56 protein-coding genes and 1 tRNA gene (2 of these 57 cut by a window edge) are annotated in these 56790 nt (G+C 63.0%); 40 read left to right on the forward strand and 17 right to left on the reverse strand.

The features are described from left to right. A protein-coding gene (locus H618_RS0115605; protein WP_081673791.1) for an ABC transporter substrate-binding protein crosses the window boundary here: on the reverse strand, window positions 1-929 show its 5' portion. Its footprint begins 364 nt before the window's first position; only the first 929 of its 1293 coding nucleotides appear in the window; the start codon lies at window positions 927-929; its stop codon lies beyond the left edge, outside the window. Next, a complete protein-coding gene (locus H618_RS0115610; protein ID WP_033727718.1) occupies window positions 916-2949 on the reverse strand; it encodes a TonB-dependent receptor plug domain-containing protein in 2034 nt (677 codons plus the stop codon). The genes H618_RS0115605 and H618_RS0115610 overlap by 14 nt, the downstream gene beginning before the upstream one ends. A 531-nt stretch (window positions 2950-3480) precedes the next feature. Here H618_RS0115610 and H618_RS0115615 point away from each other — a divergent pair. From H618_RS0115615 to H618_RS0115665, 11 genes are all read left to right on the forward strand, one after another. Then, a complete protein-coding gene (locus H618_RS0115615) occupies window positions 3481-3987 on the forward strand; it encodes a disulfide bond formation protein B (RefSeq protein ID WP_028695958.1) in 507 nt (168 codons plus the stop codon). 558 nt (window positions 3988-4545) lie between these two features. Further along, window positions 4546-5490, forward strand: coding sequence for a ubiquinol oxidase subunit II (cyoA, locus tag H618_RS0115620; protein ID WP_028695959.1), 945 nt, complete (start codon window positions 4546-4548; stop codon window positions 5488-5490). A 3-nt stretch (window positions 5491-5493) separates the two neighbouring features. Continuing rightward, window positions 5494-7512 carry a cytochrome o ubiquinol oxidase subunit I gene (cyoB, locus tag H618_RS0115625; RefSeq protein ID WP_028695960.1) on the forward strand — a complete coding sequence of 673 codons (2019 nt, stop codon included), beginning with the start codon at window positions 5494-5496 and terminating at the stop codon, window positions 7510-7512. Window positions 7513-7515: 3 nt separating this feature from the next. Further along, entirely contained in the window at window positions 7516-8139 is a 624-nt protein-coding gene (cyoC, locus tag H618_RS0115630; protein WP_028695961.1) for a cytochrome o ubiquinol oxidase subunit III, read from the forward strand. Further along, window positions 8139-8471, forward strand: a complete 333-nt coding sequence (gene cyoD / locus H618_RS0115635) for a cytochrome o ubiquinol oxidase subunit IV (protein ID WP_028695962.1) — start codon at window positions 8139-8141, stop codon at window positions 8469-8471. The genes cyoC and cyoD overlap by 1 nt, the downstream gene beginning before the upstream one ends. An 11-nt stretch (window positions 8472-8482) precedes the next feature. Continuing rightward, window positions 8483-9370, forward strand: coding sequence for a heme o synthase (cyoE, locus tag H618_RS0115640; RefSeq protein ID WP_028695963.1), 888 nt, complete (start codon window positions 8483-8485; stop codon window positions 9368-9370). 230 nt (window positions 9371-9600) lie between these two features. Next, entirely contained in the window at window positions 9601-10809 is a 1209-nt protein-coding gene (alaC, locus tag H618_RS0115645) for an alanine transaminase (RefSeq protein ID WP_028695964.1), read from the forward strand. A gap of 151 nt (window positions 10810-10960) precedes the next feature. Next, on the forward strand, window positions 10961-11344 hold the full coding sequence (locus tag H618_RS0115650) for a YkgJ family cysteine cluster protein (RefSeq protein WP_028695965.1): 384 nt from the start codon (window positions 10961-10963) through the stop codon (window positions 11342-11344). 112 nt (window positions 11345-11456) lie between these two features. After that, window positions 11457-12020 carry a GNAT family N-acetyltransferase gene (locus H618_RS0115655; protein WP_050577323.1) on the forward strand — a complete coding sequence of 188 codons (564 nt, stop codon included), beginning with the start codon at window positions 11457-11459 and terminating at the stop codon, window positions 12018-12020. A 68-nt stretch (window positions 12021-12088) separates the two neighbouring features. Further along, window positions 12089-12628: a hypothetical protein gene (locus H618_RS0115660; RefSeq protein ID WP_028695967.1), complete on the forward strand. Its 540-nt coding sequence runs from the start codon at window positions 12089-12091 to the stop codon at window positions 12626-12628. Window positions 12629-12822: 194 nt separating this feature from the next. Then, window positions 12823-13215 carry a lysozyme inhibitor LprI family protein gene (locus H618_RS0115665; RefSeq protein WP_028695968.1) on the forward strand — a complete coding sequence of 131 codons (393 nt, stop codon included), beginning with the start codon at window positions 12823-12825 and terminating at the stop codon, window positions 13213-13215. Here H618_RS0115665 and H618_RS0115670 read toward each other — a convergent pair. The 3 genes from H618_RS0115670 to H618_RS0115680 all read right to left on the reverse strand — a co-directional run bounded on the left by H618_RS0115670 (window position 13212) and on the right by H618_RS0115680 (window position 15353). Then, window positions 13212-14129 (reverse strand): bestrophin family protein, encoded by a 918-nt coding sequence (locus tag H618_RS0115670; protein ID WP_028695969.1) that lies wholly within the window; start codon window positions 14127-14129, stop codon window positions 13212-13214. The genes H618_RS0115665 and H618_RS0115670 overlap by 4 nt on opposite strands. Before the next feature lie 91 nt (window positions 14130-14220). Next, on the reverse strand, window positions 14221-14871 hold the full coding sequence (locus tag H618_RS0115675; RefSeq protein ID WP_028695970.1) for a trypsin-like peptidase domain-containing protein: 651 nt from the start codon (window positions 14869-14871) through the stop codon (window positions 14221-14223). Between the two features lie 397 nt (window positions 14872-15268). Further along, window positions 15269-15353, reverse strand: a tRNA-Leu gene (locus H618_RS0115680). 108 nt (window positions 15354-15461) lie between these two features. Here H618_RS0115680 and queA point away from each other — a divergent pair. The 6 genes from queA (at window position 15462) to H618_RS0115710 (ending at window position 21550) form a co-directional block, all read left to right on the forward strand. After that, on the forward strand, window positions 15462-16511 hold the full coding sequence (queA, locus tag H618_RS0115685) for a tRNA preQ1(34) S-adenosylmethionine ribosyltransferase-isomerase QueA (RefSeq protein ID WP_028695971.1): 1050 nt from the start codon (window positions 15462-15464) through the stop codon (window positions 16509-16511). Between the two features lie 14 nt (window positions 16512-16525). Next, a complete protein-coding gene (gene tgt / locus H618_RS0115690; protein WP_161628454.1) occupies window positions 16526-17641 on the forward strand; it encodes a tRNA guanosine(34) transglycosylase Tgt in 1116 nt (371 codons plus the stop codon). 60 nt (window positions 17642-17701) lie between these two features. Further along, entirely contained in the window at window positions 17702-18034 is a 333-nt protein-coding gene (gene yajC, locus H618_RS0115695; RefSeq protein ID WP_028695973.1) for a preprotein translocase subunit YajC, read from the forward strand. Window positions 18035-18098: 64 nt separating this feature from the next. Further along, window positions 18099-19961, forward strand: a complete 1863-nt coding sequence (gene secD / locus H618_RS0115700) for a protein translocase subunit SecD (RefSeq protein WP_028695974.1) — start codon at window positions 18099-18101, stop codon at window positions 19959-19961. 10 nt (window positions 19962-19971) lie between these two features. After that, entirely contained in the window at window positions 19972-20880 is a 909-nt protein-coding gene (gene secF / locus H618_RS0115705) for a protein translocase subunit SecF (RefSeq protein ID WP_028695975.1), read from the forward strand. 121 nt (window positions 20881-21001) lie between these two features. Next, window positions 21002-21550: a glycine zipper 2TM domain-containing protein gene (locus H618_RS0115710; RefSeq protein WP_028695976.1), complete on the forward strand. Its 549-nt coding sequence runs from the start codon at window positions 21002-21004 to the stop codon at window positions 21548-21550. A 68-nt stretch (window positions 21551-21618) separates the two neighbouring features. On the opposite strand, the gene suhB is transcribed toward H618_RS0115710, so the two are convergent. Further along, window positions 21619-22437, reverse strand: a complete 819-nt coding sequence (suhB, locus tag H618_RS0115715; RefSeq protein ID WP_028695977.1) for a type III secretion system regulator SuhB — start codon at window positions 22435-22437, stop codon at window positions 21619-21621. 150 nt (window positions 22438-22587) lie between these two features. On the opposite strand from suhB, the gene trmJ reads away from it, so the two are divergent. The 21 genes from trmJ to H618_RS0115820 all read left to right on the forward strand — a co-directional run bounded on the left by trmJ (window position 22588) and on the right by H618_RS0115820 (window position 41161). After that, a complete protein-coding gene (trmJ, locus tag H618_RS0115720; RefSeq protein ID WP_028695978.1) occupies window positions 22588-23343 on the forward strand; it encodes a tRNA (cytosine(32)/uridine(32)-2'-O)-methyltransferase TrmJ in 756 nt (251 codons plus the stop codon). A 6-nt stretch (window positions 23344-23349) separates the two neighbouring features. Next, a complete protein-coding gene (gene cysE, locus H618_RS0115725; protein WP_028695979.1) occupies window positions 23350-24138 on the forward strand; it encodes a serine O-acetyltransferase in 789 nt (262 codons plus the stop codon). A 166-nt stretch (window positions 24139-24304) separates the two neighbouring features. Then, on the forward strand, window positions 24305-24796 hold the full coding sequence (gene iscR, locus H618_RS0115730) for a Fe-S cluster assembly transcriptional regulator IscR (protein WP_028695980.1): 492 nt from the start codon (window positions 24305-24307) through the stop codon (window positions 24794-24796). A gap of 34 nt (window positions 24797-24830) precedes the next feature. Further along, window positions 24831-26045 carry an IscS subfamily cysteine desulfurase gene (locus H618_RS0115735; protein ID WP_028695981.1) on the forward strand — a complete coding sequence of 405 codons (1215 nt, stop codon included), beginning with the start codon at window positions 24831-24833 and terminating at the stop codon, window positions 26043-26045. 46 nt (window positions 26046-26091) lie between these two features. Then, entirely contained in the window at window positions 26092-26478 is a 387-nt protein-coding gene (gene iscU / locus H618_RS0115740) for a Fe-S cluster assembly scaffold IscU (protein WP_003248539.1), read from the forward strand. A 41-nt stretch (window positions 26479-26519) separates the two neighbouring features. After that, window positions 26520-26843: an iron-sulfur cluster assembly protein IscA gene (gene iscA / locus H618_RS0115745; protein WP_028695982.1), complete on the forward strand. Its 324-nt coding sequence runs from the start codon at window positions 26520-26522 to the stop codon at window positions 26841-26843. Window positions 26844-26851: 8 nt separating this feature from the next. Next, the gene (gene hscB / locus H618_RS0115750) at window positions 26852-27373 is read left to right on the forward strand and encodes a co-chaperone HscB (protein ID WP_028695983.1); all 522 of its coding nucleotides are present in this window, start codon (window positions 26852-26854) and stop codon (window positions 27371-27373) included. A gap of 42 nt (window positions 27374-27415) precedes the next feature. After that, window positions 27416-29278, forward strand: coding sequence for a Fe-S protein assembly chaperone HscA (gene hscA, locus H618_RS0115755; RefSeq protein ID WP_028695984.1), 1863 nt, complete (start codon window positions 27416-27418; stop codon window positions 29276-29278). A gap of 3 nt (window positions 29279-29281) precedes the next feature. Then, on the forward strand, window positions 29282-29623 hold the full coding sequence (gene fdx / locus H618_RS0115760) for an ISC system 2Fe-2S type ferredoxin (RefSeq protein WP_028695985.1): 342 nt from the start codon (window positions 29282-29284) through the stop codon (window positions 29621-29623). A 10-nt stretch (window positions 29624-29633) separates the two neighbouring features. Next, window positions 29634-29834 carry a Fe-S cluster assembly protein IscX gene (gene iscX / locus H618_RS0115765; protein ID WP_028695986.1) on the forward strand — a complete coding sequence of 67 codons (201 nt, stop codon included), beginning with the start codon at window positions 29634-29636 and terminating at the stop codon, window positions 29832-29834. Between the two features lie 89 nt (window positions 29835-29923). Beyond that, window positions 29924-30349 carry a nucleoside-diphosphate kinase gene (ndk, locus tag H618_RS0115770; protein ID WP_028695987.1) on the forward strand — a complete coding sequence of 142 codons (426 nt, stop codon included), beginning with the start codon at window positions 29924-29926 and terminating at the stop codon, window positions 30347-30349. A 28-nt stretch (window positions 30350-30377) separates the two neighbouring features. Continuing rightward, a complete protein-coding gene (gene rlmN / locus H618_RS0115775; RefSeq protein WP_028695988.1) occupies window positions 30378-31523 on the forward strand; it encodes a dual-specificity RNA methyltransferase RlmN in 1146 nt (381 codons plus the stop codon). 14 nt (window positions 31524-31537) lie between these two features. Further along, window positions 31538-32299: a type IV pilus biogenesis/stability protein PilW gene (gene pilW, locus H618_RS0115780; RefSeq protein WP_028695989.1), complete on the forward strand. Its 762-nt coding sequence runs from the start codon at window positions 31538-31540 to the stop codon at window positions 32297-32299. Beyond that, window positions 32296-33288, forward strand: coding sequence for a RodZ domain-containing protein (locus H618_RS0115785; RefSeq protein WP_028695990.1), 993 nt, complete (start codon window positions 32296-32298; stop codon window positions 33286-33288). Before pilW ends, H618_RS0115785 begins: the two co-directional genes overlap by 4 nt. 3 nt (window positions 33289-33291) lie before the next feature. Further along, entirely contained in the window at window positions 33292-34401 is a 1110-nt protein-coding gene (gene ispG / locus H618_RS0115790; protein ID WP_028695991.1) for a flavodoxin-dependent (E)-4-hydroxy-3-methylbut-2-enyl-diphosphate synthase, read from the forward strand. 24 nt (window positions 34402-34425) lie between these two features. After that, window positions 34426-35715: a histidine--tRNA ligase gene (gene hisS / locus H618_RS0115795; protein WP_028695992.1), complete on the forward strand. Its 1290-nt coding sequence runs from the start codon at window positions 34426-34428 to the stop codon at window positions 35713-35715. A 39-nt stretch (window positions 35716-35754) separates the two neighbouring features. Then, complete coding sequence (locus H618_RS0115800) at window positions 35755-36396, forward strand: tetratricopeptide repeat protein (RefSeq protein ID WP_028695993.1); 642 nt, start codon at window positions 35755-35757, stop codon at window positions 36394-36396. A gap of 1 nt (window position 36397) precedes the next feature. Further along, the gene (bamB, locus tag H618_RS0115805; protein ID WP_028695994.1) at window positions 36398-37540 is read left to right on the forward strand and encodes an outer membrane protein assembly factor BamB; all 1143 of its coding nucleotides are present in this window, start codon (window positions 36398-36400) and stop codon (window positions 37538-37540) included. A 126-nt stretch (window positions 37541-37666) separates the two neighbouring features. Further along, window positions 37667-39130, forward strand: a complete 1464-nt coding sequence (der, locus tag H618_RS0115810) for a ribosome biogenesis GTPase Der (RefSeq protein WP_028695995.1) — start codon at window positions 37667-37669, stop codon at window positions 39128-39130. A gap of 100 nt (window positions 39131-39230) precedes the next feature. Next, a complete protein-coding gene (locus tag H618_RS0115815; protein ID WP_028695996.1) occupies window positions 39231-40379 on the forward strand; it encodes a pyridoxal phosphate-dependent aminotransferase in 1149 nt (382 codons plus the stop codon). Then, complete coding sequence (locus H618_RS0115820; RefSeq protein ID WP_028695997.1) at window positions 40367-41161, forward strand: amidohydrolase; 795 nt, start codon at window positions 40367-40369, stop codon at window positions 41159-41161. The genes H618_RS0115815 and H618_RS0115820 overlap by 13 nt, the downstream gene beginning before the upstream one ends. A 27-nt stretch (window positions 41162-41188) precedes the next feature. Here the strand turns inward: H618_RS0115820 and H618_RS0115825 are convergent, their stop codons facing one another. From H618_RS0115825 to H618_RS0115850, 6 genes are all read right to left on the reverse strand, one after another. Further along, on the reverse strand, window positions 41189-43738 hold the full coding sequence (locus tag H618_RS0115825; protein WP_028695998.1) for a PepSY domain-containing protein: 2550 nt from the start codon (window positions 43736-43738) through the stop codon (window positions 41189-41191). 134 nt (window positions 43739-43872) lie between these two features. Next, the gene (locus H618_RS0115830) at window positions 43873-45036 is read right to left on the reverse strand and encodes a type III PLP-dependent enzyme (RefSeq protein ID WP_028695999.1); all 1164 of its coding nucleotides are present in this window, start codon (window positions 45034-45036) and stop codon (window positions 43873-43875) included. 605 nt (window positions 45037-45641) lie between these two features. Beyond that, on the reverse strand, window positions 45642-46796 hold the full coding sequence (locus H618_RS0115835; protein WP_028696000.1) for an osmoprotectant ABC transporter ATP-binding protein OsmV: 1155 nt from the start codon (window positions 46794-46796) through the stop codon (window positions 45642-45644). Continuing rightward, window positions 46793-47446, reverse strand: a complete 654-nt coding sequence (locus tag H618_RS0115840; protein WP_028696001.1) for an ABC transporter permease — start codon at window positions 47444-47446, stop codon at window positions 46793-46795. Before H618_RS0115840 ends, H618_RS0115835 begins: the two co-directional genes overlap by 4 nt. Then, window positions 47443-48354, reverse strand: a complete 912-nt coding sequence (locus H618_RS0115845; protein ID WP_028696002.1) for a glycine betaine ABC transporter substrate-binding protein — start codon at window positions 48352-48354, stop codon at window positions 47443-47445. The genes H618_RS0115840 and H618_RS0115845 overlap by 4 nt, the downstream gene beginning before the upstream one ends. 12 nt (window positions 48355-48366) lie before the next feature. Then, a complete protein-coding gene (locus H618_RS0115850; RefSeq protein ID WP_425414202.1) occupies window positions 48367-49053 on the reverse strand; it encodes an ABC transporter permease in 687 nt (228 codons plus the stop codon). Window positions 49054-49554: 501 nt separating this feature from the next. Between H618_RS0115850 and H618_RS0115855 the strand changes: the two genes are divergently transcribed. Continuing rightward, complete coding sequence (locus tag H618_RS0115855) at window positions 49555-51138, forward strand: peptide chain release factor 3 (RefSeq protein WP_028696004.1); 1584 nt, start codon at window positions 49555-49557, stop codon at window positions 51136-51138. 285 nt (window positions 51139-51423) lie between these two features. After that, window positions 51424-52356, forward strand: a complete 933-nt coding sequence (locus tag H618_RS0115860; RefSeq protein ID WP_028696005.1) for a hypothetical protein — start codon at window positions 51424-51426, stop codon at window positions 52354-52356. Between the two features lie 152 nt (window positions 52357-52508). On the opposite strand, the gene H618_RS0115865 is transcribed toward H618_RS0115860, so the two are convergent. From H618_RS0115865 to H618_RS0115885, 5 genes are all read right to left on the reverse strand, one after another. Then, a complete protein-coding gene (locus H618_RS0115865; protein ID WP_028696006.1) occupies window positions 52509-53477 on the reverse strand; it encodes a peptide ABC transporter ATP-binding protein in 969 nt (322 codons plus the stop codon). Further along, a complete protein-coding gene (locus H618_RS0115870; protein WP_028696007.1) occupies window positions 53477-54445 on the reverse strand; it encodes an ABC transporter ATP-binding protein in 969 nt (322 codons plus the stop codon). Before H618_RS0115870 ends, H618_RS0115865 begins: the two co-directional genes overlap by 1 nt. A gap of 10 nt (window positions 54446-54455) precedes the next feature. Continuing rightward, complete coding sequence (locus H618_RS0115875; RefSeq protein ID WP_049870404.1) at window positions 54456-55382, reverse strand: ABC transporter permease subunit; 927 nt, start codon at window positions 55380-55382, stop codon at window positions 54456-54458. Between the two features lie 8 nt (window positions 55383-55390). Beyond that, window positions 55391-56401, reverse strand: coding sequence for an ABC transporter permease subunit (locus H618_RS0115880; protein ID WP_028696009.1), 1011 nt, complete (start codon window positions 56399-56401; stop codon window positions 55391-55393). A gap of 94 nt (window positions 56402-56495) precedes the next feature. Further along, window positions 56496-56790: the 3' end of an ABC transporter substrate-binding protein gene (locus H618_RS0115885; RefSeq protein WP_028696010.1), read on the reverse strand. 1301 nt of this gene lie beyond the right edge of the window; 295 of the gene's 1596 nt are visible here — the last part of the coding sequence; its start codon lies off the right edge, out of view; its stop codon occupies window positions 56496-56498.

Consider the following 56790-nt stretch of genomic DNA (forward strand, 5'->3'; position numbering starts at 1 on the left):
CGTTGCGCGCTGCGGAACGAGTTGGGGTAATGCGCCGGCAGGCTGCGGTAGACGTCTGGGCGTACCGGCAGCTTGCGGATTTCCGGGTCGGCCAGCAGCCGTTGTCCGGCCTCGGACAGCACGAAGCGCACGAAAGCGCGTGCGCCATCGGGGTGTTTCGAGGCCGCACTGATGGCGATATGCGCTGGGTTCAGGCCGCCATGCACGGGGTAGGTGAAGCGTACCGGTTGGCCGTTGCTGATCGCCGAGGCGACGAAGAAGTCGATCGAAAGGCCCAGCGCCGAGCGACCGCTGGCCACCTCGTCGCTGACCAGGCTGCCGCCGCGGCTGACCAGCCTGGCGCGCCCGGCCAGCTCGCTCCACAGCGCCCAGCCGCGTTCCCAGCCGTAGGCCTGCAGAACGATATCCAGCAGCACCGGCGCGTAGCCGACCCGTGCCGGGTCGGGCAAGGCGATGTGTTCGCGCAGGCGCGGGTCGAGCAGGTCAGGCCAGTCTTTCGGGGTTGGCGCGCCCAGTTGCAGCAGCCGTTGCGGGTTGCTGGCAAAACCGTAGCCGGCAAGCTCGGTGGCCTGGTAGCGCGCCTGCGCATCACGCAAGGGGGTGGCGCCAATGCGTGCCGGCAGGCCACGCAGGTCGACGCCCAAAGGTTGCCAGGCGTTTTCTGCTGCCAGGCGCTCGAAGTTACCCGGCGACGGCGCCCAATACACATCGACGCCGCCTTGTTCGGGCTGGCGCAGCCAGGGCAGGGCATCGTAGCCCTGGCGCCAGAGGATCTGCACGCGCCACTGCGGATGAGCTTCGCTGAAGGCCTCCTCGAAGCGGCTCATGACTTCTTCCGGGTAGCTGGTCATGACCACCACAGGTTCGCCGGACGCGGCCAGCGCGCTCATCGACCACAGGGCCAGCAACCACGGCTTAAAGCGGCGCATTGAACTGCACGAACAGGGTTCTGCCCGGCTCCGGATAGCCTTCGCTGTAGCTGTACAGGCGGTCGAACAGGTTGCGCACGCCGGCTTCCACCTTCACGTCATTGCTGAAGCGGTAGCCGCTCTTGGCGTTGTACACCGCATAGCCGCTGGAGGTTTGCAGACCATCCGAGGTGTTGTAGCGGCGTGAGGCGGCCTCGACGCTGAAGGTGTGCTGCCAGGCGTCGAGGTTCCACACCGCCGAGGCGAACAGGTTGTGCCGGGGAGTATCGATGGGGTGCAGTTCGGGGTTGCTGCGGTTTTCCCGGTCGAGGTAGGTGTAGCTGGCGCCCAGTTCCCAGTCGCCGACTTCGCCGTTCAGGCCCAGTTCGTACCCGCGGTTACGCGCCTTGGCGATGTTCTGATACTGGCCGCAGGGGGCTGCGCAATTGTCCTGGGCCGGCACCGTGACCTGCTGGATCGAGTCGTCGATGTTGCTGACGAACAACGCCGCATCCAGGCGCCACTGCGGCGTCAGCGCGCCGCTGTAGCCCAGCTCGTAGTGGGTGGCGCGTTCGGATTTCAGGTCGGGGCTTGGAATCACCGTACCGAAACGCGTCGAGTAGCGGTCCTTGATGGTGGCGAATCGGGTCTTGCGCGCCACGGTCAGGCGCACCTGGCCGTCGTGGTCGAACAGCGGCTGGGTGTTCATGAACAGGCCGAGCTGGCCATTGACCGCGTCGTCGCTGCCGGTGGGTTCGTCGTACAGCGTCTTGACGCGCGGCGAGCTGGCATTGGTGCCGTAGTTCTCGGCATCCAGGCTCTTGCGGTAGTTGTACGACACACCGCCGACCAGGCTGAACACCTCGTTCAGGCGCAGGGTGTCTTCGAAAGCCAGCGATTGCGTCTGGTCGCGGAAGTGGGTCTGCGGGTCGCCGCCATCCCGTGAGCGGTGAATGTCTTCCTTGAAGTGGTAGGCGATGCCTAGACGGTTGGCCTCGGTCACGGCCAGATCACCCTCGACCGAGAAGCCGCTGGACTCATCGTCGTACTTGCTGGGGAAACCGTTTTGCAGTGCGCCAACTTGGCCCAGGTCGTACTGGTAGCTTTCCAGCGAGTTCTTGAAGGTGTCATGGAAGACCCGGGTTTTCAGGCCATGCTCGCCAAAGCGGGTGTTGGTGCTCAGGTACAGGCTGGTCTTGTCCCACTGCGGCCATTGCCACCAGCGCTTGCGCTGGCCGGTGGTGGGCAGCTCGCCCGCGTAGGGCGGCTGGCCTTTGCGGCCTTGCTGTTGCACGTAGCCGAGCACGTACTCATCGCCTTCGACCGGGGTGAAGCCGAGCTTGAAGCTGAACTTGCCATCGCGGCGCTGGCTGTTTTCGCGGCGGCCATCGCCCTGCTGCAGGTTATTGGGGCGGAAATCGTCCGAGAGCATGGTGTAGTCATAGTCCACGTACGACACGCCACCCTGCATCCACCAGTTGCCTTGGTTGCTGCCCAGGTTGGCGTAGCTGCGCCAGGCGTTGGGGTTGCCGTGGTCGGTCATCTCCAGGCCGCCGCCCACCTCACCTTCGAAGGCTTCGCTGGGACGACGGGTAATCAGGTTGATCGCGCCGCCCAGGGCGTTGGGGCCGTACAGCAGCGACGAGAAACCTTTCGACACCTCGATGCGCGACAGGTCGTAGGTGGTGAAGCGACCCAGGTCGATGTTGCCGTCGTAGGGTACGTAGGTGGGAATGCCGTCGATGAACACCGGCACTTGCAGGCGATCGAAGCCGCGCACCGACACTACCTGCTCGGCCCGACCACCGATGTAGCCGAGGTTGACCCCCGGAGCCAGGGCCAGCGCCTGGCCGACCGTTTCGCGGTCGAACTGGCGAATGTCCTTGAGCTCGACGGTGGTGCTGCCGGTGGCGAGCTTTTCGTCTTCCGGCGCCGAAATACGGATTTCGCCGAGGGTGAAAGCGGGGCTATCGGCGAGGGCGAAGGGCGCGGCGCTGGCGACGATGGCCAAGGTCAATGCCCGAGAAGGTGCGACGTTCATGACAACTCCTGTCGTGCATGCCACCGTGTTCGGCGGCCTTATTATAAATTTTTGGATATAGCGACTCGTTCGCGCGCTGATGGCACGGCCGCAGCCTGGGTGACCAGGCTGTGCAAGAGTTCTTTAGTTGTTTGATGTCAGTGTGGCGTCGCGAATAGTAGCGGCGTAGATGTCGAAATGACATCGATATATATAAATATATATAGCGTTAGAGGGGCTAAATCGGGCGATAGAGGCGGCTTATTGCGGGCTGATGGCGAGGCAAATGGCACGCGCTTGTACGCTGTGTCTGCCAGTGCAGGCCTATTAATAAAGCGGCTGGCTCGACCGTTATGCAGGGGTAGACGCTGTCGCGAGATTGACCCGGGCCGGGTTTAATCCTGCATTAATCGCTGTATTCTTCACTCCGGCTGACCCGGGGCCCAGTGCGGGCGGCCCCATTGGCATGCGCCACGGGGGCGTTGAACCGATTTTTCCGGGCCTGGTCTTAACGCCTCGTGCAGCGCACTCACTCGATCAAAGGAACCGGCAATGAACCCACACCTCTCCACCCTCAACCGGGAACGACGCTTTCTGGTGCTGCTTGGAGTGATCTGCCTGTCGCTGATCGGCGGTGCGCTTTATATGCAGGTGGTGCTCGGTGAGGCGCCGTGCCCGCTGTGCATCCTGCAGCGCTATGCGCTGTTGCTGATCGCGGTGTTCGCCTTCATCGGCGCGGCGATGCCAGGACGGCGCAGCCTGACGCTGTGCGAGGGGCTGGTGGTGGCCAGTGCCATTGGCGGCATCATTGCGGCGGGCAACCATGTCTATATACTCGCCAACTCCATGGTCAGCTGCGGCATCGATACCCTGCAGCCGATCGTCGACGACCTGCCACTGGCCAAGCTCTGGCCGCTGGCTTTCCAGGTCGATGGTTTCTGCAGCACGCCGTACCCGCCGATCCTCGGTTTGTCGCTCGCGCAGTGGGCGCTGGTGGCCTTCGTACTGACCGCGATTCTGGTGCCGCTGGGCATCCTGCGAAATCGCCGCCGCGGGTAGACAAAATGCCGCACCCTGAGGGCAGTCGAATCCCCTGACGTTCGACCCGGTCTTTCCGCCACAGGCCCTGCGCCAGACCTGCAAAGCCTTATGCCATGCGGCTTGCAACGGGATGGGTAGGGGTGCGACAAACTGTCGCAAAGCTGACATTGTGCGGCTCATTGTTACCGCATGCGTAAAAGACTGTTGCTCAATAAGTCATAGTCACCAGCAGCCCAGCTAACTACAATCGCCCCCAATTTCCGTTCGGCAACTGCTTGCGAGTCGCAGGATAGAAGGAAGCTTCAGCCTCCTTTTTGCTGACTTCGTCGAGTATCGCCCTACGGCGATCCCGGGCGGATACCCCTCCGCGTTTTCTCGCACCAAATGGACTTGGTCTGAAGCACAGGCCGTTTGCCTAAGATACCTAAGCACCGTTGAGCACGCTCCAAGCCAGATCCTGCAGTCGGATCACAGGCAGGAGCGAATTCGAGCGAAAAATGCTAACGCTTGGCAGGACGAAGTGTTGGCTACCAAAACACAAATTGCATTGAAGCAAGCTGATCTAGAGGTCGTGAGATGAGTAAAAAGCGTTACCCCAGACTGTTCGGCATATTGCCCGTTTTAGGCATGCTTTTACTCAGTGGGTGCAACTGGACCCTGCTCGACCCGAAGGGCCAGGTCGGCATTGAGCAAAAGAACCTGATCCTGATCGCAACCGGCCTGATGCTGCTGGTGGTGGTGCCGGTCATCATCATGACCCTGGCCTTTGCCTGGAAGTACCGTGCTTCCAACAAAGCCGCCACCTACACCCCTGACTGGTCGCACTCGACCAAGATCGAAGCCGCGGTGTGGATCATCCCGATCCTGATCATCATCGCCCTGGGCTACGTCACCTACCTCTCCACGCACCGTCTCGATCCCTATCGTCCGCTAGACTCCGACGTCAAGCCGGTACAGATCGACGTGATCGCCCTGGACTGGAAATGGCTGTTCATCTATCCCGAGCAAGGCATTGCCACGGTGAACAAGATCAACTTCCCGGCCAACACTCCGGTCAATTTCCGCGTGACCTCCGATGCCGTGATGAACTCGTTCTTCATTCCGGGTCTGGGCGGCCAGATTTACGCCATGGCCGGCATGACCACCAAGATTCACCTGATCGCCAACGAAGAAGGTGTATTCGACGGTATCAGCGCCAACTACAGCGGCGCCGGTTTCACCGGTATGAAGTTCAAGGCTACTGCTACCTCCCAGGAAGAGTTCGATGCCTGGGTCGCCGAAGTGAAGCGGTCGCCGTTGAAACTGGACAAGGCAACGTACGACGCCTTGGCCAAACCTAGCGAAAACAACCCAGTTGCGCTGTACAGCGTGGCTTCGCCTGACCAGTTCCAGATCATCGTCGACAAGTACGCTGGTATGAAACGCGGTGGTCCGAACCACGAACAGGAAGGCAGCAAGGATCTGGCCACAACCCAGGGTGTTGAGTCGAGTAAGCAATCAGCTGCCGGGGCAGAGGAGTAAGAGATGTTCGGTAAATTAAGTCTGGAGGCGATACCCTATCACGAGCCGATAGTCATGGTGACGCTTGCCATGATCGCGCTCGGTGGTCTCGTCGTTGTCGGCCTGCTCACCTATTTCCGCAAGTGGACCTACTTGTGGACCGAATGGTTGACCACGGTTGACCACAAGAAAATCGGCGTGATGTACATCATCGTCGCGATGGTCATGCTGATTCGCGGCTTTGCTGACGCGATCATGATGCGTACACAGCTGGCGGTCGCTACCGGCGGCTCCGAAGGCTATCTGCCGCCTGAACACTATGACCAGATCTTCACCGCTCACGGTGTGATCATGATCATCTTCATGGCGATGCCGTTCTTCACCGGTTTGATGAACCTTGCGGTTCCGCTGCAGATCGGTGCCCGTGACGTGGCCTTCCCGTTCCTCAACTCCCTGAGCTTCTACCTGCTGCTGGCAGGCGTGCTGCTGGTCAACATCTCGCTGGGCGTCGGTGAATTCGCCAAGACCGGCTGGGTTGCCTATCCGCCGCTTGCGGGTATTCAGTACAGTCCTGGGGTGGGTGTCGACTACTACATCTGGGCGCTACAGCTATCAGGTCTGGGTACCACACTGACCGGCGTGAACTTCCTCGTCACCGTGATGAAGATGCGCGCCCCTGGCATGAAACTGATGGACATGCCGATCTTCACCTGGACCTGCACCTGGGCCAACGTGCTGATCGTCGCTTCGTTCCCGATTCTGACTGCCGCACTCGCTCTGCTGACCGTTGACCGTTATCTGGACTTCCACATCTTCACCAACGAGCTTGGTGGGAACCCGATGATGTACGTCAACCTGTTCTGGGCGTGGGGTCACCCTGAGGTGTACATCCTCATCCTGCCGGCCTTCGGTGTGTTCTCGGAAGTCACCTCGACCTTCGCGGGCAAGCGCCTGTTCGGCCACCATGCGATGATCTACGCCTCGGGCGCGATCGCCGTACTGGGCTTTGCGGTCTGGCTGCACCACTTCTTCACCATGGGTGCCGGCGCCAGCGTCAACACCTTCTTCGGCCTGGCGACGATGCTGATCTCCATCCCGACCGGTGTGAAGCTGTTCAACTGGCTGTTCACCATCTACCAGGGCCGTCTGCGCTTCACCGCGCCGATCATGTGGACCCTGGGCTTCATGGTCACCTTCTCGATCGGTGGTATGACCGGCGTTCTGCTGGCCGTGCCAGGTGCTGACTTCGTTCTGCACAACAGCCTGTTCGTGATCGCTCACTTCCACAACGTGATCATCGGCGGTGCCGTCTTCGGCTACATCGCTGGCTTCTCCTTCTGGTTCCCGAAAGCCTTCGGCTTCACCCTGAACGAGAAGTGGGGCAAGGCTGCGTTCTGGTTCTGGATCTCCGGCTTCTACGTGGCCTTCATGCCGCTGTACGCGCTGGGCTTCATGGGCATGACCCGTCGTCTGAACCACTCCGACAACCCACTGTGGGAACCCTACCTGTACGTCGCCGTCGTCGGCGCCTTGCTGATCCTGTTCGGTATCGCCTGCCAGCTGATCCAGATCTTCGTCTCGGTCCGCGATCGCAAGCAGAACATGGACGTCACTGGCGACCCATGGGGCGGCCGTACTCTGGAATGGTCCACTTCGTCGCCACCTCCGTTCTACAACTTCGCTCACATGCCTGAGAAAGTTGGTCTGGACGCTTGGCACGAAGCCAAGGAAGCCGGTGTTGCCTACAAGGTTCCGGCCAAGTACGAAGCGATCCACATGCCGAGCAATACCTCGACCGGTTTGTTCATGGGCCTGCTGCTGACCGTCTTCGGCTTCGCCTTCATCTGGCACATCTGGTGGCTGGTAGGTCTGAGCCTGGTTGCGACCATCGCCGTCTTCGTTCGCCACGCTGCGCGTGACGATCAGGGCTACATGGTTCCGGCTGAAGAAGTGGCGCGTATCGAAGGTGAACGCCATCGGGCTCTGCAGCTCGCCGGTGTGCCTACCAATGGCGCACGTGTCGAAACGTTTGAACGGGTGTAATCAATGTCCAGTCAAGTAATTCACGGTGACGCTCATGGCCACGACCATGGGCACGACGATCACCACCACGACTCGGGCCAGATGACCGTACTCGGTTTCTGGCTGTACCTGATGACCGACTGCATCCTGTTTGCGTCGCTCTTCGCCACCTACGCGGTGCTGTCCGGCAGTTTTGCCGGCGGCCCGTCGGGTCATGACATCTTCCAGCTCGACTTCGTGCTGGTAGAAACCGCGTTCCTGCTGCTGTCCTCGATCACCTTCGGCTTCGCCATGCTGAAGATGTTCGCCGGTAACAAGGCAGGCGTACTGGGCTGGTTGGCAGTGACCTTCCTGTTCGGTGCGGGCTTCATCGCGATGGAAATCTATGAATTCCATCACCTGATCGGCGAGGGTTACGGCCCGCAGCGCAGTGGCTTCCTGTCGGCGTTCTTCGCGCTGGTCGGCACCCACGGCCTGCACGTGACCGCCGGCCTGATCTGGATGGCGATCATGATGTTCCAGATCAACAAGCACGGCATCACGCCGACCGCCAAGACCCGCATGAGCTGCCTGAGCCTGTTCTGGCACTTCCTCGACGTGGTCTGGATCTGCGTCTTCACCGTCGTTTATCTGCTGGGGGTTCTGTAATGGCCAATGCACACGACACGCATCACGACGACAGCCACGGCAGCGTGAAGTCGTACATGATCGGCTTCGTACTGTCGATCATCCTGACCGCGATCCCGTTCGCGCTGGCCATGTCGCCGATGCTGCCGAAGAACCTCACGGTTCTGGTGATCGTCGCCATGGCAGTGATCCAGGTAGTGGTACACCTGGTGTACTTCCTGCACATGGACCGCTCCAAGCAGCAACGCAACAACGTTTCGACGTTCCTCTTCACCGTCATGGTGATTGCACTGTTGGTCGGCCTGTCGCTGTGGATCATGTTCAGCATCCACATCGAAATGATGGCCAAGTGAGGTAAGTCTGCATGTCCGTGAAGCACTTCATCCAGATCACCAAGCCGGGCATCATCTTCGGCAACGTGATTTCCGTGGCAGGTGGTTTCTTCCTGGCTGCCAAGGGCCACGTGGACTTCGCGCTGCTGCTGGCGGTGATCGTCGGCACGTCCCTGGTGGTCGCTTCCGGCTGTGCATTCAACAACTGCATCGACCGCGACATCGACCAGAAGATGGAGCGCACGAAGAACCGCGCCATGGTTCAGGGCGCCATGTCCCTGCCCGTGGCGCTGCTCTACGCCACCCTGCTCGGGGTGGCCGGCTTCAGCCTGCTGTACGTCCAGGCCAACCCGCTGGCGGCGTACTGCGCACTGATCGGTTTCGTGGTTTATGTGGGCTTCTACAGCCTCTGGCTCAAGCGTAAGTCGGTGCACGGCACCCTGGTCGGCAGCCTGTCCGGTGCCATGCCTCCGGTGATCGGCTACTGCGCCGTCAGCAACAGCTTCGACCTGGCAGCCTTCACGCTGCTGGTGATGTTCAGCCTGTGGCAGATGCCGCACAGCTTTGCCATCGCCATCTTCCGCTTCAAGGACTACAGCGCGGCCAACATTCCGGTTCTGCCGGTGGCGCGCGGTGTTCTGGCGGCGAAGAAGCAGATCGTGCTGTACGTGCTGGCGTTCGTGCTGGCCACCTTGATGCTGACCCTGGGCGGTTACGCCGGCCTGGGTTACCTGGTGGTCGCAGCGGCCATGGGCCTGTACTGGCTGTACATGGCCTGGGGTGGCTACAAGGCCGAGGACGACAGCAAGTGGGCGCGCAAGGTGTTTGGTTTCTCCATCCTCACCGTCACGGCCCTGAGCCTGATGATGTCGGTGGACAGCCAGACCGCCGCCGACGTGCTGATGACCTACGCACGCTGATAGCCCGGCAGTTGCTGCACTGAAAACCCCGACGCTCGCGTCGGGGTTTTTTATTGGGCGGCGTAAAGCCTGAGCGCCGCATTCCATGCAAAGCATCTGAAAATCATCCATTAAACAGGAAATAGTCGTTTACAAGCGGCTGTTTCCGGCAGTATGTTTCGCCATGGCCGCAGCAGTGGCCAGCGTCGCTCGGACGGTTCCGGGCGCTTACGTACTTCGAGGAAACACCCATGGCCGACTCCGTCACGCCACGCCGCTTTTCGCGCATCGATCGCCTCCCGCCCTATGTGTTCAACATCACCGCCGAACTGAAGATGGCCGCCCGCCGCCGTGGCGAGGACATTATCGACCTGAGCATGGGCAACCCTGACGGCGCCACGCCGCCGCACATCGTCGAGAAACTGGTGCAGGTCGCGCAGCGCGACGATACCCACGGTTACTCGACCTCCCGCGGTATCCCGCGTCTGCGCCGGGCCATCTCCAACTGGTACAAGCAACGCTACGAGGTCGACATCGACCCGGAAAGCGAAGCCATCGTCACCATCGGTTCCAAGGAAGGCCTGGCGCACCTGATGCTCGCCACCCTCGACCAAGGTGACACCGTGCTGGTGCCCAACCCCAGCTACCCCATTCATATCTACGGCGCAGTGATCGCCGGTGCGCAGGTGCGGTCGGTGCCGCTGGTGCCGGGGGTGGATTTTTTCAAGGAGCTGGAGCGGGCGATCCGCGAGTCGATTCCCAAGCCGAAGATGATGATCCTGGGCTTCCCCTCCAACCCCACCGCGCAGTGCGTCGAACTGGACTTCTTCGAGCGCGTGGTGGCGCTGGCCAAGCAGTACAACGTGCTGGTGATTCACGACCTGGCCTACGCCGATATCGTCTACGACGGCTGGAAGGCACCGTCGATCATGCAGGTGCCGGGGGCCAAGGACATCGCGGTGGAGTTCTTCACCTTGTCCAAGAGCTACAACATGGCCGGCTGGCGCATCGGCTTCATGGTCGGCAACCCGGAGCTGGTCGGCGCCCTGGCGCGGATCAAGAGCTACCACGACTACGGCACCTTCACACCGCTGCAAGTGGCCGCCATCGCCGCTCTGGAAGGTGATCAGCAATGCGTTCGCGATATCGCCGAGCAGTACCGGCAGCGGCGCAACCTGCTGGTCAAAGGCCTGCATGAGTTGGGCTGGATGGTCGAGAACCCCAAGGCCTCGATGTACGTCTGGGCGAAGATTCCCGAGGCTTACGCCCACCTGGGGTCGCTGGAGTTCGCCAAGAAGCTGCTGGCCGAAGCCAAGGTCTGTGTCTCGCCGGGTGTCGGCTTCGGTGACTATGGCGACGACCACGTGCGCTTTGCCTTGATCGAAAACCAGGACCGTATCCGCCAGGCCATTCGCGGCATCCGGCAGATGTTCCGCGCCGACGGCCTGAGCCACAAATAGCCCGGTCGAGGAGGTCGCCAGGCGGCCTCCTCGTAGTGTCGGATCGACGGCGATTTATTTTTCATCGCCCCTCTTCTCAGCCGCACGGGCATGGATTAAAAAGAGCGCGCGGGCAAGACCCGCTCTCCTCAACTCTCCCTCCGTGGGCATCATGTCCGAATACAACCCTTGCCTTGACTGCGGCGCCTGCTGCGGGTTTTTTCGTGTGTCTTTCTTCTGGGGCGAATGCCAGTCTGCCGGTGGCGTCGTGCCCGATGATCTGGTGGTGCAGATCAACCCGACCCGCGTCGCCATGATCGGCACCGATGCCAAGCCCATCCGTTGTATCAGCCTGGACGGCGAGATCGGCAATAAGGTCGGTTGCAGCATCTACGCCAACCGTTCCAGTCCCTGCCGGGAGTTCGAGGCGTCGTGGGTCGATGGCGTGCACAATCCCAGCTGCGATGCTGCGCGCGCTGCGTATGGTCTGCCGCCGCTGGAGGCCAACGAGCCACACTGGCCCGACGATGACGACAACGGCGCCCAGGTGGCGTAACAGAGCACGGCGTCGCTGTTTGCGCAGATGTCCATTCGACCAAGGCCTGATCCGCTTGGGACGGCCTCTCGGATGACACTGGAACGTCATGTGACGGTAACGGAGAGTGCGCGTGCCCCAGCCTTACAGCTTCCCCAGCGACCTGTGCCTCGACAGCCCGCGCCTGCAGCTGCGGCCCATGCGCCATGCCGATGCACCGACCTGGCTGACGATCATGGCCGACCCACAGGTCATGCGCTACTGGCACCACGCGCCATGGCAGGAGGTGGCCGAGGCCGAGACTGCGCTGGCGGCTGACCGCGAGGCGTACGTTGAAGGGCGTCAGCTCAAACTGGGCATGTACCGCCGTGACAACGCCGAGCTGATCGGCATGGTCCAGCTGTTCAACCTCGAGCCGGGCTCTCGCCGTGGCGAAATCGGCTACTGCCTGAGCAGCGCCGTGCAAGGCCGCGGCTATATGGACGAAGCGCTGACCTGCTTCATCGATTACCTGGCTCACACCCTGCACCTGCGGCGCCTGGAGGCGGAAATCGACCCACGCAACGACGGTTCGGCGCGCACCTTGGAGCGTCAGGGTTTCGTCCTCGAGGGCACCTTGCGCGCACGCTGGTGCATCGCCGGCGAATTGTCCGACTCCGGTTTGTACGGCCTGCTGCTGGAACCGCCTGTGGCCTGAGCGCGGTTGAGCGGCACCCGCCGCTGGGTTATGGTCGGGCCCCGTTCCAGTTGCCTGCGGTCGTGTTCTTGCCTGCCTACTACCTCTCCCTGAGCCTGCTGCTGTACCTCGCCAGCCTGTTCTTCGCCGGCGCGAACATGAGCGGCGGCTACCAACTGTCGGCGCTGCAGATGCTTATCTACGGGCCGTGGGGCATGCCGTTCGGGCTGTTCCAGTGGTTCGCCAATCCCTTGTTCGCGCTGGCCGTGCTGGCGCATCGACGCTTTCGCCGACTGGCGCTGCTGGCGGGTGTGGGCGCGCTGTATGTGGCGCTGGGCAGCTTTGCCATCGAGCGACTGCCGGATAACGTCAGCTATGAGTTTCATGACGTAACCGCCCTGGGGCTGGGCTTCTATCTGTGGGGGCTGGCGCTGCTGGCGTTCTGCGCAGGCCAGGCCTGGCACTGCTGGAGGGCGCAACGTGCGCAGGATGTGCCTGGCTGGCGCTGGTGGGATGGGGTGGTGATCGTCGCGCTGTTGGCGGTGGTGTATGCCGGCTTGCAGATGCCGGCGCTGCGGTTCGAGCCGGGGGCGGTGTTGATGCCGGCCGAGCAGGGGCAGGTGTTATAGCGGTAGGGCGTGTGCACTGCGTTGTTGCATTTGCCGGAACTGCCCGGGCGCTTGCAGAGTCAAGCGAACAGTCATGTCTGTCTCTGCCGAGCGTGTCTGACAGACTGTCTTGGATATTCGGATAACGCTCGACTGGCAGAACTGTCAGGCGTAATCCCTGCACATTTTGCGCACAACCAATGGACGACTCACTCATGCTCAAGATCTCCCTCGTGACCAGCGCCCTCGCAGCGGCTTTGATGCTTTCCAATGCACAGGCCGCCGAAGGCTCCAAGGCCTACACCCAGTGCATGGACAAAGCCTCAAGCACCTCGCTCATGAGCACTTGCATCCAGAGCGAAAGCGCTCGCCAGGACGCGCGCCTGAATCAGGCTTACAAGCAACTGATGGGCAAGCTCGCAGCGCCGAAGCAGAAGACCCTGCGCGAAGTGCAGCGCAACTGGATCACCTATCGCGACAGCAACTGCACGTTCTGGGGGCGTTTGAATGATGGCACCATCTCGCAACTGGACGGCGCCATGTGCATCAAGGACATGACCGAGAGCCGCGCCCATGAGCTGGAGCGCATGCTCAACCCTGAGGGCTAGACCCGCGTCGTCTCGATGCGAGGTTCATCACCCTGAGCCTCGCACTGCGCCTCGCGCTGCATCGATTCCAGGTTGCGCTCGATGGTCTCGCAAATCGCGTCCATCTTGATCTGGTGTTCGCTGACCTTGAACGGGCTCTGCAGGTCGGTGCCGATTCGCTCGATCGCCAGCAGCATGAAGCCGACCACGGTGGAGGCCAGCGGGGTGAACCAGCCCAGCGATTCGACGATGCCCACCGGCACGATCAGGCAGAACAGGCTGATGAACAGTCGCGGGAAATACACGTAGGGAAAGGGCAGGGGCGTGTTGGCGATGCGCTCCATGCCGCCCTGGGCGTTGGAGATGTCGACCAGGGTCGATTCCAGGCGCGCCAGGCGAATGCTGTCGAGCCGCCCGGCCTTGTACTCGCGGGCCAGCAACGCGGCTGAGCCGGCGAGGATGTCGTTGGCGAAGTTGTTCGAGCCGTTGCGCCGCTCGAATTCCTGCTGTGGCATGAACGCCATCAGCTCCGGCGGGCACGGCTCGCCCTTCAGATGCGCGGCCAGGCAGTTGACGTAGGCCACCTGACGGCGCAACAGCGTCGCCTTGACCGGGTTGAGGCCTTCGTCGCTATCGTCGATCAGGGTCAGCACCTGGCGGGCGAAGCTGCGCGAGCTGTTGACCATCGCCCCCCACAGCGTGCGCGCTTCCCACCAGCGGTTGTAGGCGCTGCTGTTGCGAAAGCTGACCAGCACCACCAACGCCGAGCCGAGCAAGGTCAGTGGTATCAGCGGCAGGTTGAACTTGCTGTTGAGGAACAGCATGAAGTCGATGGTCACCACGACGTCCCAGATCAGCAGCCAGAACAGTGACCAGCCGATGTAGCCGAAGGTCTTCACCACCAGGCGATATTTACGGGCAATGGCTTCTTTCAAGATGCGTTCTCATGTTCATTGACATGAGTCATCGGACGTCGCGACCCGAGCAAGGTTCGCGCGTCCCATTGTCGCGTGCGGCCAGGCCGGGCTATTGAGCGGCGGCCTTCGCCACCAGGCCGATGGCCGCCGGGCGCTTCGGCTCGGCGCCGCCATGCGCCAGCTTGTACTGGTAACGGCGCCATTCACGCTCGATCTCGTTGTAGGGCATGAACACGCTGACCCGCTGCGCCCCGGCAAGGTCTGGCCGGCGCTCGCCGTCGATTTCATCCTTGGCGATGAACGCAACGTTGATGCCCAGCACCTTGCCGTCATCGGCGAACAGCGGCCCACCCGACATGCCCTTGACCAGCGGGCCGTCATGCACCGAATAGAACACCCCGCCGCCGGTGCCCTTCAGGCGCACCAGCGCACCGCTGGCATGGCCACGACCCTCGACCGGCATCGACAAGCCATTGAAACCTACGGCCGTGACCGCCTCGCCCGGCACGAACTGGCGCCACTGCGGCACGCTGCTGGCCTTGTGCCGGAAGAACACCACATCACCCAGCCCCTCATGCACCACGCCGGGAAGGAACGGCGTGTGCTTGGCGGTGACGGCGTAGTCCTCATTCCACTGAATGGCCGTTGCCATCAGCAGCATCGGCAGCGGCGCGCCCGAATGGACGACGAAGGCCTGGTCATGGAGAGGGTTTGTAGCGAAAGAACTGGTGGGCATTCCATTGCACCCACTCAACAGCATCATTGCTGCGAGGCAGGGCACAGTCGTTTTCATGGGGACGTCGCGAGGAAGGGTGGAGGAGCCGGCCAAAACCTATCAGCCGCGTTCTACTTTGGGACTAACCCAAACGTCGCAGAGTGTACTAGTGGCACGTGGCTATTAACCATGGATTTTGCGTATGCAGCAGATAGATTCCGCTAGGTGGTAGGCGTTCTCAGGACGGCGCAGGCTGGCGGGTTGTGCGAGGGCATAGGGAGGGTGAATTGCGGGCAGCAAAAAAGGCTGCGATGGGCTGCTAACCAGTCCCACGCAACTGACCAGCGCCGATTACCCCTGAACGCCAGACACAAAAAAACCAGCTCAATGGCCGGTTTCTTTGGCGTTCCGGGTCTGGTAGAGACCGCTTGGAACTTGATGATGGTGCCCCGAGGGAGACTCGAACTCCCACTCCTTTCGAAAACGGATTTTGAATCCGCCGCGTCTACCAATTCCGCCATCAGGGCTTGTCGGCGCGCAGTATAGAGAGGCGCCGTCGGTCGGTCAATCGGCTTTCATGGTCAATTTTTACCGGTTGGGCTAAACTTCCCGGCTTTGTCGAACCGAACACCATCATGCGCGTCGCCGATTTCTCTTTCGAACTCCCTGATTCCCTGATCGCTCGCCATCCGCTGGCCGAGCGCCATGGCAGCCGTCTGCTGGTCCTCGATGGGCCGAGCGGGGCGCTGGCGCACCGGCAGTTCACCGACCTGCTCGAATACCTGCGCCCAGGCGACCTGATGGTGTTCAACAACACCCGGGTGATTCCGGCGCGGTTGTTCGGCCAGAAGGCGTCCGGCGGCAAGCTGGAAGTGCTGGTCGAGCGTGTGCTCGATAGCCACCGCGTGCTGGCTCACGTGCGTGCCAGCAAGGCGCCGAAGGTGGGCACGCAGTTGCTCATCGACGGCGGCGGCGAGGCCGAGATGGTCGCCCGCCACGACACGCTGTTCGAGCTGCGCTTCAGCGAAGAAGTGCTGCCTTTGCTCGAGCGGGTCGGGCACATGCCTTTGCCGCCTTATATAGACCGCCCCGACGAAGGCGCCGACCGCGAGCGTTACCAGACCGTCTACGCCGAGCGCGCCGGTGCGGTAGCCGCGCCCACTGCCGGGCTGCACTTCGATCAGCAACTGCTGGCGCAGATCGCCGCCAAGGGCGTCGAGCAGGCCTTCGTGACCTTGCATGTCGGTGCCGGCACCTTCCAGCCGGTGCGGGTCGACAACATCGAAGACCACCACATGCATAAAGAGTGGTTGGAAGTCAGCCAGGACGTGGTAGATGCCGTGGCGGCGTGCCGCGCTCGCGGTGGCCGGGTCATTGCCGTGGGCACCACCAGCGTGCGCTCGCTGGAAAGCGCGGCCCGCGATGGCCAGCTCAAGGCGTTCAGTGGTGACACCGACATCTTCATCTACCCCGGTCGGCCGTTCCATGTGGTCGATGCGCTGGTGACCAACTTCCATCTGCCGGAGTCCACGCTGCTGATGCTGGTCTCGGCCTTCGCCGGTTATCCCCAGACCATGGCCGCCTACGCCGCGGCGGTCGCTGAGGGCTACCGCTTCTTCAGTTACGGTGATGCCATGTTCATCACCCGCAATCCGGCGCCGCGTGGCCCCGAGGATCAAGCATGAGTCGCACCTGTCGAATGTCGTTCGAACTGCTGGCCACCGACGGCAAGGCCCGTCGCGGTCGGCTGACCTTCCCGCGTGGCACGGTCGAGACCCCGGCGTTCATGCCGGTGGGCACCTATGGCACGGTCAAGGGCATGCTGCCGCGTGACATCGAAGCCACCGGCGCAGAGATCATCCTCGGCAACACCTTCCACCTGTGGCTGCGTCCGGGCACCGAGGTGATCAAGAAGCACAACGGCCTGCACGATTTCATGCAGTGGAAAGGCCCGATTCTGACCGACTCCGGCGGCTTCCAGGTGTTCAGCCTGGGCGCCATGCGCAAGATCAAGGAAGAAGGCGTGACCTTCGCCTCGCCGGTCGACGGCTCCAAGGTGTTCATGGGCCCGGAAGAGTCGATGCAGGTGCAGCGCGACCTGGGTTCGGACATCGTGATGATCTTCGACGAATGCACGCCGTACCCGGCCGAGCATGATGTGGCGCGTACCTCCATGGAGCTGTCGTTGCGCTGGGCGCAGCGCTCGAAGAATGCCCATGGCGACAACTCGGCGGCGCTGTTCGGCATCGTCCAGGGCGGCATGCATGAAGACCTGCGCATGCGCTCGCTCGAAGGCCTGGACAAGATCGGCTTCGATGGCCTGGCCATCGGCGGGCTGTCGGTCGGCGAGCCCAAGCATGAAATGATCAAGGTGCTGGACTACCTGCCAGGGCAGATGCCTGCTGACAAACCTCGTTACCTTATGGGGGTAGGCAAGCCCGAGGATCTTGTAGAGGGTGTGCGCCGCGGCGTCGACATGTTCGACTGCGTGATGCCTACGCGCAATGCGCGCAATGGCCATCTGTTCGTCGATACCGGGGTGATCAAGATCCGTAACGCGTTCCATCGCCATGATGAATCGCCGCTCGATCCAACCTGTGATTGCTACACCTGCAGCAACTTCTCGCGCGCCTACCTGCATCACCTGGACAAGTGCGGAGAAATGCTCAGCAGCATGTTGAATACCATCCACAACTTGCGTCATTACCAGCGCTTGATGGCTGGTTTGCGCGAGGCTATTCAACAGGGTAAATTGGCCGCCTTTGTCGACGCCTTCTATGCCAAACGCGGGCTGCCTGTGCCGCCGCTGGACTGAGTGTTCCTCACCGAATGTACACGCTTCGCCTGTGCATAACGCTAGCAACTGGAGTGTCAAATGAGCTTTCTGATTCCTGCCGCCTACGCGGACGCCGCAGCCCCTGCCGCCGCGGGTCCTGCCGGTTTTGAATGGATCTTCCTGGTCGGCTTCCTGGTCATCTTCTACCTGATGATCTGGCGTCCACAGGCCAAGCGCGCCAAAGAGCAGAAGAACCTGCTGGGCAACTTGCAGAAAGGTGACGAAGTTGTCACCAACGGTGGTATCGCCGGCAAGATCGTCAAAGTTTCCGATGACTTCGTGGTGCTGGAAGTGTCTGACACCGTCGAATTGAAGTTCCAGAAGGGCGCCATCGCGGCGACCCTGCCAAAAGGTACGCTCAAAGCGATCTGAGGCACCGGTTTTATTTTTCCAGTCGGGGCGCGCAACGCGCCCCGCGTCTTGAACGGGCGGCGTGATGCTGAACAAATACCCTCTGTGGAAATACGCACTGATCCTGCTGGTACTGGCGATCGGTTTCATTTATTCCGCTCCCAACCTCTACCCGGACGATCCGGCCGTACAGATCAGTGGTGCCAGTTCGGCGCTGCAGGTCAATCAGGCCGACCTGGATCGCGTCAGCAAGGCGCTGACCGATGCCGGCATCGCCGTCAAAGGCGCCAGCCTGGGTGAGAAGGGCAGTGGCCTGGTGCGTCTGAGCAATCAGGAAGACCAGCTGCCAGCCAAGGATGTGGTGCGCAAGGCGCTCGGCGATGACTATGTCGTGGCCCTGAACCTGGCCCAGACCACCCCGCAGTGGCTGCGCAAGATCGGCGCCAGCCCGATGAAGCTCGGCCTGGACCTGTCCGGTGGTGTGCATTTCCTTTTGGAAGTGGACATGGACAAGGCCATGAGCGCGCGCATGAAAGTCTACGAGGGCGAGGTGAAGACCTTGCTGCGTAAAGAGCGCATCCGCTACCGCAGCCTGCCGCAACAGAACGGCGGCATCATGCTCGGCTTCGCCGACGACGCTACCCGCGAACAGGCCCGCAGCCTGGTACGCAAGAATTTCAACGACTTCGACCTGACCACCACCGAGCGCAACGGCCAGGCCGTGCTGCGCATGGCGCTGACCCAGGCGAAGATCGCCGAGATCCGCGAATACTCGATCCGCCAGAACCTGACCACCGTGCGTAACCGGGTCAACGAGCTGGGCGTGGCCGAGCCGCTGGTTCAGCGCCAGGGCGCCAACCGCATCGTGGTCGAGCTGCCGGGCGTGCAGGACACCGCCGAGGCCAAGCGTATTCTCGGCAAGACCGCCAACCTCGAGTTCCGCTTCGGCGCCGAGCCAGGTGCATCGCGCGCCACCAGTGAAGTGTTCGAGTTCCGCGAAGGCGGCCGCTCGGCACCGGTCGAGCGCGGCCTGATCATCACCGGTGACCAGGTCACCGACGCCCAGGCCAGCTACGACGAACACGGTCGTCCGCAGGTCAACATTCGTCTCGACGGCCATGGTGGCGAACTGATGAGCCGCGCCACGCGCAGCAACGTCGGTCGCAGCATGGCGGTGATCTTCATCGAGCAGAAGCCGATCACCCGCTACGTCAAGCAGAGCGTCAACGGCGTCGAGAAGGAAGTGCCGGTCCAAAGCTTCCAGGAAGAGAAGAAGATCATCAGCCTGGCGACCATTCAGTCGCCGCTGGGCAGCCAGTTCCGCATCACCGGTCTCAACGGCCAGGGCGAATCCTCCGAGCTCGCGCTGCTGCTGCGTGCCGGTGGTCTGGCGGCACCGATGTACTTCGCCGAAGAGCGCACCATTGGTCCAAGCCTGGGTGCCGACAACATCACCAAAGGTGTCGATGCGTCGCTGTGGGGCATGCTCTTCGTCTCGCTGTTCATCATCGCCATCTACCGCGGCTTCGGCGTGATCGCCACCATTGCCCTGGCGGGCAACATGGTGCTGCTGCTGGCGCTGATGTCGTTGCTGGGCGCCACCCTGACCCTGCCGGGTATCGCCGGTATCGTGCTGACCATGGGTATGGCGGTCGACGCCAACGTGTTGATCTTCTCGCGGATTCGCGAGGAGCTGAAAAACGGCATGTCGGTGCAGCGCGCCATCCACGAAGGCTTCAACCGCGCCTACACCGCGATCATCGACGCCAACCTGACCAGCCTGCTGGTGGGCGGCATCCTGTTCGCCATGGGCACTGGGCCGGTCAAAGGCTTCGCGGTCACCATGTCCCTCGGGATTTTCACCTCGATGTTCACCGCCGTCATGGTGACCCGCGCAATGGTCAACCTGACCTGCGGCGGGCGTGACATCAAGAAGCTGTGGGTTTGAGGGAATAACCATGAAAACCATCAACTTCATGGGCGTACGCAACAGTGCGTTCGCCATTACCGTACTGCTCACCGTGCTGGCGCTGTTCAGCTGGTGGCAGAAGGGCCTGAACTTCGGTCTGGACTTCACCGGCGGTACGCTCATCGAGCTGACCTACGAGCGTCCGGCCGATCTCAAGGCGGTGCGCGGCGAGCTGGTCAGTTCCGGCTTCCACGAGGCCGTGGTGCAGAGCTTCGGCGCTACCACCGATCTGCTGGTGCGTATGCCGGGCGACGACCCGCAACTGGGCAACAAGGTTGCCGAGGCGCTGCAGAAGGCCGGCGGTGACAACCCGGCGACGGTCAAGCGAGTCGAGTTCGTCGGCCCGCAGGTGGGTGAAGAGCTGCGCGACCAGGGTGGCCTCGGCATGCTGCTGGCGCTGGGCGGCATCCTCATCTACCTGGCTTTCCGCTTCCAGTGGAAGTTCGCCGTCGGTGCGATCGTATCCCTGGTGCACGACGTCGTCGTGACCCTGGGTATCCTGTCGTTCTTCCAGATCACCTTCGACCTCACCGTGCTGGCTGCGGTGCTGGCGATCATCGGCTACTCGCTGAACGACACCATCGTCGTGTTCGACCGAGTGCGCGAGAACTTCCGCGTCATGCGCAAGGCGTCGCTGATCGAGAACATCAACGTCTCGACCACCCAGACCCTGCTACGCACCATCGCCACTTCGGTGTCGACCTTGCTAGCCATCGCCGCGCTGCTGTTCTTCGGCGGTGACAACCTGTTCGGCTTCTCGCTGGCGCTGTTCATCGGCGTCATGGCGGGCACCTACTCGTCGATCTACATCGCCAACGTGGTGTTGATCTGGCTGAAACTGAGCAGCGAAGACCTGATTCCCCCGGTCAAAACCGAAGGCGTGGACGATCGTCCGTAAGAGATCTCCTACGCCATTTGGCGAAACGAGAGGCGCGAGTATTGAACTCGCGCCTTTTTTTTTGCTCCAAGGCTGGGACAAGCGCGGGCGCGGACCCGCTGGATAGATCAGGAGAATTCACGTGAATAAATCAATGCTGGTAGGGACGGTACTGGGTGCTGTTGCAGTGACTGCCGGCGGGGCGCTGGCGACGTATAGCCTGGTCAACAAAGGCCCGGAGTACGCCCAAGTGACCGACGTGCAACCGATCAAGCAGCAAATCAAGACGCCCCGTGAAGTGTGCAAGGACGTGACCGTGACCCGTCAGGCACCGGTCAAGGATCAGCACCAGATCGCCGGTACCGTGGTGGGTGCGCTGGCTGGCGGCCTGCTCGGCAATCAGATCGGCGGTGGCAACGGCAAGAAGCTCGCCACCGTGGCCGGTGCCGTGGGCGGCGGTTACGCCGGCAACAAGGTGCAGGAAGGCATGCAGCAGCGTGATACTTACACCACCACGCAAACCCGCTGCAACACGGTCAATGACATCAGCGACAAGGTGGTGGGTTACAACGTCAAGTACACCATCGGTGACCAGGCCGGCCAGGTGAAGATGGACCGCGACCCAGGCTCGAGCATTCCGTTGGACAAGAACGGCAAGTTGATTCTGAGTCAGAGCCAGCCGGGTCAGTGATCCACTGAATCCAAGGCATAAAAAAAGCACCTGAACGGTGCTTTTTTTATGCCTGAAAGAAACGCCAATCAGCGCTTCAGGTGTTCCGGCAGGTGCGGCTGGATGGCGGTGAGAATCGCCTTGAAGCACTTGATGTTGCCGGCAACGATGTGGCCTTTGTCGAGGAAGTCGTGACCGCCATTGAAGTCGCTGACCAGGCCACCCGCTTCTTGGATCAGCAAGACGCCAGCGGCCATGTCCCATTCCGACAGACCCGCTTCCCAGAAGCCGTCGAAGCGGCCAGCGGCAACGTAGGCCAGGTCGAGGCTGGCAGCACCGGCGCGGCGGATGCCGGCGGTCTGGCCGGTGAGGGCGCGGAACATGCCCAGGTAGCTGTCCAGGTCGCTCATCTGGTCGTCACGGAACGGGAAGCCGGTGCCGAGCAGGGCGCCGTCGAGGCTGCTGCGCGAGCTGACCCGCAGGCGGCGGCCGTTGACCTGGGCGCCGCGACCGCGGCTGGCGGTGAATTCTTCCTGGCGAACCGGGTCGACGATGACCGCGTGCTCGAGGCGGCCGCGGTATTTGCAGGCGATGCTCACGGCGAAATGCGGAATACCGCGCAGGAAGTTGGTGGTGCCATCGAGCGGGTCGATGATCCAGAGGTAATCTTTGCCTTCTTCACCACTGCCAGCATGCAGGCCGGTTTCCTCGCCAAGGATGGAGTGGTTCGGGTAGGCCTTGCGCAGGGCTTTGACGATGGTCTCTTCAGCGGCGCGGTCAACCTCGGAGACGTAGTCTTTCGCACCCTTTTCGTCGACCTTGAGGCTGTCCAGGCGTTCGATGGAGCGGAAGATCAGTTCACTGGCGCTGCGCGCAGCGCGCAGCGCGATATTCAGCATAGGCTGCATGGGCGTTTCACCTGGAATGTTAAAGAATAAAGCCGGCCATTCTAGCAGAAATTCACGCAGGCAAAAGCGCCACATGCAGGTACGTGGCACAAGCAGGGTCGCTTCTGTAAGATTGCGGCCCGCCATTCCCGCCACTGAGAGCCCATCGCCTTGCTGCAGAATATTCGTGTTGTTCTGGTCAATACCAGTCACCCCGGCAACATCGGCGGCGCTGCGCGTGCCATGAAAAACATGGGCCTGTCGCGCCTGGTGCTGGTGCAACCCAAGGCCTTTCCGTCCGAACAGGCCAGCGCCCGCGCCTCGGGTGCCGACGACCTGCTCGCCAGCGCCGAGGTGGTCGACAGCCTCGAGGCGGCCCTGGTCGGCTGTACCTTGGTGCTAGGCACCAGCGCCCGCGACCGCAGCCTGCCCTGGCCCATGCTCGACCCGCGCGAATGCGGCGTGAAGGCGGTCGAGCATGCCGGCGGCGGCGAGCAGATCGCCCTGGTGTTCGGTCGCGAGCACGCCGGGCTGACCAACGACGAACTGCAGCGATGTCACTTTCACGTGCACATTCCTTCCAACCCCGACTTCAGTTCGCTGAACCTGGCCGCTGCCGTGCAGGTGCTGGCCTACGAGGCGCGCAGCGCCTGGCTGGCTGCGCAGGATGGCGATCAGATCGAGGTGGAGGATGCCGGCGAGCCGCTGGCGACCATGGATGAGATGGAGCGCTTCTACGATCACCTGGAGCAGACTCTGGTGCAGATCGGCTTCCTCGACCCGGCCAAGCCCAAGCACCTGATGGCGCGTCTGCGTCGTCTGTATGGGCGCAGTGCGGTCAATCATTCGGAAATGAGCATTTTGCGCGGCATCCTCACCGAGACCCAGAAGGTCGCTCGGGGCGAGCCGCATAAACGGAAGGACTGAAATCAGATGTTCGAGCGGCTGCGTGAAGATATCCAGAGCGTATTCCACCGTGATCCTGCGGCGCGCAATACTTTCGAGGTGCTGACCTGCTACCCCGGCATGCACGCGATCTGGCTGCACCGCCTGGGTCATGCGCTGTGGCGGCGTGACTGCAAATGGCTGGCGCGGCTGGTGTCGAATTTTGGCCGCTGGCTGACGGGTATCGAGATTCACCCGGGTGCCACCATTGGCCGGCGTTTCTTCATCGACCACGGCATGGGTATCGTCATCGGCGAAACCGCTGAGATCGGCGACGACGTCACCCTTTACCAGGGTGTGACCCTGGGTGGCACCAGCTGGAACAAGGGCAAGCGTCACCCGACCCTGGAAGACGGTGTGGTGGTCGGTGCCGGGGCCAAGGTGCTCGGCCCGTTCACCGTCGGTGCCGGGGCGAAGATCGGCTCCAATGCGGTGGTCACCAAGGCTGTGCCTGCCGGGGCGACGGCGGTGGGCATTCCCGGGCGCATCATCGTCAAGAGCGAGGAGGGCGGTGAGCTCGAGGCGCGGCGCAAGGCCATGGCCGAGAAGATCGGCTTCGATGCCTATGGCGTCAGTGGCGAGATGCCTGACCCGGTGGCGCGTGCCATCGGGCAGATGCTCGATCACCTGCAGGCGGTCGATGAGCGCCTCGAAGGTATGTGCGGGGCGCTGACTCAGCTGGGTAGCGACTACCGCGCCAAAGAGCTGCCGGCCTTGCCTGAAGAAGGCTTCGTCGAAGAAAAGGACGCCGCCCGCAGCGACGCCCAGGCGCACTGATTTCGCCATGCCACCCGCGTAGCGTGTGCAGGCCCGCATGGGTCTGCTACACTCGCGACCACTTCCCTGGGTAAACCCGACCAAAGCGCTAGGTCTTATAGTTGACTTAAATGCTCGGGAATTGCATACTGGCGCCCATTCCGTAACTCCCGTGGTACCCATAGCCATGCGACTGACTACCAAAGGCCGATACGCCGTAACCGCCATGCTCGACCTGGCGTTGCACGCGCAGCACGGGCCTGTGTCCCTGGCCGATATTTCCGAGCGCCAAGGGATTTCCCTCTCTTACCTGGAACAGTTGTTCGCCAAGCTTCGGCGCAGCAGCCTGGTTTCCAGTGTGCGCGGTCCGGGCGGTGGATATCAGCTGTCCCGCGGTATGGAAACCATTGAAGTGGCCCAGGTCATCGACGCTGTCAACGAGTCGGTCGACGCCACCCGTTGCCAAGGCCTTGGCGATTGCCACTCCGGCGACACCTGCCTGACCCACCACCTGTGGTGCGACCTCAGCCAGCAGATCCACGAATTCCTCAGCGGCATCAGCCTGGCCGACCTCGTCATGCGCCGTGAGGTGCAAGAAGTCGCCCATCGCCAGGACCTGCGCCGGGTCGCCGGCCGCGCCGCGCAGATGGACAAGATTGAGACGTCCGCCGTCGAATGACAGAGCGGCGCCAACGCCTGATAGGAGATATCCAATGAAGTTGCCGATCTACCTCGATTACTCCGCGACCACCCCGGTCGATCCCCGTGTCGCCCAGAAAATGGCTGATTGCCTGCTGATGGACGGCAACTTTGGTAACCCGGCATCGCGCTCTCACGTGTTCGGCTGGCGCGCCGAGGAAGCGGTAGAGAATGGCCGTCGCCAGGTCGCCGAGCTGATCAACGCCGACCCGCGCGAGATCGTCTGGACCAGCGGTGCCACCGAGTCCGACAACCTCGCCCTCAAAGGCGTCGCGCACTTCTATCAGTCCAAAGGCAAGCACATCATCACCTCCAAGATCGAGCACAAGGCGGTGTTGGATACGGCGCGTCAGCTCGAGCGTGAAGGCTTCGAAGTGACCTACCTCGAGCCGGGTGCCGACGGTATCGTCACTCCGGCCATGGTCGAGGCGGTGCTGCGCGATGACACCATCCTGGTCTCGCTGATGCACGTGAACAACGAAGTCGGCTCGATCAACGACATCACCGCCATCGGCGAACTGACCCGCGCTCGCGGCGTGCTGTTCCACGTCGATGCGGCGCAATCGGCCGGCAAGGTCGAAATCGACCTGCAGAAGATGAAAGTCGACCTGATGTCGTTCTCGGCACACAAGGTCTACGGCCCCAAAGGTATCGGCGCGCTGTACGTCAGCCGCAAGCCACGTGTGCGCCTGGAGGCCATGGTCCACGGTGGCGGCCACGAGCGCGGCATGCGTTCCGGCACCCTGCCGACCCACCAGATCGTCGGCATGGGCGAAGCGTTCGCCATCGCCAAGCAGGAAATGGCCGAGGAAAACGTGCGCATCAAGGCCTTGAGCGACCGCTTCTTCAAGCAGGTTTCCGACCTGGAAGAGCTCTACATCAACGGCAGCCAGACCCAGCGCGTACCGCACAACCTGAACCTGAGCTTCAACTACGTCGAAGGCGAGTCGCTGCTGATGTCCCTCAAGGACATCGCGGTTTCCTCGGGTTCGGCGTGCACCTCCGCTTCGCTGGAACCGTCCTACGTGCTGCGTGCACTGGGCCGTAACGACGAACTGGCACACAGCTCGATTCGCTTCTCCTTCGGCCGCTTCACCCGCGAAGAAGAAGTCGACCACGCCGCGCAGAAAGTCTGCGAGGCCGTGAACAAACTGCGCGAACTGTCGCCCCTGTGGGACATGTACAAGGACGGCGTCGACATCTCCAAGATCGAGTGGGCCGCCCACTAAGCAGTCGCCAGTAAGAGCGGCTCCCTGACGAGGAAGGAATTGCACCATGGCATACAGCGAAAAGGTCATCGACCACTACGAAAACCCGCGTAACGTCGGCAAGATGAATGCCGAGGACCCGGATGTCGGCACCGGCATGGTCGGCGCCCCTGCGTGCGGCGACGTCATGCGCCTGCAGATCAAGGTCAACGAGCAGGGCGTCATCGAAGACGCCAAGTTCAAGACCTACGGCTGCGGCTCGGCCATCGCTTCGAGCTCTCTTGCCACCGAGTGGATGAAGGGCAAGACCCTCGACGAAGCCGAGACCATCAAGAACACCCAGCTGGCTGAAGAGCTGGCGTTGCCACCGGTCAAGATCCACTGCTCGGTACTCGCCGAGGATGCCATCAAGGCAGCCGTACGCGACTACAAGCAGAAGAAAGGCTTGATCTGAGCGCCTGTCGCCAGGCATTCGATGAGAGGTAAGGAGTTCCGATGGCTATCAGCATGACAGAAGCCGCCGCCAACCATATTCGCCGCTCCCTCGACGGGCGCGGCAAAGGTGAGGGCATTCGCCTCGGCGTGCGCACCACCGGCTGCTCGGGTCTGGCCTATGTGCTGGAGTTCGTCGACGAGTTGGCAGGGGAAGACCAGGTCTTCGAGAACCACGGCGTGAAGGTCATCATCGACCCGAAAAGCCTGGTCTACCTCGATGGCACCGAGCTCGACTTCGTCAAGGAAGGGTTGAACGAGGGCTTCAAGTTCAACAACCCCAACGTGCGCGGTGAATGTGGCTGCGGCGAAAGCTTCAATGTCTGAGGCCTGACGTGGGTACTCCTTGCCATTACGCGCTGTTCGACTTGCAGCCCGCCTTCCGTCTGGACCTCGACAAGCTGGCCGTTCGCTACCGCGAACTGGCCCGCGAGGTTCATCCCGACCGCTTCGCTGACGCTTCCGAGCGTGAGCAGCGCGTTGCCCTGGAAAAGTCCGCGGCCCTCAACGAGGCCTACCAGACCCTGCGCAGCCCGCCTCGGCGTGCGCGCTACCTGCTGGCCATCAGTGGCCAGGAAGTGCCGCAGGAAGTGACGGTGCACGATCCCGAGTTCCTTCTGCAGCAGATGCAGTTGCGTGAAGAGCTCGAAGACTTGCAGGACGAGGCCGATCTTGATGGCGTGGCGCAGTTCAAGCGCCGCCTCAAGGCTGCCCAGCAGACCCTCGACGAGACCTTCGCCAGTTGCTGGGACGACCCGGCCGAGCGCGAGCAGGCCGAGCGACTGATGCGCCGCATGCAGTTTCTCGACAAGCTCGCCCAGGAAGTGCGCCAACTCGAAGAGCGCCTCGACGATTAACCCGGCGTTACCCGTGATGACGCCTAAGGTACTCAGATAAGCATGGCCCTATTGCAGATCGCCGAACCCGGTCAGAGCCCCCAGCCGCACCAGCGTCGCCTGGCGGTGGGGATCGACCTGGGCACCACCAACTCGCTGGTCGCTGCCGTACGCAGTGGTCGCAGCGAGCCCCTGCCCGACGCTCAAGGCACACTCATCTTGCCGTCTGCCGTGCGTTACCTGGCGGACCGCACCGAAATCGGCCTGGCGGCCCGCGACGCGGCGCCGAGCGACCCGTTCAACAGCATCCTTTCAGTCAAGCGCCTGATGGGCCGCGGCCTGAGTGACGTCAAGCAACTGGGCGAACAGCTGCCCTATCGCTTCGTCGAGGGTGAGTCGCATATGCCGTTCATCGACACCGTGCAGGGGCCCAAGAGCCCGGTGCAGGTGTCGGCGGACATTCTCAAGGCGTTGCGCCTGCGCGCCGAGCAGACCCTGGGTGGCGAACTGGTGGGTGCGGTGATCACCGTCCCGGCCTACTTCGACGATGCCCAGCGCCAGGCCACCAAGGACGCCGCGCGCTTCGCCGGGCTCAACGTTCTGCGCCTGCTCAACGAGCCGACCGCAGCGGCCGTGGCCTATGGCCTCGACCAGAATGCCGAAGGCCTGGTCGCCATCTACGATCTGGGTGGCGGCACGTTCGATATTTCCATCCTGCGCCTGAGCGCCGGGGTGTTCGAGGTGCTGGCCACCGGTGGCGACACTGCCCTGGGCGGCGACGACTTCGATCACGCCATCGCCGGCTGGATCATCGAACAGGCGGGCCTGTCGTCCGACCTCGACCCGGCCACCCAGCGCCTGCTGTTGCAGACCGCGCGCACCGCCAAGGAAGCCCTGACCGAGCAAGGCAGCATTTCGCTCAGCCACGGCCAATGGTCGGGTGAGCTGAGCCGTAGTGGCTTCGAGGCGCTGATCGAGCCGATGGTCGCCCGTAGCCTCAAATCGTGCCGCCGCGCCCTGCGCGACAGTGGCGTCGAGGTCGAGGAAGTGGCTGCCGTGGTCATGGTCGGCGGTTCGACCCGTGTGCCGCGCGTGCGCGAGGCGGTTGGCGAGCTGTTCGGGCGCGAGCCCTTGACCTCCATCGATCCCGACCAGGTCGTGGCCATTGGCGCGGCGATTCAGGCCGATACCTTGGCCGGTAACCGCCGTGAAGGCGGCGAGCTGCTGCTGCTCGACGTCATTCCGCTGTCGCTGGGCCTCGAAACCATGGGCGGGCTGATGGAGAAGGTGATTCCGCGCAACACCACCATCCCGGTTGCCCGCGCGCAGGAATTCACCACGTACAAAGACGGCCAGTCGGCCATGATGATCCACGTGCTCCAGGGTGAGCGCGAGCTGATCAGCGACTGCCGTTCGCTGGCCCGTTTCGAGTTGCGCGGTATTCCGCCGATGGTGGCCGGTGCTGCGAAGATTCGCGTCACCTTCCAGGTCGATGCCGACGGCCTGCTCAGCGTCGCTGCCCGCGAGCTGGGTTCGGGTGTCGAGGCCAGCATTCAGGTCAAGCCGTCCTACGGCCTGACCGACGGTGAGGTGGCGCGCATGCTCAAGGATTCCTTCGAGCACGCCGGCGCCGACCGCAATGCCCGCCAGTTGCGCGAGCACCAGGTCGATGCCGAGCGTTTGCTCGAAGCGGTCGAAGGCGCCCTGGACGCCGATGGCGAGCGCCTGCTCGATGCAGACGAGCGTGATGCCATTGAATTCCAGATGCAGGAACTACGTGATTTGCTCGCCGGCACCGATGGCCCTGCCATCGAGCAACAGACCAAGCGTCTGTCGCAGGTGACCGATGCATTTGCCGCCCGTCGCCTTGATTCGACGGTCAAAGCCGCACTGGCCGGGCGCAACCTGAATGAGATCGAGGAGTAACCGATGCCGCTGGTGACATTCCTGCCGCACGAGAAGTTTTGCCCCGAGGGGCTGACCGTGGAGGTTGCGTCAGGGACCAATATCCTGGAGCTGGCCCACGACCATCACATCGAGATGGAAAGCGCCTGTGGCGGTGTAAAAGCCTGCACCACCTGCCACTGCATCGTGCGCCAGGGCTTCGATTCGCTCGACGAAGCCGACGAGCTCGAAGAAGACATGCTGGACAAGGCCTGGGGCCTGGAGGCACAATCGCGCCTGGGTTGCCAGGTGGTGGTGGGGGATGACGACCTGGTCATCGAGATTCCCAAGTATTCGCTCAACCACGCCGCCGAAGCGCCGCATTGAGGATCAGGTCATGAGTCTGAAATGGGTTGATGTACTTGATATCGCCATCGAGCTTGCAGAAAGCAAGCCTGACGTCGATCCTCGCTACGTGAATTTCGTCGATCTGCAGCGCTGGGTCATCGCACTGCCGGGTTTCACCGACGATCCGGCCCGCGGCGGCGAGAAGGTCCTCGAGGCCATCCAGGCGGCGTGGATCGAAGAAGCCGACTGACTGACGCGTGCAGGTTAGGCAATCCCCTGGAACCCGCGTATAATTCGCGGGTTTAATTTTTCGCAACACTCAATATTCTGGAGTTTTCCATGGCTGTTCAACGTACTTTCTCGATCATCAAGCCTGACGCCGTTGCCAAGAACGTCATCGGCAAGATCACTTCGCGCTTCGAAGAAGCCGGTCTGCGCATCGTTGCCTCGAAAATCAAGCAACTGTCCAAAGCCGAAGCCGAAGGCTTCTACGCTGAGCACAAAGAGCGCGGCTTCTTCGCTGACCTGGTTGCCTTCATGACCTCCGGTCCAGTTGTCGTTCAGGTTCTGGAAGGCGAGAACGCCATCGTTCGCAACCGCGAGCTGATGGGCGCTACTAACCCTAAAGAAGCTGCTGCCGGCACCATCCGTGCCGACTTCGCCGAATCCATCGACGCCAACGCTGTCCACGGTTCGGACTCCGAAGCGGCCGCTGCTCGCGAAATCGCTTACTTCTTCGCTGCTACCGAGGTAACCACTCGCTAAGCGAAAGCTTACGGGTGAGGGTGAATCCATGACGACATCTACTGGCAAAATCAACCTGTTGGGGCTGACTCAGCCGGAAATGGAACAGTTCTTCGACTCGATCGGGGAAAAGCGCTTCCGTGCCGGTCAGGTGATGAAATGGATTCACCATTTTGGCGTCGATGATTTCGCCGCCATGACCAATGTTGGCAAGGTCTTGCGCGAAAAGCTCGAGGCCGTTGCCGAGATTCGGGCTCCGGAAGTGGTCAGTGAAGACATTTCCGCCGACGGCACCCGCAAATGGGTGATCCGCGTTGCCTCTGGCAGCTGCGTTGAAACCGTCTACATTCCTACCGACGATCGCGGCACCCTGTGCGTGTCGTCTCAAGCCGGCTGCGCCCTGGACTGCAGTTTCTGCTCCACCGGCAAGCAAGGCTTCAACAGCAACCTCACCGCCGCCGAAGTGATCGGCCAGGTGTGGCTTGCGAACAAATCCTTCGGCACCGTGCCCGCCAAGATCGACCGCGCCATCACCAACGTGGTGATGATGGGCATGGGCGAGCCGTTGCTCAATTTCGACAATGTCATCGCCGCCATGAAGATCATGATGGACGATCTGGGCTATGGCATTTCCAAGCGCCGGGTCACGTTGTCGACCTCCGGCGTGGTACCGATGATCGACGAGCTGGCCAAGCACATCGACGTGTCCCTGGCGCTGTCGCTGCACGCGCCGAACGACGCACTGCGCAATCAGCTGGTGCCGATCAACAAGAAGTATCCGCTCAAGATGCTCCTCGACTCGTGCATGGGCTACATGTCCACCCTCGGTGGCAAGCGTGTGCTGACCATCGAGTACACCTTGCTCAAGGACGTCAACGATCAACCGCAGCATGCGGCCGAAATGATCGAGCTGCTGCGCGACGTGCCGTGCAAGATCAACCTGATCCCGTTCAACCCGTTCCCGCATTCGGGTTACGAGCGCCCCAGCAACAACGCCATTCGTCGTTTCCAGGACTTGCTGCACCACGCTGGCTACAACGTCACCACCCGTACCACCCGTGGTGAAGACATCGATGCCGCCTGCGGCCAGTTGGTAGGGCAGGTCATGGACCGTACCCGCCGTAGCGAACGCTACATCGCCGTGCGCCAGATCGCTGCCGATGCCGAGTTGCAAGACAGCGCCGTGCGCCTCTGACGAGACCTCCCTTGATGACCCTGCGCTCGGCGCTGTCGATCTTCACGCTATTGCTGCTCGCCGGCTGCGTGTCGAGCGGCGCCAGCGACCCGCTGGCCAGCCGCGAGGGTCGTGAACAGGCCCGGCGCGCCTACGTGCAGTTGGGGCTGGGTTACGTGCAGCGCGGTCTGAACCAGCAGGCCAAGGCGCCGCTGGCCAAGGCACTGGCCATCGCTCCCGGCGACGCTGACGCCCATGCCGCCCTGGCGCTGGTGTATCAGGCCGAGGGCGAGCCGGAGCTGGCTGATCGGCATTTCACCAAGGCCTTGCAGCAGCGTCCGACCGATACGCGAATGCTCAACAACTACGGTGCATTCCTCTATGCTCAGGGACATTTTCGTCAGGCAGAGCAGATGTTTCGCCAAGCTGCCGTCGATACCCTGTATCCTGAACGTTCGCGGGTGTACGAGAACCTGGGTCTGACCGCCCTCAGGCAAGGTCAGCACGACCAGGCTCACGAGCATCTGCACAAGGCCCTTCAACTCAATCCACATCAGCCCCGAGCATTGCTGGAAATGGCTGAGTTGGCCTACGAAAACAGGCATTATGTGCCGGCCCGGGACTACTTCAATCGTTTCAGCCAACTGAGCGACCATGACGCCCGCAGCCTGTTGCTGGGTAGCCGTCTGGCGCGTCGGTTCGACGAACAGGTTGCTGCAGCGCAGCTGGGCCAGCAATTACAACGACTCTATCCGGGTACACCGGAGTATCAGCAATACCTGTCGGAGCAACGATGAACGCCGCGCATCCCGAATCAGTAGCAGCGACCCACCAGAACCCCGGGGACACCCTGCGCCAGGCCCGAGAGGCCCGCGGCTGGTCCCAGGCCGAAGTGGCGCGCAAGCTGAACCTCACGCTCACTTCGCTGAACCATCTGGAAACCGGTGCCTTCGACAAGCTGCCGGGGCACACCTTCGCCCGCGGTTACATCCGCGCCTACGCCAAGCTGATGGACATGGACCAGGCGCCCCTGGTCGCGGCCTTCGATCAGGTCACCGGTTCCCACGCCAAAGGCAGCGACGTGCATTCGCTGGGCCGTATCGACGAGCCCAAGCGCCTGTCGCAGAACATCCTGCGCGGGGTCAGCCTGCTGGTGCTGCTGGCGGTGGTCGGCGGCGGCTTCGTCTGGTGGCAGGACCAGGGCAGCCAGCGCAGCAAAGAGCTGGCGAACATGGCCCTTGAGCATGTCGAGGTGGAAAGCGCCGACGGTACCACGCAAATCCATCCGCTCGACGAGCCGGAAGATCAGGCGGTGAACGCCGCGCAGCAGCCCGAGTCGACTGCATTGGCCTTGCCTGGCACCACCGGCGAAAGCACCGAAGCACCCGCGTCCGAGACCTCCACCGCAGCCGCTCAGCCGAGCCAGAACAGCGCTGCCGTGCCTGCACCGACTGCCCCGACGGCCTCCACCGCTCCTGCGAACAATGCCGCGAGCACACCTGCAAGCCCGGCCGCCACGCCTGCCGAAACCCCGGCACCTGCCGGCAGTGGCAAGGTGGCGATCACCTTCGTCGCCGACTGCTGGACGCAGGTCACCGATGGCAATGGCAAGGTGCTGCTCAGCGCGCTCAAGCGCAAGGGCGAAACCGTCGATCTCAGTGGCAAGCCGCCGTTCGCGGTGCGCCTGGGCTTCGCTCGTGGCGCCCAAGTCAGCTACAACGGCCAGGCGGTCGACGTCGCTTCGTTCACCAGTGGCGAGACCGCTCGCCTCAAGTTGGGACAGTAATTCATGCACGGTGAATCTCCGATCAAACGTCGCGAATCCCGCAAGATCTGGGTTGGCAATGTAGCGGTAGGCGGTGATGCGCCGATTGCCGTACAGAGCATGACCAACACCGACACCAATGATGTCGCGGCCACCGTCGCGCAGATCCAGCGCCTGGTCGATGCCGGCGTCGACATCGTTCGTGTGTCCGTGCCCGACATGGATGCCGCCGAAGCCTTCGGCCGGATCAAGCAACAGGTCAGCGTGCCGTTGGTGGCCGATATCCATTTCGACTACCGCATCGCCCTGCGCGTGGCCGAGCTGGGTGTCGACTGCCTGCGCATCAACCCCGGCAACATCGGTCGCGAAGACCGCGTGCGGGCTGTGGTCGATGCCGCGCGTGACCGCGGCATCCCGATCCGCATCGGCGTCAACGCCGGCTCCCTGGAAAAAGACCTGCAGAAGAAATACGGCGAGCCCACCCCGGCGGCGCTGGTGGAATCGGCGCTGCGCCATGTCGAGCACCTCGATCGTCTGGATTTCCAGGACTTCAAGGTCAGCGTCAAGGCCTCCGATGTGTTCATGGCGGTCGACGCCTACCGGCAATTGGCCAGGCAGATCGTCCAGCCGCTGCACCTGGGCATCACCGAAGCCGGTGGGCTGCGTTCAGGAACGGTGAAATCTGCCGTGGGCCTCGGTATGCTGCTCGCCGAAGGTATCGGTGACACCATTCGCATTTCCCTGGCCGCCGATCCGGTCGAGGAAGTGAAAGTCGGCTACGACATCCTCAAGTCCCTGCGCCTGCGTTCGCGTGGCATCAACTTCATCGCCTGCCCGAGCTGCTCGCGGCAGAATTTCGATGTGGTCAAGACCATGAACGAACTGGAAGGGCGCCTTGAAGACCTGCTGGTGCCGATGGACGTGGCGGTGATCGGTTGTGTGGTCAACGGTCCTGGCGAGGCCAAGGAGGCCCATGTCGGCCTGACCGGCGGCACGCCGAACCTGGTGTATATCGACGGCAAGCCGTCGCAGCAGCTGAACAACGACAACCTGGTCGATGAGCTGGAACGGCTCATCCGCCAGAAAGCGGCCGAGAAGGCCGACGCCGACGCGGCATTGATTGCCCGTGGCTGATACACAGATTCGTAAGGACTTTCCGTGAGCAAATCGCTGCAAGCCATCCGTGGCATGAACGACATCCTGCCCGACCAGTCGCCGCTGTGGCGCTACTTCGAGGGCACCGTGGCCAGCCTGCTGGACGGTTATGGCTACAGCCAGATTCGAACGCCCATCGTCGAGTTCACCGAGCTGTTCAAGCGCTCGATCGGCGAAGTGACCGATATCGTCGAAAAAGAGATGTACACCTTCGAAGACCGCAACGGTGATTCGCTCACTCTGCGCCCTGAAGGCACCGCCGCCTGCGTGCGCGCTGTGCTCGAGCACGGCATCACCGGTAACGGCCAGGTGCAGAAACTCTGGTACACCGGGCAGATGTTCCGCCACGAGCGCCCGCAGAAGGGCCGCTATCGGCAGTTCCACCAGATCGGCGTCGAGGTGTTCAACCTCGACGGTCCGGATGTCGACGCCGAGCTGATCATCCTCAGCTGGCGCCTGTGGGGCATGCTCGGCATCCGTGATGCGGTGACCCTGGAGCTCAACAGTCTGGGCACCAGCGAAGCGCGGGCGCGCTATCGCGATGCCCTGGTGGAATTCCTTTCCGCACGCCTCGAGCACCTCGACGAAGACAGCCAGCGCCGCCTCAAGAGCAACCCGCTGCGTGTGCTCGACAGCAAGGATGCCGGCACCCAGGCGGTATTGGTCGACGCGCCGAAGCTCGAGGACTACCTCGACGACGCCTCGCGCGAACACTTCGAAGGCCTCAAGGCGCGTCTGGATGCTGCCGGCATTCCCTTCGTGATCAACACCAAACTGGTGCGCGGCCTCGACTACTACAGCAAGACCGTGTTCGAGTGGGTCACCGACAAGCTCGGCGCCCAGGGCACCGTGTGTGCCGGCGGGCGCTACGACGGTCTGGTCGAGCAGATGGGCGGCAAGCCGACCCCAGGCGTTGGTTTCGCCATGGGCATCGAGCGCCTGATCCTGCTGCTGCAGACCCTCGACAAGGTGCCTGCCTCGATCAACCGGCAGATCGACGTCTACCTGTGCGCCTTCGGCGAGCAGGCCGAGCTGGCCGGGCTGCGTCTGGCCGAGCGGCTGCGTGATCGCCTGCCGTCGCTGCGCCTGGCGGTGAACGCCGGGGCCGGCAGCTTCAAGAGCCAGTTCAAGAAGGCCGACAAGAGCGGCGCGTTGTTCGCGCTGATCCTTGGCGACGACGAACTGGCCGCTGAAGTCATCGGCGTCAAGCCCCTGCGTGGTCAGGGCGAACAACAGAACATTGCCTGGGATGCTCTGGCCGAGCACCTGCAAAGCGCTATCGCCAACGCGTGACGCGCTTCAACCGCCGAATTGCTGAAAAGGAGTATTGGGGTGTCGAGTATCGATGATGATGGCCTGGCTGGCGCCAAGGACTGGTGGAATCGCAACGGCAAGCCGTTGCTCACAGGTGCCTTGCTCGCCGCGGCCGTGGTGATGGGCTGGCAGGCCTGGCAGAAGTACCAGAGCAACCAGTCCCAGGGTGCCTCGGGCCTGTACCAGGCATTGCTGGAAACCACGCTGACGCCAAGCGGCACGCCGGACACCGCCAAGGTCGCCGAACTGGCTGGCAAGCTCAAGAGCGACTTCGGCGGCAGCGCCTATGCGCAGTACGGCAGCCTGTTCGTCGCCAAGGTTGCAGTCGACAGCGGCAAGCTCGATGATGCCGCCGCTGAACTCAAGGGCGTGCTCGACAAACCGGCCGACGCCACCCTGGGGGAAATTTCCCGGCAGCGTCTGGCCCGTGTGCTGGCCGCTCAGGACAAAGCAGAAGATGCGCTGAAGTTGCTCGACGGTGACGCGGAAAAGGCCTTCCTGGCCAGCCGCGAAGAACTCAAAGGTGATCTGCTGGTGCAACTGGGCCGTGCCGATGATGCTCACGGCGCCTACGAAAAGGCCAAGGCCGCGATGTCTGACGACGCCGCGACCGGTGGACTGCAACTGAAGCTGGACGACTTGGCCAAAGGGGACGCGTGACGTGATCGGTTGGAAACAAGCAGCAGTGCTGACCCTGGCCGTACTGGCCGCGGGTTGCAGCAGCAACAGCAAGAAGGAACTGCCACCGGCCGAACTGACCAAGTTCACCGAAGAAGTGGTGCTGAAGAAGCAGTGGAGCCGCTCGATCGGTGACGGTCAGGGCGACAAGTACAACGTTCTGGTGCCGGCCATCGAGAACGATCGCATTTTCGCCTCCGACGTCACCGGTGAGGTCTATGCCCTCGATCGCCGTACCGGCGATGTGGTCTGGGAGAACGACCTCGACCTGCCGGTCTCCGGTGCGGTCGGTGTCGGCTATGGCCTGCTGACCCTGGGTACGCTCAAGGGTGAGGTCATCGCCCTGGACTCCACCACCGGCAAGGAGCGCTGGCGTTCGCGGGTGTCCAGCGAAGTGCTGGCGCCGCCTGCCAACAACGGTGACGTGGTGGTGGTGCAAACCCAGGACGACCGTCTGATCGGTCTCGATGCCGCCACTGGCGAGCGTCGCTGGATCTATGAGAACACCCCGGCCGTGCTGACCCTGCGTGGCACCGGCGCGCCGGTGGTGACCAACCGCCTGGCCATCGCCGGCCTGTCCACCGGCAAGGTGGTCGCGGTGGATATCCAGAACGGCGTGCCGGTCTGGGAAAGCCGTGTCGCCATCCCGCAAGGGCGCTCGGAGCTGGACCGCGTGGTGGACATCGACGGCGGCCTGCTGCTGTCGGGTGGCACCCTGTACGTCAGCACCTATCAGGGGCGCGTCGCCGGGCTCGACATCGAAAGCGGGCGCGTGCTCTGGCAGCGCGACGCCTCCAGCTATGTCGGCGTGGCCCAGGGCTTTGGCAACGTCTACGTGAGCGAGGCTTCGGGCACGATCGAGAGCGTCGACGAGCGTTCTTCCAGCGCCCTGTGGAGCAACGACAGCCTGGCCCGCCGCCAGTTGTCGGCGCCGGAAGTGTTCTCCAGCTATATCGCCGTGGGCGACTTCGAAGGCTACCTGCACCTGCTCAGCCAGGTCGATGGTCGCTTCGTCGGTCGTGAGCGGATCGACAGCGATGGTCTGCGCGCCCGCCCTCTGGTGGTCGACGACACCATCTACGTCTTCGGCAACAGCGGCAAGCTTGAAGCACTGAGCATCCGCTGACGCTATGCTCAAGGCCTGCGGGCCTTGGGCGGCGGCGCTCAGGCACAGCCTGGACACGCCGCATGAACTCCGGCCGCTGCTTGCAGCGGCCTTTGCATTTTCAAGAATTCACCAGTGGAGAGCCGCATGGTTCCCGTAATTGCCCTGGTAGGGCGGCCGAACGTCGGCAAATCCACCATGTTCAACCGCCTGACCAAGACCCGCGATGCCATCGTCGGTGACCTTTCGGGCCTGACCCGCGACCGCCAGTACGGCGATGCCTCCTGGCAGGGTCGCTCGTTCATCCTCATCGACACCGGCGGTATCACCGGCGATGAAGTGGGCATGGATGAAAAAATGGCCGAGCAGTCGCTCATGGCCATCGAAGAAGCCGACTATGTGCTGTTCCTGGTCGATGCCCGCGCCGGCATGACCGCGGCCGACCAGATGATTGCCGAGCACCTGCGCAAGCGCAACAAGGCTGCGGTGCTGGTCGCCAACAAGATCGACAACATCGATGCCGACGTCGCCCGCGCCGAGTTCTCGCCGCTGGGTATGGGCAACGCCATTCCAGTGGCCGGCTCGCAAGGTCGCGGTATCAATGCGCTGATGGAGTCGGTGCTCGGGCACATTCCCCGTGACGCCGAAGAAGAGGCGCTCGATGCCGAGGTCGCCGAAGGCGAGGAAGCACTGCGCATCCCCGGGCCGAGCGAAAAGGATGGCATCAAGATCGCCATCATCGGTCGCCCCAACGTCGGCAAATCCACCCTGGTCAACCGCATGCTCGGTGAAGAGCGTGTGGTGGTCTACGACGAGCCGGGCACCACCCGCGACAGCATCTACATTCCGTTCGAGCGTGATGGCGAGAAGTACACCTTCATCGACACTGCGGGCGTGCGCCGTCGCGGCAAGATCCATGAAGAGGTCGAGAAGTTCTCGGTGGTCAAGACACTGCAGGCGATCAAGGACGCCAACGTGGTGATCTTCGTCATGGACGCCCGCGAAGGGGTGGTCGACCACGACCTCAACCTGCTGGGCTTCGCCCTGGAAGCCGGTCGGGCCATCGTCATCGCCCTGAACAAGTGGGATGGCATGCAGCCGGGCGAGCGCGACTACGTCAAGACCGAGCTGGAGCGCCGGCTGTTCTTCGTCGATTTCGCCGACATCCACTTCATTTCCGCGCTTCATGGCACCGGCGTTGGCAACCTGTACAAGTCGGTGCAGGCCGCCTTCAAGTCGGCGGTGACCCGTTGGCCGACCAGCCGCCTGACGCAGATTCTCGAAGATGCCATCAGCGAGCACCAGCCGCCGCTGGTCAATGGTCGCCGCATCAAGCTGCGCTATGCCCACCTCGGTGGTGCCAACCCGCCACTGATCGTGATCCACGGCAACCAGACCGAGAAGATCCCGCGCTCTTACTCGCGTTACCTGGAAAACACCTACCGCCGCGTGCTGAAGCTGGTAGGTACGCCGATCCGCATCGAGTACAAGGGCGGCGAAAACCCGTTCGAGGGCAAGAAGAACACCCTCACCGATCGTCAGGTCAACAAGAAGCGTCGCTTGATGTCGCACCACAAGAAGGCCGAGAAAAAACGCCGCGACAAACGCTGACCCTTCGAGCGGCAAGCTTCGAGTCGCGCACTGCGCCGCTTGAAGCCTGCCGCTCGAAACTTGTAGCTTATGCCCCTCAGACCCCAGGAAAGAGGGCTCCATGATCCGCAGCAAACTGCCCCACGTCGGCACTACCATCTTCACCCGCATGTCGCAGCTCGCTGCGCAGACCGGTGCGCTCAACCTTTCCCAAGGCTTTCCTGACTTCAACGGCCCACAGCCGCTGCTCGACGCAGTGGGGCGGCATGTCTGCGCTGGGCATAACCAGTACGCGCCGATGACCGGCCTGCCTGCCCTGCGCCAGCAAGTGGCGAGCAAGGTGCTGCGCCTGTACGGCGTGCAGGTCGATGCCGATGAAGAGGTCACCATCACCCCAGGCGCCACCGAAGCGATCTTCTGCGCCATTCAGGCGCTCATCCACAGTGGTGACGAGGTGATCGTCTTCGATCCCAGCTACGACGCCTACGACCCGGCCGTGACATTGGCAGGCGGGCATTGTGTGCACGTGCCGCTCAGCAACGGTGAGTTTCGTATCGACTGGCAGGCGTTCAGCGATGCGCTGAGCCCGCGCACGCGCATGGTCATCATCAATTCCCCGCACAACCCCAGCGGCGCGCTGATCACCCGCGAAGACCTTGATACCCTGGCTGCGCTGATCGCTGATCGCGACCTGTACCTGCTCAGCGACGAGGTCTACGAACACCTGCTGTTCGATGGCGCTCGGCACGCCAGCGTGCTGGCCCACCCGCAGCTCTATGCGCGGGCCTTCGTAGTCAGCTCGTTCGGCAAGACCTACCACGTCACCGGCTGGAAGACCGGCTACGTGATCGCTCCGCCAGCGCTCAGCGCTGAGCTGCGCAAGGTCCACCAATACGTCAACTTCTGTGGCGTTACGCCCTTGCAGCATGCACTGGCCGAGTTCATGGCCGAGCATCCCGAACATGTCGATGAGCTGCCGGCGTTCTACCAGGCCAAGCGCGACCTGTTCTGCGACCTGCTCGAGGATTCGCGCTTTCGCTTCACCCGTGCCCCGGGCACCTATTTCCAGTTGCTGGATTACTCGGCCATCCGTCCCGACCTCGATGATGTCGACATGGCCCTGTGGTTGACCCGCGAACACGGGGTGGCGAGCATTCCTGTGTCGGTGTTCTATCAGCAACCCATCGCCGGGCAGCGTCTGATCCGCCTGTGCTTTGCCAAACGTGAGGAGACGCTGCGCCACGCAGCGGAAAAACTATGCGCGATCTGAGCCAGCTACCCAACCTGACCCTTGCGCTGGTGCAGACCAGCCTCGCCTGGCACGACCGCCAGGCCAATTTCGAGCACTTCGAAGCGTTGCTGGAACAGGCCCGCGGCGCTGATCTGATCGTCCTGCCGGAGATGTTCACCACAGGGTTTTCCATGGAGTCCGAGCGTCTTGCCGAGCCCGAGAACGGCCCGGCCAGCAAATGGCTCAAGGCCCAGGCGAAAAAGCTCGATGCGGTGGTGACTGGCAGCGTGATCATCCAGGCGGCCGACGGTACTCACCGCAACCGCCTGCTGTGGGCGCGTCCTGATGGTGAGCTGCTGCACTACGACAAGCGCCACCTGTTCCGCATGGCCGGTGAGCACGAGCACTACACCCCCGGCTATCGCCAGGTGCAGTTCGAGCTCAAGGGCTGGCGGATTCGTCCGCTGATCTGCTACGACCTCCGCTTCCCGGTGTGGAGCCGCGACCCCCATGACACCGACCTGCTGCTGTACACCGCCAACTGGCCAGCGGCGCGGCGCCTGCACTGGAACCGTCTGCTGCCGGCGCGGGCCATCGAGAACCTGTGTTTCGTCGCGGCAGTGAACCGCGTCGGCACCGATGGCAAAGGCTTTGCCTATTCCGGTGACAGCCAGGTGCTGGACTTCCAGGGCGAGAGCCTGCTCGGTGCAGGCGAGGCCGATGGCGTGTTCACCGTGGTGTTGCGCTCTGCGGAGCTGGCGGCGTACCGCAAGCGCTTCCCGGCCGACCTGGACGCCGACTCGTTCACCCTGGACTGCTGAAGCGCCTGGTAACCGAGCCACTGCCGCTCAGTAGACGTCGCGCCGGTAGCGGCCGGTTTCGATCAGCTGTTGCACCGTGTCCTGGCCAAGCACAGCCTGCAACGCGGCATCGACGCCGGCGGCCATGCCCTGCAGGCTGCCGCAGACGTACAGGCAGGCGCCCGCGTCGAGCCAATCTTTGAGTCGCTGAGCCTGCTGCAACAGCACATCCTGCACGTAGATTTTCTCGGCTTGGTCGCGCGAGAAGGCCAGGTCGAGCCTGGCCAGGGCGCCCTCTGCCAACCAACCCTCCAGCTCATTGCCACAGAAGTAGTCGTGGGCTCGATTGCGTTCGCCGAACAGCAGCCAGTTGCGCGTTTCGCCAGCGACGATGTTGGCCCGTAACAGGCTGCGCAGCCCGGCCAGGCCGGTACCACTGCCGATCAGAATCAGCGGCGCGGCGGCGGCGGGCAGGTGGAAGCCGCTGTTGCGGCGCAGGCGCAAGGCGACACTGGCGCCGAGCGCCAGATGTTCAGTGAGCCAGCCCGAGCCCAGCCCCAGGCTGCCGTCGTCGCGGCGCTCCTGGCGCACGATCAGCTCGAGCACGCCGTCGCTGGCGATCGAGGCGATGGAGTATTGGCGATTGCCGAGCGGTGCCAGGGCATCCACAGCGGCCTGGGCATGCAGGCCGATCAGGTGACCGAGGTGGCTCGGCAACTGACGTGCGGCGAACGCCTGTTCGGCAGTCTGCGCCAGGCCGTCGCACTGTACCGGCTGGTCGCCGCGCAGGCTCAGCGCGGTGAGCAGTCGCTGCACCTGGTCAGGCGCGTTGCGCGGCAGGATTTCCACCAGGTCGCCGGCCTGCCACTGCACAGCGTGCTGCGCCTGCAAGCTCAGCAGGTACACCGGCTGGCCTTGGCTGCCGGGGTTGAGCAGGGTGCGTGCGCTGAGTGTCCAGTGTTCGTAGTGCGGCGGTTGCCAGGCCGCCACAGGTGCAGCGCCGGTCAGTTGTGCCAGGCCCTCCTGCCATTGCTGCAGCGCAGCGGGGTCGGCGTTGTCGACTTCCACCGTGCTGAACGTGCAGCGCGCACCGCGCTCGCTCAGCCACGCATGCAGGCGTCGGGCGAAGCCACAGAAATGCGCGTATTGCCTATCGCCCAGCGCCAGCAGGGCGTAGTCCAGATGCGCCAGCGAACAGGCCTGACCCAACACCTTGCGCTCGAAGCCACGGGCGTTGTCGGGCGCTTCGCCGTCGCCGAAGGTGCTGATGACAAACAGTGCGCGGCGCGCCCGGCGCAGATCATCTTCAGCCAGATCACCCAGCGCCCGCACCTGCACCGGCAGCCCGGCGGCCTGCAACTGCGCGGCACTGTGCCAGGCCAACTGCTCGGCCAGGCCGCTCTGGCTGGCGAAACCGATCAGCCAGGCATCGGCGCCATGGCCGCTCTCACTGACGTTGGCCCGGGCGGCGCGGGCCTGGCGTTGCTTGCGCCGGCGGTCGAGGTACAGCAACCAGCCGGTGATGAAGAACAGCTGCATCAGCGCACTGGCTGCGGTGAGCAGAATGCGCCCGGTCAGGCCAAAGTAGTTGCCCACGTGCAGGGCGTAGAAACTTTGCAGCAATTGCTCGTTGAAGGATTTCTCGGCGTAGCGCTCTTCATGCAGCACTTCGCCGCTGGTCGGGGCGAAGTTGATCAGGTCGAAGGCGCGCGGGTGCGCGGCGTCGCTGCGCAGCAGACGCACGCTGACCGGGCCGTGGCCATCGGCCGGCAAGCGCAGGTTGTAGGTGCTCAAGGTGGGGCCGGCCAGACGCTGCAACTCGCTCCAGATCACCGCGTAGTTGACCGGCTGCGGCGCGCTCGGCGGCAGGTCGCGGGTCATGCGGCGCCTGGCCTGCACCTGTTCCCGCGCATTCGGCTCGCTGCGCGCATCGCTGAGCAACTGACGCACGCCATCGCGGTACCACTCGTACGACCACGTCAGCCCGGTCAGGGCCATCAGCAGGTAGAACAGCAGGCACCAGGTGCCGACCACCGCGTGCAGATCCCAGTTGAACGCGCGGCCACGCTTGCGCCAGTCGAAGGTCAGCCACGCGCGCCAGTTAAGGGTCTGCCTTGGCCAGCGCAGGTACAGCCCGGACAGGCAGAAGAACACCAGCGCCAGGGTGCTGGCTGCGGTGATTTGCCGGCCGGTTTCGCCCATGGCCAGGAAGCGGTGCAGGCGCAGCATCAGGTCGAAGAAGCCTTGCCCGACCACCTCGCCCTTGAGCTCGCCGGTGTACGGGTCGGCATAGCGCAGTTGCCCGCGATGGGCGCCGGCCTCGGGGCTGAAGAAAATCCGTGCGGCGCGATCGGACTGTGGTTCGACCCACAGCATGCTGACCCGCGCCCCTTGCGCCGCTTCTGCGCGGCGCACCAGCTCAGCCGGTGGCAGTACGCCTTGCGGCTGGACCTCGACGGTCAAGGTGTTCGGGTTGAGCAGGCGCAGCAGTTCATCCTGGAACGACCAGGTCGCGCCGGTCGCGCCCATCACCGTCAGCACCAGGCCAGCACTGATGCCGAGCAGCCAGTGCAACTGGAAGAGGATTTTTTTCAGCACCACCATCACCTTGCCGGCCCGCCCGAAAATGGGCGGCGTGCATTATGCCTTGGCCGCTGCGGCGTGGGCAGTCAGGTGAGGGCGCGCAGAATTGCGGCAGACATGAAAACGGGGCCTCGCGGCCCCGTTCGGTGTTACAGGTAGAACGCCTTGAGCGGCGGGAAGCCGTTGAATTCCACCGCGCTGTAGCTGGTGGTGTAGGCGCCAGTGGACAGCCAGTACAGGCGGTCACCGATGGCCAGGTTCAGCGGCAGGCCATACTTGTAGTGCTCGTACATGATATCGGCGCTGTCGCAGGTCGGGCCGGCGATGACCACTTCTTCCATCTCGCCTTTCTTTTCGGTCCAGATGGGGAATTTGATCGACTCGTCCATGGTTTCGATCAGGCCAGAGAACTTGCCCACATCGGTGTATACCCAGCGCTCGACCGCAGTGCGCGACTTGCGCGCCACCAGCACCACTTCGCTGACCAGAATGCCGGCGTTGGCGATCAGCGAGCGGCCCGGCTCAAGGATGATTTCCGGCAGGTCGTCACCGAAGTCTTCCTTGAGGAAGCGGATGATCTCTTCGGCGTAGGTTTCCAGGCTGTTGGTGCGGGTGATGTAGTTGGCCGGGAAGCCGCCGCCCATGTTGATCAGCTTCAGCTCGATGCCGTCTTCTACCTTGAGGCGCTCGAAGATCACCTTGACCTTGGCGATGGCCGCGTCCCAGACGCTGATGTCGCGCTGCTGCGAGCCTACGTGGAACGAGATGCCGTACGGCACCAGGCCCAGGTCACGGGCGAGGATCAGCAGGTCCATGGCCATGTCGGTCTGGCAGCCGAACTTGCGCGACAGTGGCCAGTCGGCGGTGGTCGAGCCTTCAGTGAGAATACGCACATAGACTTTCGAGCCCGGCGCCGCCTTGGCGATGTTGCGCAGGTCGGCTTCCGAGTCGGTGGCGTACAGGCGCACACCCTTCTCGTAGAAGTAGCGGATGTCCTTGGACTTCTTGATGGTGTTGCCGTAGCTGATACGGTCGGCGCTGACGCCCTGGCCCATCACCTTGTCCAGCTCGTAGATCGAGGCGATGTCGAAGTTCGAACCTTTGTCCTTGAGCAGGTCGATGATTTCCACGGCAGGGTTGGCCTTGACCGCGTAGTAGACCTTGGCAAATTCGAAACCGGCACGCAGGTCGTCGTAGGCCTTGCTGATCATCTGCGTATCGATGAGGACGAACGGGGTTTCCTGTTTGTCGGCGAACGCCTTCATCTTGGTGAAAGTGTCACGTGCGAAATAGTCTTCGACCTGGATCGACATGCTCAGGGACTCCATGGGCAAACTGAATGAATAAGTGGCTGCACTGAACGTCCTCCGTATCCCCACTTTGGTTCGCCTAGGCTCTGCCTGAAAAGCCTTGAGACTCGGTTATGCTGCGTTGAACACAGCCTCGGAATGCTCATTTACTCGAGTAAACTCCGCTTCCTCGGCTGTGTTCGCCTTGCCTAACCTTCGCTCAAGACGTTTCAGACAGAGCCTAACTCAGTACTTGAGCCGGATGGATCGTTTCCAGCAGGGACGTTCGGCGCGCACTTTAGGGCGTGAGGACTGCGGAATCAACAGGCAGGCCGGGCGCGCCCCTTGAGTTACCGACTGGTGTGCGGCGCAGATGTTCCCGCAGCATCGGCGAGCGTTAAATATTGTGGAAGGGCTGCCGAGAGCGGGCGCCGGCAGGCGCGGCGACAGTTGCCAGATGAGTACGGTGAGTACAGGCTGCAGGAGGCGTGTTCAGGGACGTTCGCGGGTGAACCCGCTCTCACACGTTGAGCGGATTCAGTGACGGATCGATTCAGGTGTGCAATTTTATGGCCACGATTTCCCACAACAGGTTGTAGGAAATCGACCATAAATTTTTTGTTACCGACTCAGGAAACTGCTTCTGCGGGCGAGACGATGCTGGTCTTCGCGCCCCGCGAGCGCCCGGAACTCAAATACGCGGCAATCGACTCCTGGGTGACTTCGCCGAGGAACACCTGTTCGGCGTCGAGCACCGGAAGCCAGGCGCGATTGAACTCGTACATGCGCGACAAGAGGATGCGCAGGTGCTCTTCATGGGAGGCGGTGGCATTGAACGGTCGCAGGAAGTCGGCGCAACTGCCCTGTTGGCGGTGCATGTCGCGGCGGCGCACGTAGCCCATGGCCTTGTTCTGGGCATCGGTCACCACCACGTAGCGGCGGTCATGCTCGTCGAGCAGCTCCAGGGCTTCAGCCACCGGGGTCTGCGGGCTGACCGACGGCGCGTTGTCTGCGGCATCCTCGGCCTTGACCAGCAGCAGGCGCTTGAGGGTGCTGTCCTGGCCGACGAAGCTGCTGACGAAGTCATCGGCCGGATGCGCCAGCAAGGTGTCGGGGTGGTCGATCTGCAGCAGCTTGCCGGCACGGAAGATGGCGATCTTGTCACCCAGCTTGATGGCTTCGTCGATGTCGTGGCTGACCATGATCACGGTCTTGTTCAAGGCCCGCTGCATCTCGAAGAACTCGTTCTGGATCATCTCGCGGTTGATCGGGTCGACCGCGCCGAACGGCTCGTCCATCAACAGTACTGGCGCATCGGCAGCCAGCGCGCGAATCACCCCGATACGCTGTTGCTGGCCGCCCGACAGCTCGCGTGGATAGCGCTGCAGGTATTGCTTGGGTTCGAGCTTGATCATGCTCATCAGTTCGCGGGCGCGATCGTGGCAGCGCTGTTTGTCCCAGCCCAGCAGGCGCGGCACCACGGTGATGTTCTCCTCGATGGTCATGTTGGGGAACAGGCCGATCTGCTGGATGACGTAGCCGATGTGCCGACGCAGCGTCACTTCGTCCAGGCCGCTGGTGTCTTCGCCATTGATCAGCACCTTGCCTGAAGTCGGGGTGATCAACCGGTTGATCATCTTCAGCGTGGTGCTCTTGCCGCAGCCGGAGGGCCCGAGGAATACGCAGATCTCGCCTTCGTTGACGGTCAGGCTGACCGCGTCGACAGCCGTGATCTGCTTGCCGTTGGCGGTGAAGGTCTTGCTGAGGTTGTTGAGTTCGATCATGAGCGCAGTCCTCGTGGAGTCAGGGCACGTTGCAAGGTTTGCAGAAGCAGGTCGGCGAAGATGGCGAGCAGGCTGACCAGCACCGCGCCGACCACCAGCATCGACATGTCGCTGCGGCTGATGGAGGTCAGGATCAGCACGCCGAGACCGCCGGCGCCGATGGTTGCGGCGATGGTCATGACGCCGATGTTCATCACCACGGCGGTGCGCACGCCGGCGAGAATCACCGGCACCGCGATCGGCAGCTCGACCATGCGCAGGCGCTGACCGAAGGTCATGCCGATGCCACGCGCGGCTTCGCGGATGCCCGGCTCGACGTTGGTCAGGGCCAGGTAGGTGTTGCGCAGAATCGGCAGCAGCGAATACAGGAACACCGCTGTGATGGCCGGCAGCGGGCCAAGGCCCTGGCCGAACTTGGAGTAGAACGGCAGCAGCAGGCCGAACAGGGCGATGGCCGGAATGGTCAGCAGCACCGTGGCACAGGCTTGCAGCGGCCCGGCGACGACCGGGAAGCGCGTCATCACGATACCCAGCGGCACGCCGATGACGATCGCCAGGGTGACGGCGATGCCCACCAGGGTGATGTGCTGCCAGGTCAGGTGCACGACTTCAGCCCAGTCGAGGTGGGCGAAGGTGTCGAGGAAGTTCATGGCTGTACCTCGCTCAGCGGATGGTCACGCAGGAACGCGGCAGCGACCCGCGCCGGGCTCTGGTGCTCGACGTCGATCTTGGCGTTGAGCTCGCGCATGGTCTGGTCGTCAAGCTGCCGAGCGAGCGGTTCGAGCAACTGCGCCAGGCGCGGGTTGGCGTCGAGCACGGCCTTGCGCACCACCGGCGCTGCGGTGTAGTCGGGGAAATAGTGTTTGTCGTCTTCGAGCAGGGTCAGTTCGAAGGCATTCAGGCGGCCATCGGTGGTGTAGACCAAACCGGCGAAGACCTGATCGTTGCGCAGCGCGGTGTACACCAGGCCGGCATCCATCTGGCGCAGATTGCTCCGGTCCAGCGGTAACTGATACAGCTCCCGCAGTCCGTCGAGACCATCGGGGCGGTTGGCGAACTCGGTGTCCAAGGCCACCAGATGGCGCTGCTTGCGCTCGGCGTCCAGTACCTGTTTCAACGCACTGATGCTGCGCACCTGTGGGTAGGCCTGGGCGACACGCTTGGGCAGGGCCAGGGCATAGGTGTTGCTGAACTTCGAGGGCGTCAGCCAGATCAGGTCTTTCCTGGCGTCCAGCGCCTTGACCCGGGCATAGGTGGCCTCGGGGCTGGGCATGCGTTCATCGATATGGTTGTACGAGACCAGCGACACGCCGGTGTATTCCCACATCAGGTCGAGCTGGCCGGTTTCCTGTGCCTGGCGTGCCAGGCTGCTGCCCAGGCCTCCGGTGACGCGCACTTGGTAACCGTTGGCACGCAGGTATTGCGCGGTGATTTCGGCAAGGATGGTCTGCTCGGTGAAGACCCGCGCGCCGATGCGAATCAGCGGTTTCTCGGCCGCGTGGACAAGGCCCGCGCACAGCAGCGCCGCGCCCAGGGTAATGGCGATCAATCGTTTCATGACAATCCTCGTTCAGTGAGTCAGGCCGCGTTCCAGCCAGCGTTTGCTGACGTAACTGACCAAGCCATCGAGCAGCAGCGCCAGCAGCGCGGTACACGCGGCGCCCAGCAGCAGCTGAGGCTGATTGTTCAAGGCAATGCCGGGGAAGATCAGGCTGCCCAGGCTGTTCGCGCCGATCAGGAACGACAGCGGCGCAGTGCCGACATTCAGCGCCAGGGCGACGCGCACACCGCCGACGATGATCGGCACGGCATTGGGCATCTCCACTTGCCAGAGCTGCTGGCGCGGGGTCATGCCGATGCCGGTGGCGGCTTCCTTGAGTGAGGCGGGGACGTTTTTCAGGCCCTCATAGGTGTTGCGCACGATCGGCAGCAACGAGGCGAGAAACAGGGCGAAGATGGCCGGGCCGGCGCCGATGCCCAGCACACTGAGGGCGATGGCCAGAACGGCCAGGGGAGGGATGGTGTTGCCTACGTTGAAGAACTGCATGAAGCGCTCGGCCTTGTCGACCCGATGAGGTCGACTCAAGGCAATGCCGGCGGGAATGCCCACGGCAATCGCGGCGGCCATCGAGGCCATGACCAGTAGCAGATGAGCTTGCAGGTAGAACCCCAGGTCGCCCTGGTAGCGGGCAATGGTATCGATGCCGATCCAGTGGATCAGCAGGGCCAGGATGACGAGCGCGGCGGCCCATCCCATCAGCCCCTTTCCGTAGCGTTCAGCCACAGGTGGACTCCTTTGTCGGGTCGGCGAACACAGGCCTGCGCAGACCCGCCATCGCTGGCGGCAGGCAGTGGGTTCGCGAAGAGCAGCGTGGTGCCGGCAAGCGGCAGCGGATCACGCCATGAGCCAAGCCTCGTCAGGCTTGTAAAGCGGGTCGTTTCAGCCCTCGAGCACAGGGCGGCGGCAGGGCAGTGGACGTCTCCGAGCTGACGAAGGTTCCCACGTCAGCACGTATTTGCAAAGCGTTAATCCACTAGCTGCAAGGCAAAAAGGCAGGATAAAAACATGTTCTGAAACGCTGCAGCCAGTGAAAACACTGCTTTTGCGGCGCATTGCGCGGGGCTCGATTCAGCATGCCGAAAAACTTCCGGCAAGCGCTGCGCGGTGGCCGCACCGGGCAGGGGGCGGCGCTTTGGTCTGCGGGCGAGATCGGGTATGATACCGCCCCTTTTTCAAGACCCAGTCAGGCGATTTCCCATGACCCAACAGGCCGCCGAAGTCGCGAAGCGCCGCACTTTCGCCATTATTTCCCACCCCGACGCCGGTAAGACCACCATCACCGAGAAGCTCTTGCTGATGGGCAAGGCGATTGCCGTGGCCGGTACGGTCAAGTCGCGCAAGTCCGACCGCCATGCCACCTCCGACTGGATGGAAATGGAAAAGCAACGGGGTATCTCCATCACCACCTCGGTGATGCAGTTCCCCTACCGTGAGCACATGGTCAACCTGCTCGACACCCCCGGCCACGAAGACTTCTCCGAAGACACTTACCGCACCCTGACCGCGGTCGACTCGGCCTTGATGGTGCTGGACGGCGGTAAGGGCGTCGAGCCACGCACCATCGCCCTGATGGATGTCTGCCGTCTGCGCGACACGCCCATCGTCAGCTTCATCAACAAGCTCGACCGCGACATCCGTGACCCCATCGAACTGCTCGACGAGATCGAAGCGGTGCTGAAGATCAAGGCTGCGCCGATCACCTGGCCGATCGGTTGCTATCGCGACTTCAAGGGCGTGTATCACCTGACCGACGACTACATCATCGTCTACACCCCAGGTCACGGCCACGAACGCACCGAAGCGCGGATCATCGAAAAGCTCGACTCCGACGAAGCCCGCGCGCACCTGGGCGACCAGTACGACAGCTTCGTCGAGCAACTGGAGCTGGTGCAGGGCGCTTGCCATGAGTTCAACCAGGACGAGTTCATCAACGGTCAACTGACCCCGGTGTTCTTCGGTACTGCCCTTGGCAACTTCGGCGTCGACCATGTGCTCGATGCGGTGGTCGACTGGGCCCCGCGGCCGTTGAGCCGTGAGGCCCGCGAGCGCGTCGTCGAGCCGGTGGAAGAGAAGTTCACAGGCTTCGTGTTCAAGATCCAGGCGAACATGGACCCCAAGCACCGCGACCGTATCGCCTTCATGCGCATCTGCTCGGGCAAGTACGAGAAGGGCATGAAGATGCGTCACGTGCGCCTGGGCAAGGACTTGCGCATCGGCGACGCGCTGACGTTCTTCTCCTCCGAGCGTGAACAGCTCGAAGAAGCCTACGCCGGCGACATCATCGGCCTGCACAACCACGGCACCATCCAGATCGGCGACACCTTCACCGAAGGCGAGGCGCTGGGCTTCACCGGTATCCCGCACTTCGCCCCGGAACTGTTCCGCCGCGTGCGCCTGAAAGACCCGCTCAAGTCCAAGCAACTGCGCCAGGGTTTGCAGCAGTTGGCCGAAGAGGGCGCGACCCAGGTGTTCTTCCCGCAGCGCAGCAACGACATCATTCTCGGCGCCGTCGGTGTGCTGCAGTTCGATGTGGTCGCCAGCCGCCTGAAAGAGGAATACAAGGTCGAGTGTGCCTATGAGCCGATCACCGTGTGGTCGGCGCGCTGGGTGGCCTGCGACGACAAGAAGAAGCTCGAGGAATTCGAGAACAAGGCCGTGGAGAACCTGGCGCTCGATGGCGGTGGGCACCTGACCTACCTGGCGCCGACCCGGGTCAATCTGGCGTTGATGGAAGAACGCTGGCCGGATGTGAAATTCCGCGCCACGCGCGAGCATCACTAAGCGCTCAAAGGCTTTGCGCTTAAAGGCCTTTTGCAGCTGGTCGGCACCCCCGACCAGCCGCTACCTCCCCACGCCGTCATCGTCCGGCAAGCCACTGCCTCGCTGTACCCGTGCATAACACACTGCTTCAGTCGGACAATCCGGCATTCTGCACGATCCTAAGACCTGCCCCTTTCACTAAGCCGTTGAAATTATTGGTAGTAAATTTTTTGACATAGTTGGCATAGCCGCTGCACCGCGTAGTTTGCGAACGGACTTATCGCTCACTACATAGGCGCTACCACTATGATCACATCTGCCGATCTACCCGGAGCCGTCGACGACGGGCTCACCCGCTCAGGCGTGTCCTGGGGTGCTATTTTCGCTGGTGCTGCGGCCGCAGCTTCCCTCTCTTTATTACTGGTAGTGCTCGGCGCCGGCTTAGGATTTGCCGCGACGTCGCCGTGGGCGAACGAGGGGGCCAGCGCTGAAGCACTGGGGATTTCCACCATTGTCTGGTTGTTGGTGACCCAGATCATCGCCTCGGGCGCGGGCGGCTACATCGCCGGTCGTCTGCGGGTGAAATGGGCCAACCTGCACGGTGATGAAGTGTACTTCCGCGACACTGCACACGGCTTCCTGTCGTGGGCCGTGGCTGCTCTGGTCAGCGCGGTGCTGATCGTTGGCGCCGCCAGTAACGTGATCAGCGCCGGTGCGCAGGTTGGTGCGGGCGCCGTCGCCGGTGCCGGTGCCAGCATCGCGGCTGCCTCCGATGACAAGTCGGGCGGTAACGACAACGCCATGGGTTACTTCGTCGACGGCCTGTTCCGTAGCGATGCGCCAGTCGGTGTCAGCGAAGATGCTGCCAACGGTGTCGCCGCGCGCATTCTGGCCCGTGGCATTGCCCAGGGCGGTAGCCTTGAGCCAGCCGACCGTACCTACCTCGCGCAACTGGTTGCCCAGCGTACCCGCCTGACCCAGGCCGAAGCTGAAGCTCGCGTCGACCAGGTGCTGGGCCAAGTGCAACAAGCCAAGGTCGAGGCTCAGCAAGCCGCTGACACCGCTGCCAAAGTGGCTGCCTGGACCGCGCTGTGGACCTTCATCGCCTTGCTGTGTGGCGCCTTCTTCGCAAGCCTGGCTGCGCTGTTCGGTGGTCGTCGCCGTGACCGCGTGATCTGGGTCGAAGATCCCTACAGCACCACCCGTACCGTTCGTACAGGCACCACGCCTGTTCGTTGAGATGACCGATAAAGGAGATTCATCATGCGTTCACTGTTGCTGTGGTTCCTCGGGGTACCGATCCCGGTAATCATCCTCATCGCCATCTTCATGCACTGATAACGAAAAGGGCCGCTTAGCGGCCCTTGTCGTTTTTACCTCTGGTGTAACGCCTAGAGGAACTGCTCGGCGTAGTGGCAGGCCACCTGCCGGGTATCCACCGCACGCAGCGGCGGCACCTCGCTGGCGCAACGCTCCGTGGCATACGGGCAGCGCTTGTGGAAGGCGCAGCCGGACGGAGGATTCAGCGGGTTGGGCAGTTCGCCGACGATGCGCAGCTTGGGTTTTTCCGGGTCGGGCCGCAGGGTCGGTGTCGCTGACAGCAAGGCCTGGGTGTAGGGGTGCAGCGGCTTGGCGTACAGGTCATTCTTCGGGCCGATCTCGGCGGGCCGGCCCAGGTACATCACCAGCACGTCGTCAGCCACGTGACGCACCACTGCCAGGTTGTGCGAGATGAACACATACGCGGTGTTGAACTGCTGCTGCAAGTCCATGAACAGGTTGAGCACCTGGGCCTGGATCGACACGTCCAGCGCCGAGGTGGGTTCATCGGCCACCAGCACCTTGGGTTGCAGCATCATCGCCCGGGCGAGGGCGATACGCTGGCGCTGCCCGCCAGAGAACATGTGCGGGTAGCGCTGGTAGTGCTCGGGGCGTAGGCCTACCTGCTCCATCATCTTCTGCACCCGCTCACGGCGCTCGGTCTTGTTCAGGCTGGTGTTGATCAGCAGCGGCTCGGCCAGTTGGTCGCCGATCTTCTGCCGCGGGTTGAGCGAGGCGTAGGGGCTCTGGAACACCATCTGCACGTCGCGGCGCAGCTGCTTGCGTTCGGCCTTGCTGGCGCCGGCCACCTCCACCCCGTCGATCTGCAGCGAGCCTGCGCTGGGCTGTTCGATCAGGGTCAGGGCGCGGGCCAGGGTCGATTTGCCACAGCCGGACTCACCGACCACGGCCAGGGTCTTGCCAGCCTGCAATTCGAACGACACGCCATTGAGTGCCTGCACCACGGCCGAGCCCTTGAACAGGCCGCGTGACACCGTGTAGTGGCGGGTAAGGTTGTTCGCGGTCAGTACGACGCTCATCACGCCACCTCCTGGTTCAGCGGATAGAAGCAGCGCACCAGGCTATGGGCCTGAGCCTCCAGCGCCGGGCGTTGCGCGCGGCAGTGGTCTTGCACGTAGGGGCAGCGCGGTGACAGCAGGCAGCCCTGGGGCCGGTCATAGCGCCCTGGAACGATACCGGGCAGGGTCGCCAGGCGCTCGGCGCCCAGGCTGTGCTCGGGAATCGCCGCCAGCAGCGCTTCGCTGTAAGGGTGGGCTGGGTGCTCGAACAGGGTTGGCACCTGGCCCAGTTCCACCGCCTGCCCGGCATACATCACGCAGACCTTGCGCGCGGTCTCGGCGACCACCGCCAGGTCGTGAGTGATGAGGATCAGCGCCATGTCGTGGGCCTGCTGCAGATTCACCAGCAGCTCCATGATCTGCGCCTGGATGGTCACGTCCAGCGCGGTGGTCGGCTCGTCGGCAATCAGCAGGCGTGGTTCACCGGCAATCGCCATGGCAATCGCCACGCGCTGGCTCATGCCCCCGGAAAGCTGGTGCGGGTAGGCATCCAGGCGGCTCTCGGCTGCGGGGATCTCGACCTTTTGCAGCAGCTCCAGCGCCCGCTGGCGCGCCGCACGGCCCTTCAGGCCCAGATGCTGGTGCAGTACTTCTTCGATCTGGTAGCCGACGGTGTAGCTGGGGTTGAGCGCGGTCATCGGGTCCTGGAAGATCATCGCGATGTCCTTGCCGACCACCTTGCGGCGCTGGCGCCGGCTCAGCGAAAGCATGTCCAGGCCGTTGAAAGTCATGGCATCGGCGCTGATCCGCCCGGGGGCGTCGATCAGGCCCATCAAGGCCATCATGGTCACCGACTTGCCCGAGCCGGATTCACCGACGATGGCGAGGATTTCCCCGGCATCGACGCTCAGGTCGAGGCCATCGACCACCGGGACAGCGCTGGCATCGCCGAAACGCACGTTGAGGTTGTTGATCTGCAATAGCGGCATGGTGTGCTCCTCAGGCGGCGTTCTTGAGTTTCGGGTCCAGCGCATCGCGCAGGCCGTCGCCCATCAGGTTGATTGCCAGGACGCTGAGCAGGATGGTCAGCCCAGGCAGGCTCACCACCCACCAGGCGCGCTCGATGTAGTCGCGTGCCGAGGCCAGCATGGTGCCCCACTCAGGCGTCGGCGGTTGCACGCCAAGGCCGAGAAAGCCCAGCGCTGCGGCGTCGAGAATCGCCGAGGAAAAGCTCAAGGTCGCCTGCACGATCAGCGGCGCCATGCAGTTGGGCAGCACGGTGACGAACATCAGCCGTGGCAGGCTGGCGCCGGCCAGGCGCGCGGCGGTGACGTAGTCGCGGTCGAGCTCGCCGATCACTGCGGCGCGGGTCAGGCGCACGTAGGAGGGCAGCGAGACGATGGCGATGGCGATCACCGTGTTGATCAGCCCAGGGCCGAGGATGGCGACGATGGCCACCGCCAGCAGCAGCGAGGGCAGCGCCAGCATCACGTCCATCAGGCGCATGATCGACGGGCCGAGCAGACGCGGGAAGAACCCGGCCAGCAGGCCCATCAGCACGCCCGGGATCAGCGACAGCACCACCGACGACAGGCCGATCAGCAGCGACAGTCGAGCGCCCTGGATCAGCCGCGAGAGCAGGTCGCGGCCCAGTTCATCGGTGCCCAGCACGAAGCGCCAGGTGCCGCCGTCCAGCCACACCGGCGGGGTGAGCAGAAAATCACGGTATTGCTCGCTGGGGTTGTGCGGCGCTACCCAGGGGGCGAACAGTGCGCACAGCACGATCAGGCACATGAAGGCCAGGCCCGCCACCGCGCCCTTGTTGCGCGAGAAGGCGTGCCAGAACTCCTTGTAGGGCGAGGGGTAGAGCAGGCTCTGGTCAACGGCGTTGGCGGCGGCCACGGGGGTTACGGTCGAGTCGGTCATGGCGGGCCTCAGCGCTGGTGGCGGATACGTGGGTTGGCCAGGCCGTAGAGGATGTCCACCACGAAGTTGACCAGGATCACCAGGCAGGCGATCAACAGGATGCCGTTCTGCACCACCGGGTAGTCGCGCGCGCCAATGGCTTCGATCAGCCATTTGCCGATGCCCGGCCACGAGAAGATGGTTTCGGTCAGCACCGCGCCTGCGAGCAATGCGCCGATTTGCAGGCCGAACACCGTCAGCACCGGTATCAGCGCATTGCGCAGGCCGTGGATGAACACCACCCGCGCCGGTGACAGGCCTTTGGCGCGGGCGGTGCGGATGTAGTCCTCGCGCAGCACTTCGAGCATCGACGAGCGGGTCATGCGGGCGATCACCGCCAGCGGAATGGTGCCCAGCACGATGGCTGGCAGAATCAGGTGCTGCACGGCATCGAGGAAGGCGCCGTCCTCACCGCTGAGCAGGGTGTCGATGAGCATGAAGCCGGTGACCGGCTCGACATCGAACAGCACGCCGTTGCGCCCGGACACCGGGGTCCAGCCCAGGCTCACCGAGAAGAACATGATCAGAATCAGGCCCCACCAGAAAATCGGCATGGAATAGCCGGCCAGGGAAATGCCCATCACCCCATGGTCGAACAACGAGCCACGCTTGAGCGCGGCGATCACCCCGGCCAGCAGGCCGACGATGCCGGCGAACAGCAGGGCGGCGAAGGCCAGCTCGACGGTGGCCGGGAACAAGGTGGTGAATTCGCTCCACACGCTCTCCCGGCTGCGCAGCGATTCACCCAGATCGCCCTGGGCGAGCTTGCCGATGTAGTCCAGGTACTGCGCCGGCAGCGGCTTGTTCAGGCCCAGGCGCTCCATGGCCTGAGCGTGCAATTCAGGGTCCAGACGGCGTTCGCCCATCATGACCTCGACCGGGTCACCGGGGATCAGGCGAATCAGCGCGAAGGTCAGCAGGGTGATGCCGAAAAAGGTCGGTATCAGCAGGCCCAGGCGGCGGGCGATAAAACTCAGCATTGTCAGTGGTACCTCATCAGGCTGTGCGGCGATCAGCCAGTCACGGCAAGTGCCGCCGGTGGTCCGGATAGGGGCCGGCGGTCGTTGTGCTGTCTTACTTCACCTGGGTAGTGGCGAAGTTGTTCTTGGTCGTTGGGCTGATCACATAGCCCTCGACGTTGTCGCGCAGGGCAGTGAACACCTTGGGGTGTGCGATGTTGATCCAGGGCTGGGCGGCATCGTACACCGCCAGCGCTTGCTCATAGAGTTTCGCGCGCTGCGCGGGTTCGATGATTCGCCGCGCCTGGTCGATCAACGCCTGGAATTGCGGGTCGCACCAGCGCGAATAGTTTTCGCCATTCTTCGCCGCTTCGCAGCCCAGCAGTGGGGTGAGGAAGTTGTCCGGGTCG

Source organism: Pseudomonas cremoricolorata DSM 17059 = NBRC 16634, from assembly GCF_000425745.1.
GTDB lineage: Bacteria > Pseudomonadota > Gammaproteobacteria > Pseudomonadales > Pseudomonadaceae > Aquipseudomonas > Aquipseudomonas cremoricolorata.

Bases quoted from the DNA above. Each gene is read 5' to 3' on its own strand.
- H618_RS0115610 (WP_033727718.1), bottom strand. From the start codon at position 2,949: ATGAACGTCGCACCTTCTCGGGCATTGACCTTGGCCATCGTCGCCAGC.
- H618_RS0115615 (WP_028695958.1), top strand. From the start codon at position 3,481: ATGAACCCACACCTCTCCACCCTCAACCGGGAACGACGCTTTCTGGTG.
- cyoA (WP_028695959.1), top strand. From the start codon at position 4,546: ATGAGTAAAAAGCGTTACCCCAGACTGTTCGGCATATTGCCCGTTTTA.
- cyoB (WP_028695960.1), top strand. From the start codon at position 5,494: ATGTTCGGTAAATTAAGTCTGGAGGCGATACCCTATCACGAGCCGATA.
- cyoC (WP_028695961.1), top strand. From the start codon at position 7,516: ATGTCCAGTCAAGTAATTCACGGTGACGCTCATGGCCACGACCATGGG.
- cyoD (WP_028695962.1), top strand. From the start codon at position 8,139: ATGGCCAATGCACACGACACGCATCACGACGACAGCCACGGCAGCGTG.
- cyoE (WP_028695963.1), top strand. From the start codon at position 8,483: ATGTCCGTGAAGCACTTCATCCAGATCACCAAGCCGGGCATCATCTTC.
- alaC (WP_028695964.1), top strand. From the start codon at position 9,601: ATGGCCGACTCCGTCACGCCACGCCGCTTTTCGCGCATCGATCGCCTC.
- H618_RS0115650 (WP_028695965.1), top strand. From the start codon at position 10,961: ATGTCCGAATACAACCCTTGCCTTGACTGCGGCGCCTGCTGCGGGTTT.
- H618_RS0115665 (WP_028695968.1), top strand. From the start codon at position 12,823: ATGCTCAAGATCTCCCTCGTGACCAGCGCCCTCGCAGCGGCTTTGATG.
- H618_RS0115675 (WP_028695970.1), bottom strand. From the start codon at position 14,871: ATGCTGTTGAGTGGGTGCAATGGAATGCCCACCAGTTCTTTCGCTACA.
- queA (WP_028695971.1), top strand. From the start codon at position 15,462: ATGCGCGTCGCCGATTTCTCTTTCGAACTCCCTGATTCCCTGATCGCT.
- tgt (WP_161628454.1), top strand. From the start codon at position 16,526: ATGTCGTTCGAACTGCTGGCCACCGACGGCAAGGCCCGTCGCGGTCGG.
- yajC (WP_028695973.1), top strand. From the start codon at position 17,702: ATGAGCTTTCTGATTCCTGCCGCCTACGCGGACGCCGCAGCCCCTGCC.
- secD (WP_028695974.1), top strand. From the start codon at position 18,099: ATGCTGAACAAATACCCTCTGTGGAAATACGCACTGATCCTGCTGGTA.
- secF (WP_028695975.1), top strand. From the start codon at position 19,972: ATGAAAACCATCAACTTCATGGGCGTACGCAACAGTGCGTTCGCCATT.
- suhB (WP_028695977.1), bottom strand. From the start codon at position 22,437: ATGCAGCCTATGCTGAATATCGCGCTGCGCGCTGCGCGCAGCGCCAGT.
- cysE (WP_028695979.1), top strand. From the start codon at position 23,350: ATGTTCGAGCGGCTGCGTGAAGATATCCAGAGCGTATTCCACCGTGAT.
- iscR (WP_028695980.1), top strand. From the start codon at position 24,305: ATGCGACTGACTACCAAAGGCCGATACGCCGTAACCGCCATGCTCGAC.
- H618_RS0115735 (WP_028695981.1), top strand. From the start codon at position 24,831: ATGAAGTTGCCGATCTACCTCGATTACTCCGCGACCACCCCGGTCGAT.
- iscU (WP_003248539.1), top strand. From the start codon at position 26,092: ATGGCATACAGCGAAAAGGTCATCGACCACTACGAAAACCCGCGTAAC.
- iscA (WP_028695982.1), top strand. From the start codon at position 26,520: ATGGCTATCAGCATGACAGAAGCCGCCGCCAACCATATTCGCCGCTCC.
- hscA (WP_028695984.1), top strand. From the start codon at position 27,416: ATGGCCCTATTGCAGATCGCCGAACCCGGTCAGAGCCCCCAGCCGCAC.
- fdx (WP_028695985.1), top strand. From the start codon at position 29,282: ATGCCGCTGGTGACATTCCTGCCGCACGAGAAGTTTTGCCCCGAGGGG.
- iscX (WP_028695986.1), top strand. From the start codon at position 29,634: ATGAGTCTGAAATGGGTTGATGTACTTGATATCGCCATCGAGCTTGCA.
- ndk (WP_028695987.1), top strand. From the start codon at position 29,924: ATGGCTGTTCAACGTACTTTCTCGATCATCAAGCCTGACGCCGTTGCC.
- rlmN (WP_028695988.1), top strand. From the start codon at position 30,378: ATGACGACATCTACTGGCAAAATCAACCTGTTGGGGCTGACTCAGCCG.
- pilW (WP_028695989.1), top strand. From the start codon at position 31,538: ATGACCCTGCGCTCGGCGCTGTCGATCTTCACGCTATTGCTGCTCGCC.
- H618_RS0115785 (WP_028695990.1), top strand. From the start codon at position 32,296: ATGAACGCCGCGCATCCCGAATCAGTAGCAGCGACCCACCAGAACCCC.
- ispG (WP_028695991.1), top strand. From the start codon at position 33,292: ATGCACGGTGAATCTCCGATCAAACGTCGCGAATCCCGCAAGATCTGG.
- der (WP_028695995.1), top strand. From the start codon at position 37,667: ATGGTTCCCGTAATTGCCCTGGTAGGGCGGCCGAACGTCGGCAAATCC.
- H618_RS0115815 (WP_028695996.1), top strand. From the start codon at position 39,231: ATGATCCGCAGCAAACTGCCCCACGTCGGCACTACCATCTTCACCCGC.
- H618_RS0115820 (WP_028695997.1), top strand. From the start codon at position 40,367: ATGCGCGATCTGAGCCAGCTACCCAACCTGACCCTTGCGCTGGTGCAG.
- H618_RS0115830 (WP_028695999.1), bottom strand. From the start codon at position 45,036: ATGTCGATCCAGGTCGAAGACTATTTCGCACGTGACACTTTCACCAAG.
- H618_RS0115835 (WP_028696000.1), bottom strand. From the start codon at position 46,796: ATGATCGAACTCAACAACCTCAGCAAGACCTTCACCGCCAACGGCAAG.
- H618_RS0115840 (WP_028696001.1), bottom strand. From the start codon at position 47,446: ATGAACTTCCTCGACACCTTCGCCCACCTCGACTGGGCTGAAGTCGTG.
- H618_RS0115845 (WP_028696002.1), bottom strand. From the start codon at position 48,354: ATGAAACGATTGATCGCCATTACCCTGGGCGCGGCGCTGCTGTGCGCG.
- H618_RS0115850 (WP_425414202.1), bottom strand. From the start codon at position 49,053: ATGGGATGGGCCGCCGCGCTCGTCATCCTGGCCCTGCTGATCCACTGG.
- H618_RS0115855 (WP_028696004.1), top strand. From the start codon at position 49,555: ATGACCCAACAGGCCGCCGAAGTCGCGAAGCGCCGCACTTTCGCCATT.
- H618_RS0115860 (WP_028696005.1), top strand. From the start codon at position 51,424: ATGATCACATCTGCCGATCTACCCGGAGCCGTCGACGACGGGCTCACC.
- H618_RS0115865 (WP_028696006.1), bottom strand. From the start codon at position 53,477: ATGAGCGTCGTACTGACCGCGAACAACCTTACCCGCCACTACACGGTG.
- H618_RS0115870 (WP_028696007.1), bottom strand. From the start codon at position 54,445: ATGCCGCTATTGCAGATCAACAACCTCAACGTGCGTTTCGGCGATGCC.
- H618_RS0115875 (WP_049870404.1), bottom strand. From the start codon at position 55,382: ATGACCGACTCGACCGTAACCCCCGTGGCCGCCGCCAACGCCGTTGAC.
- H618_RS0115880 (WP_028696009.1), bottom strand. From the start codon at position 56,401: ATGCTGAGTTTTATCGCCCGCCGCCTGGGCCTGCTGATACCGACCTTT.